Source organism: Pantoea sp. paga (genome assembly GCF_007558755.1).
Classification (GTDB): domain Bacteria; phylum Pseudomonadota; class Gammaproteobacteria; order Enterobacterales; family Enterobacteriaceae; genus Pantoea; species Pantoea agglomerans.
Map to the genome: position 1 here is coordinate 461374 of NZ_VLTF01000003.1, position 57671 is coordinate 519044.

Below are 57671 nucleotides of genomic sequence, written 5' to 3' on the forward strand. Positions count from 1 at the left end.
GGCATCCACTTTTGACACGTATTCGCTCGGGCAATGAACGCCTGACGCTGATTACCGAAGCGCAGGATGCACTCGACGATATTACGGCTGGCCTGGATAAACTCGAAAGCGGGCTAAAAAAACTACGTGGCAGGAAAGCGAGATCGGTGTTGGTTGTCACTGCATCGCAAGTATTGGTGATGAACTGGCTGATGCCGCGTCTTCATAAATTTTCAGAACATAATGAGTTAATAGACGTGCGCCTGGATGTGGCGGACCGGCTTATCGATCTCAGCCATGGCGAAGCCGACATTGGTATTCGCTGCGGAACTGGTCATTGGAAAGGCTTAGTGGCCGACTGGATGATGGATGAGGAAGTCGTGATGATTTGCAGCCCTTCCGCTTTGCCCGCCAATGAGCCTGCGAATGAGGAATGGTTATTTGAGCAAAAGCTGATTCAGGACGATACCCCACACCCCGGCGCTAACTTTCCGTCATGGGAAAGCGTGTTGCAAAAAGTGGGGCTCGAAAGCGTGCAGCAAACGCATCTTCATATCAACTCCACCGCCACGGTGATTCAGGCAGCGCTAAGTGGTCGGGGAGTTGCGCTAGTGCGCAAAGCCCTGGTGCAGCAGGATCTGGATATTGGCCGCCTGGTGCAGTTGTTCCCGGAAAACAGCTGGCCTATTAGCTGGTCATATTATGTGGTGAGTACGAGTGCGTCATTGAAGCGGCCGGAAGTGAAAGCGTTTCATGACTGGATGTTGAGTGATGTGCGAGTTAAATAGCTCTTCTTGCCCTCACACCATTCTGAACCTTCAACGAAATGGAGCCTAATCACATCAGTCGTATAAAAAACAGACTTAGCGTGGGATATTTTCCGTTTTCCAGGCGGGCTCCCTATAGGCCGATTCAGGCTGCAATTTATGTATATATAAATATCAAATCAGTATTAAAGCTTTTTAAGGAGGGTACGTGCGCATTCGACCATCATCTCGACTGATCATTCTTTCGCCTGAAAATCGCGTCCTGCTCTTTATGTTCTGTCATAAAGATGGTGCTCTGAGAGGAAAAACATACTGGGCAACGCCAGGTGGAGGGCTTGAAAAAAATGAATCTTTCGAGCAGGCCGCTATACGCGAATTATATGAAGAAACGGGTTTGAGAAGAACATTAACAGGACCACAGATAGCATCCCAGACCTTCACAATGATGCTACCAAGTGGGGAGAATGTACTTGCTGAAGAGCATTTCTTTATGATTGATGCAAATACAGTTGAGCTCGACCTCTCAGGGTGGAGTAGCAATGAAAAGGAAGTCATACGCGATTATCATTGGTGGACAATAGAGGAACTCATACACACCAGTGAGACAATTTTTCCACGCGATTTAATCATTAACATACTTGAAAGCAAGTAAGCCGGACCTTCAACGTTAACTCAACATGATACCCTGAACGTCCGCTCCTGGCACAAAGCGGACCTGCGTCCAGGCTTATGTCTGCTATGGGCGAAGAGCGATTACTCACAGATCCCGGGCTTGATAATAAAGTGCTCTTGATTTTAATAAGATTATTATTTACCCATCCATAAGCCCTCTCTCGTTAGTGGCGTCATACTTGAAGAGTTCACCCTTCATTTTTCCCTGCCATCGGTTGATAAACTCTACAGTGTCGGTTCTTATAAGATGGGCACTAAGTGCGTCCTGACCCAACCAACGTTCTGATATAAGCAATCTTCCGGTCTGATAGTCCTCCACGGCAGCGTTATATGAAAGGTTTCCATGACGTTGTCGAACGGCATTAGCCAATAACTTAAGTTCTTTTATAAATTGTTCCAGGACAGAAGGATCAATGTACATATAACCGGAAATGATAAGCATTTTATTCTTCCTTTAACTGACTGCTACTCGCCCTCAGAAAATGGCTAATCAGGTTTGGGGTAATCAGAAGTTAGTCAGCACAATTTTTCCCTGGATACTTCCTGACGAAGCGCGCTGGTGTGCGGCTGATGCCATGGCTAACGGATAGGTGCTGTCAATCACGACGTTGATAATGCCTTTTTCCAGTAAAAGCCCCGCTTCGGATAGCTGCAGACCACTTGAACGCACTTGCGTTGTTGACACAGTAATCCCTTTTTGAGCGGCCTCAGTCTGCCCGGTAAAACTTAAAGGATTCACCAGAAATAGTGCTCCGCCCTCTCTGATACAGCTTAAAAAGCGCTCTATATGCTTTCCGCCAACAGCATCAATAACCAGATCGACGTTTTTCACTACATTCTCAGCGGCTACTTTGGTGTAGTCGATAAAATCATCCGCACCCAGTTCGCGCATAAGCACTTCATGACGGGAAGAAGCGACGGCAATGACTCTCGCACCCTTCCACTTCGCGATCTGAACAGCAATGTGCCCTACGCCTCCTCCTGCACCGTTAACCATCACCGTCTGGCCTTCAAGCAGGACCGGTTTATGGTTGAAAGATTGAAACGGATTGGGCGCATCATGGCCAACGTCGACAAGAAATTGCCACGCGGTGAGCAGTGACATCGGGGCACCCGCTGCCTGGATATGGTCTATTCCCTGAGGTTTTAACGCCACCTCTGATGCAGGAACGCTTACATAGTCGGCATAAGCTCCACTACCGGCCATTACCCCATCAGGAAAACGCACCATTGAATAGACTTCATCTCCGGTGCTGAATGCGGAAACATTTTCGCCCACGGCTTCTATGACACCTGAAACATCCGTTCCCAGGATTAAGGGAAAGTGGGGTTCGGGCCGCCACTCAGGCGGAAGCGCCCGATAGCCATCACGCAGATACAAGTCTGGTGGGTTCAGACTTGCGGCATGCACGCGCACAAGGACTTCGTCAGTCCCGATAGTTGGGCGGGGTGCATCTTCATACCTGAGATTTTCCGGGCTGCCAAACGCATGTAGCTGTACTGCTTTCATCATTTCAGTCATGGAAATTTCACTCCAACACAGATTCAGATGCCAGAATATGACCAATTGTGATGATTGATAATGGGGCTGGATTTCGCTTTAATATTGCCATGAAGGAACAAATAATCTTTGAAAGACTCACAGGTCTGATTGCATTCGCTCGCGCGGGATCGCTCGGCAGCTTTACCGCTGCCGCTCGCTCGCTTGCAGTGTCCCCTTCCGCGATAAGTAAAAGTATCCAGAGACTGGAGCAGCGTCTTGGCGTCACATTGTTCACCCGAACCACCCGTTCGCTGGTGCTGACTGCTGAAGGTCGTGAACTGCACGAGCGCACGCTGCAGTTATTACGCGATGCTGACGAGCTTGAGCAGGTCGCCATGCGATCGCGAGAGGAGCCAGCGGGAACGTTACGCATTGCGGCATCGTTTCCGATTGGTGTTCATGTGATCGCGCCTCTCCTTCCGCAATTCTGTGCACTTCATCCTAAAGTGACAATCGACTTAAAGCTGAGTGATCGCGTAATTAGCATTGTTGACGAGAGTATTGATATAGCCATCCGGATCGGCGACCTCGCAGATTCAAATCTTCTGTCGCGTCGCCTGTCGCCCTATCAGATAGGTTGTTATGCTTCGCCAGATTATTTGACCCGATGCCCGGAACCCGAACACCCCAATGATCTTATCGGGCATAAAACGGTTAATTTGCGATATCAAAATACGGGGCAGATTTTTCGCTGGCCGTTCCGGCTTGGCGAGCGGGAGATTGAAATTGTGCCACCATCTGCTGTCATCGTCGATGCAAGCGAGGCCGTTATCGCGGCTGTGGCTGCCGGTGCCGGGATAGGCATGGTGTCGAGTTTTATGGCTGCTTCCTGGGTTAAGCGCGGGGAGTTAGTGCCCCTTCTCACTGATTTTTCAGTAGAGCGGCATAATATTTCTGCGGTATGGCATGCGAGCCGGCGTTCAAATCCTGCTGTACGCGCCTTCATTGATCTCATGCTTAACAGTTCTGAACGCTCTTAAACTGGGTATTGTCAGTAAATCCCCAAAGGTAAGTTTTTTCCGCATCTGATACATAACAGACATCAACAACCAGCAGACTGATTCAGGTGATGACAGGATGTGGAATGTTTATATGGCAGAGATAAAGCCGGAAGAACCTGCCTGCAGATGCGCTGATAAGCTTCTGCAGGCGGGATTACTTTATTTACTGACTGACGAAGCGCTATTTTCAACGTCGATGGTTAACTCTTTTTTGCGGCCCATGACCAGTACGGCAATGCCCCCGATGCCACAGAGGATAGCCAGTGGCACCATAGCCAGCGTATGGCTGCCGGTCGCCTGATTGATAATGCCATAAACGTTGACCATCACCCCACCGCCGATCAGATTCGCCATCGCACCGATAGCCGCCAGACCCGCTGCAGCCGTTGTGGATGACATCCATCCCGATGCCAGCGCCCAGAAAGGTCCTTTCATTGAGTAGGCCCCGATTAATACCAGCGACAGGATTACTACACTGCCGGTCAGACTATTGGTGATAAAGGCTGACAGCAGGCCACCTGCAATTAAGAACAGCGTTAACGCGGTGTGCCAGCGACGCTCGCCGCTGCGGTCAGAACTTCTCCCCCAGATAATCATCAGAATGGAGGCCAGGCCGTAGGGAATCGCATTGACTAAACCGGTGGTGAAGTTATCCAGTCCAAACGATTTAAGCAGTTGCGGAGACCACACGCTCAGCGTTGAGCCCGCCGCAGACGCGCCTGCATAAATCAGCGCCATCACCCAGATATGTTTGTGACGCAGCAACTGCCACAAAGAGATATGACCTATTGCCTTCTTCTTCGCATTTTCGGCTTCGAGAGTGCTGTTCAGCCACGCTTTTTGTTCCTGATTTAACCAGCTGGCATTAGTGGGGCGATTGCTCAGTAAAAAGAAGGCTGCAATTCCCAGAATGACCGCCGGAATACCCTCCAGGATAAATAACCAGTGCCAGCCACGCATACCGTACCAGCCATCCAGTGACAAAATCAGACCAGAAATGGGCGATCCAATAAAGTTCGCCGCAGGAATGGCCACCATAAAGGTAGCAATCACGCGTGCACGGTACTTTCCGGGGATCCAGTAAGTCAGATAAAGAATGACGCCAGGGAAAAATCCGGCCTCAGCGGCACCCAGTAAAAAGCGCAATATATAGAGTGTATTGGCACTTTCAACAAAGGCGGTACAGACAGAGATGATACCCCACGACACCATGATGCGAGAGATCCAAATCTTTGCGCCAATTTTCTGCATGGCCAGATTGCTGGGTACTTCAAACAGGAAGTAACCGACAAAAAACAGACTGCTCGCAAAACCAAATACCGCTTTCGACAATCCTAAATCTTCGTTCATCTGCAACGAAGCCATCCCAATGTTGCCGCGATCGATAATAGCAATCAGATAACAAACAATCAGGAAGGGCAAAATGCGCCAGACCACCTTCTTAACGGTCTGCTGCTCAATATCGGCAGAGAAAGTCGTGATGTGCTGTTTTTCAGACATGATGATCCTCACAATTTTGTCATCGCTTGACGTGCAATCCGCAAAGCGCTTTGTTTTACCCTGTAAAACAGTAATGTACTGAGTAAAACCATTATCACGATAAAAATTCTTTCCCGCCGGAAGATGTAATCAGGTTGTGTTATTTGTCACAAAAAAGTATTCGTCAACCTTAGTTTATGTGACGAGTATGTCGTTAACGCGTGGAGTTCAGCGATCTTTTTAATGAAGTGACGACAGGAGAACCGGAAGGATTGAGAGGGAACAGAGTAATTTGAGTGCAGCGGTCGGGTTGTGAGGCCTTAGCGCTTGTGTGAAGGTATCAGCCAGCGTCCGGGAAGTTTGCATCTGATGAAGCACTCGTCTGCCCCTGTCGAACGGCCACATCATGAAATTCCCTGACCGATAACGGCGAGTTTCTCCTCACAGTATTCGATAACGTCATTATTCGCGGTGTTACGATGAAAAGAGAGGGATGCTATGAAATATAAAATTTCTGGCCTGAACGCCGGGCAATTTGCTCATCTTTTTGGACAGAACGATGAATATCTGAAAAAATACCATGCAGTACGACAAACGGTAGAGTGCTATCCGGGTTATCCCGACAGAATCTCATTGTGCGATATCCCCGTTGGAGAAAGCGCCCTCCTGATTAATCACATCTATCAGCCTGCCGACACGCCCTATTTTGGTACTCATGCAATCTATATTTGGGAGGGATGCACCCGGCAAGGCATTTACATCAATGAATTACCTGAAGTCCTGCTAAGCAGGACGCTGTCATTAAGGGCCTATGACGGAAAGCATTTTTTAAAAGAAGCGGATATAGCTGAGGGGAAAGTTGCTGATGATCTCATCGGCCATTTTTTTGCCGACCCGCAGATTAGTTATATCCAGATACATAATGCGAAACGGGGATGCTATTCCTGCTGTGCAGAACGTTTTGAATGACGGTTTGTATTGAGAAGCTCTATCCGCAATAGGAAATTATTCGTTTTCAGGGTTGCCTTCGTATCATGGCCCTGTTCTGAAGAGGAAGCTAAGAATTATGTCAGTAACCCTGCCCTATCCGATATGGCAAAAGGAGTGCCTGTTTCTGGAGGGAACGTGATGCGATTAGCGCCCGATTTTCTGATGAGACGCCTTAAATAGGCTCGGCGACTGAAATCATTAAGTCGTGAGAAAGATTGTCAGGGCGCGGCATCGTGAAAACCCCGCCCTGGCATTAAAGCTTAAACCAGCGCACTATTAATTTTAAAGACGCTGACACTGGCAAGCAGCATTTCGGCCTGAGCCTGTAAGGCCTGCGCTGCGGCTGTGGATTGCTGAGAAAGCGCGGCATTTTGCTGAGTGGCCGCGTCCATATGGGTGACCGCCAGATTAACCTGATCGATACCAACACTCTGCTCATTACTGGCCGATGATACGTTTTCAATCAACTCGCTGACCTGATGAATACGTAAAATAATTTCCTCCATCGTTGTCCCCGCGTGTTGAACCAGTTCATTGCCCTGGCCAATTGAACTCACAGAACGTTCGATCAGGATACGCACATCCTTTGCCGCTTTTGCAGAGCGCTGTGCCAGAGCACGTACTTCGGCCGCAACCACCGCAAACCCTCGACCTTCGGTGCCCGCACGCGCCGCTTCGACCGCAGCATTCAGTGCCAGAATATTAGTCTGGAAAGCGATACCGTCAATCACCGTAATGATCTGGTTAATCTCGTTCGAGAACTGCTGGATCTCGCTCATGGTGTGTACCACTTTTTCCACCACATTGCCGCCCTGACCCGCAATGGAGCGGGCATCCTGCGCAATATTGCTGGCATGATATGCGTTCTGCGCGTTGTTTTTCACCACCGAAGTGAGTTCCTCCATGGAGGCAGCAGTTTCTTCAAGTGCGCCAGCCTGCGCCTCGTTACGTGAGGAAAGTTCCTGGCTGCCCTGCGCGATTTGAATTGACGCCGAGGCGATGTTTTCTGTACCGGTACGTACACCAGAGACGATTGAAGTCAGGCTGCTATTCATTTCACGCAACGCTGTCATTAACTCTGCGGTTTCGTCACGTCCGTTTGGACGAATAACGGTCTGCAGATCACCTGAAGCCACGGTGCGCGCAATATTGACTGCTTCGCGTAATGGATGGGTAATGCTGCGGATTAACCAGACAGTTATCACTATGCCGGAAAGTAAAATACCGGCCATGGCGATCCATAAGGTCATACGGGTTTCACGATACTGAGCAAGATTTTGCGCTGTCAGTTGCTGATTGAGTTTTTGAGCATGTGCCAGCGTATGATGAACGACATCATCAATCATTTTGGTCGGCTCACGATCGATGCCATTGACCTGGCTATCAACCAGCTGGGCGCTGGCGAGGTTATGCGTGTCGTAGTTTTGCAGCGCAGCGAGATATTTTTGTCTGAGCTGGGCGTGTAGCTCAATCGTCTGTTTCACCTGCGCCGTATCCATCCCAAGCTCGGGTTGCAGTATCAGCAGTTGATGGAGCAGTGCCTGAGTTTTGTCACTTTGCGTCAGAAAGGCCGTTTTGTATTTGTCAAAAACACTCTGGCCTTGTGTGCCGCGTAAGAGGGCATTTTTCCACTCCTGTACCTGAATTTTAAACTGAACCTGTGCATTACGTGCAGTATCAATGCTCTCTGCGACACGTGTTTCGCTTGCCATGATGTCAATATTTTTTTGCAGAGCCTGCGCGTTCAGGGTTATGCCCCTCAAACCGACAATCATTGTCGCCAGCAGCAGGATTGCTGCCATCACACTGAGTCTTTGCCCTATCGTAAAATGATTAAGTTTCATATTTTTTCCGTGGTGAAAACAATAATGCACCGGCAAATCCCGGTACAACGGTTATCGTCACGGTAAAGCATGGACTTTATGGCTGGGGGAGGATTGATGGCATAATTTCATGTAAATAAGCGTCTCTTTTAAGCTGACAGAGGCTGAAGAGAGGCTATGAATTAAAGCTTAAGCCGCTGGCTGCTCAGTTTTGAAAGGCACTGCTGGTCGTTGTCAACAATCAAGTCATCACAAATACTCGTGTTGTTAAAGCAGAGAAAATGTGGGGTGTCAGCAAGCTTGCTAACGCTATGCCGCTATTAACTTGTGAAGATCATGCCGGATAACAGTTTTGTGCGCTGAATAAAGCAGGTAGCGTGCCTGATCATTAAATCTGCTCTATGCGGAATTGATAATCAGTCACTGGGCATCACGGCAGCGATAAGCTACTCAGAGATTTTCTTAATAGGATAACTAACGAGTGGTTTGATCTCTTTAAGCACAAACATACTTTGCATTTCTTTAATTCCTGGCAATCTGCGTACCACTGACATTGCAAAATCAGCATAGGAGTCCAGATCTGAAGCCACAACCTGTAGCAGAAAGTCAGCATCTCCACCGATGCTATAACAGGCAACCACATCCTCAAGGGCGGTCACTTCCGCTTCAAATTTCCTGGCCTCCGCTTCGCTATGGCTGTCAATGACGACCCGAATGAAAACCATTACTCCCAGCCCAATTTTCTTGCGGTCAAGAACAGCACGATAGCCCTGAATCACTTTATCTTCCTCGAGCTTACGAACTTTGCGCCAGCAGGGAGATGCTGAAATATTTATCTTCTCCGCCAGCACCTGGTTAGTTACCCGGGCATCGTCCTGTAAAATTTCGAGAATTTTCATATCTGTCGAGCTAAGCGTCATAAGGGGAAATTCCTTTCTTTATGGAGGTGGCATAGGGTTACTTTTACCTAAAAAAAGGCATTAAGTAAATAATATAGGTAACAATTTTCCGCTTTCCTGCTGCATAATAATTTTACTTTTCCAGCCTGTTATTACAAACAATATAAGGGAAAAATGAACCCTGATTTAATGCATATGATTCAATTTAATTTAAAGAATGCAGGGAGCTGATCATCTCTGGAAGAGAGGATCGGATAGAACACTGCGCGCAAATGAAAATTAAACTTGTCATCTGCGTAGTTAAATCAATGCAGCAACATCCGCCCAGGAATAATCGAACCTCCACTTTAAACGTTAAACCAACTGATAAAAAGGATGCATATCTTTAACCCTTAATTAAGCTTTTTATATGACAACCATCGCTCAGAACCAGGCATTTTTGAACAACTAACTCTGTTCCCTTTTACCGAAATGCATTTCAACAGGAATAACCATGTCAGGAACTACTGAAATAATATCTTATATTGCTGCGCTCGGTTTAGCTGCAGCAATTCCGGGTCCGGGGATGACCGCATTAGTCGCTCGCAGCGTGAGTGGGGGCGCAGTGACGGGCTTTACGATGCTGGCCGGTCTCATTCTGGGAGATTTGATTTATTTATCTGTTGCGGTATTTGGTCTGGCGGTGATCGCTCATACCTATACCTCTCTCTTTACGCTAATTAACTGGGCTGCCTCGCTCTTTTTATGCCTGCTGGCATGGCAGTTCTGGTGCCACCAGCCTCAGGCAATAAATATCGATCAAAAAGTGACAAAACGAGAACTGGCATCAGCCTGGTTTTCAGGACTGACCATAACGCTGGGAAACCCTAAAACCATCGCTTTCTATCTGGCTATACTGCCTCTGGTTATCTCTCTGGATAATGTATCTTTTCAGATGTGGGGAGGACTGCTGGTTCCGCTTACCGTGTTAGTTCTTTTGAGTGTGGGAGCCGTTTTTATTTTTGCAGCCCTCAGGATACGCCTCCTCCTGACCAGCGCTAAAGCGCAACGACTCCTTTTCCGTTCAGCCGGTACCATCATGATGCTGACCGCGGCTGGAATGGTGGTAAAGACTCTTTAGCGTTCATTACCACCTCCTCTGCCTCAGGAAAATGGGGCCGGTCACGTGGCCATGATTGAAAATAATCAAGCTCTGGCCTGGTTATCAGGCAATAAGCAATAAATAGTAAAAGTGATTCCAGCCAGAAAAGCCTGAGGGTCAAAAGCAGCTATCTTCTGATAGCTGCTTTTTTGCCTTTCAGGTCTCCCATTTTTTAATGCTTACGTTCCTGCTTCAACGTTTCCTGACTATCCACCCAGGGCGCATTAGCGGCTAACCCTGTACTTCACATCTATAATTCAGTGACTCAGGCCCATGTACTCGATCCGGCTAGCCGATTAATCAATTTGGGGATGGCTGGACGTCGTAGTGTCAGCGATACATCGATATTCACTCCCCTGATGATGCCGACCGGATTTAAGACGCTCATCATTTACAGAAATAAGGATGCCTCATGATCTTTTCTCTCAAAAATCAGGTTGCGCTGGTTACCGGTGCCAGCTCGGGTCTCGGCTATGCCTGCGCAGAAGCACTCGCTAAAGAAGGTGCCTGTGTGGTGATTAACTACCATAGCCAGGCGGAACCGGCCGGGGAGCTGGCTGAGAAAATCCGCGCCGATGGAGGCCGTGCAATTGCTGTCAAAGGAGACGTGTCTAAAGAGGCGGATGTAGAGAATCTTTTTGACCAGACAATCAGGGAATTTGGCAGGCTGGATATCCTGGTGGCGAACTCAGGACTCCAGAAAGATGCCCCATCCATTGAGATGACGCTTGAGGACTGGAATACCGTTCTGGACGTGAACCTGACTGGCCAGTTCCTCTGCGCGCGTGCTGCGTTGCGTCAGTTCAAGCGTCAGGAGCATCGCAAGGACATCAGCAAAGCTGTCGGTAAGATTATTCATATGAGTTCGGTTCACCAGCTCATTCCCTGGGCCGGACACGTCAACTATGCCGCATCAAAAGGCGGCGTTGACTTGCTGATGAAAACGCTGGCTCAGGAAGTGGGTGAAGAACGTATTCGTGTCAATGCAGTGGCACCCGGCGCTATCGCTACCGCCATCAACGAGGAAAGCACCCAGGGTGAAGCGGGCAAAGCGCTGTTAAAGCTCATCCCTTACGGGCGCATCGGTGCGGCTGAAGATGTGGCGAATGCCGTCGTCTGGCTTGCCAGTGATCTCTCTGATTACGTTCATGGCACCACGCTTTTTATCGATGGTGGAATGAGCCTTTATCCCGGATTCCGCGACAACGGCTGAGTGATGCGTCACTGTCCCTGGTGGGTGGCCGACTGATTAATAGCCCGTTGATGGGAATGGTATCCGGAACGGGAAGTCCGGATTACGCATTCTCGCCGTTCATAATAAACGCCAGCGGGCTGGTGCGTTCAGTCCATGCCGCAATCGCTTCAGTAAGGTTGAACGGCAAGAGCATCGATTCAATCCTTACAGCTATCCGGGCTAAGCAGACGCGTACGGCAGACCTCCAGAATTTCATCAGCAAGCCCGGAACTATCCGGGCAGGCACGCGAAAGCATCAGGGCACCCACAAGATGCGCGAGCGTATTGATCAGATCCGGACGGGTGACCTGTTCCGTTTCTAAAACGGCAAGCTGTCGTTCAATTCCGGCCGCAAAGGTCTCGCGGATGGATTCAGACTGGCGCGCTGCATCGGTGCCCAGGGCCGACATGACACACCCCTTTGCCATATCATCGCGATGCTGCCGGGAGAGATAATATTCAATAAACGCTTCCCGACTCGCCCCTTCAGTTTTCTCAACAGACTTCGCGAAGCCGCAGTTCATCGCTTCGGCTAACAAATCGGCTTTCGACCCAAAGTGCTTGTAGAACCCGCCATGCGTTAACCCTGCGGCTGACATCAGTTCAGCGACGCCTACCCCATCGTAACCCCGCTCACGAAAAAGTTCTGACGCCGTTTCAACGATTCGGTTCCTGTTTTCGCGAACCTGCTCTTTTGACACTTTCATCTTTTCCTCCTGAAACTGAGCTTAAGTATACATTGATGATGATCATAATCAAACCAGTTGACTTTAATGATTACGATCATCATCATTAAATCAGTTTACTGACCCGCTAAGCCGCAAAGGAATAACCATGACGAATCAATCCTTATTTCAGCCCTATGAACTGGGATCTGTCACGCTTGCGAATCGCATCGTGATGGCCCCGCTTACGCGTAACCGGGCAGGCGCAGGTCTGGTGCCAGGTGAACTGGCAGCGACTTACTACGCTCAGCGTGCCACAGCAGGATTACTGATTACCGAAGCTACGCAGATTTCAGCAGAGGCGCAGGGCTATCAGGATACGCCGGGGATCTACACGCAGGCCCAGATTGAGGGCTGGCGTAAAGTCACTGACGCGGTTCATGACAGAGGCGGACGGATATTTGTGCAGTTATGGCACACAGGTCGAATTTCACATGTCGATTTACAGCCAGAGGGTGCCGCACCAGGCGCGCCGTCAGCTATCCGTGCTGAAACCAAAACCTTCGTGAACAACCATTTTGTTGATGTTTCAGAACCCAGAGCGCTTGAGCTGAAGGAAATAAAAGGCATTGTTGCCGATTTCAGAAAGGCATCAGCCAATGCCATTACCGCAGGTTTTGATGGTGTAGAGATACACGGTGCGAATGGCTATCTGCTTGAACAGTTCCTGAAAGATGGTGCCAATCAGCGTACCGATGAATATGGCGGTTCAGTTGAGAATCGTGCGCGTCTGCTACTAGAGGTCGTGGAGGCCGTGAAAGATGAGATCGGCGCCGCGCGGACGGGCGTTCGCATCTCACCGGTCTCACCTGCTAATGCAATTTCATGCAGCGATCCGCAGCCACAATATGACTACCTGGCAGAGCAACTTGATGCTTCAGGTATCGTTTATCTGCATGTCGTTGAAGGCGCGACGGGAGGTCCCCGTGATGCCTCACCGTTCGATTACGCTTCGCTGCGTCGCCGCTTTAAAAACACCTACATCGGTAACAATGGCTATGACCTGGCGCTGGCGTCTGACCATCTTGCACAGGACAAAGCCGATTTGTTCGCGTTCGGTCGCCCCTTCATTTCTAACCCCGATTTCGTCGAAAGACTTAAATCGGGAGCGCCTCTGGCCCCGCTTAATCCTGAAACACTGTATGGCGGTGGTGCGGAGGGCTACACCGACTATCCATCGCTTAGCGGTAACAGTTAATAACTCTTTAGATATCACGGTTAACCCTGCATCGCTAACGGCGATTTTTATTAAACAAATGAAGAAGATAAAATTATGACTCGTACATCAGTCCTCATTACAGGCGCTTCAACGGGTATTGGTGCTGTTTACGCTGAGCGCTTTGCGCGTCGTGGACATGACCTTGTTCTGGTTGCTCGCGACAAATTGAAATTAGAGGCGCTTGCTGAACGGCTGCGACAGGAAAATCATATTTCCGTCGATGTGCTGCCTGCCGACCTCACGCTGTCGAGTGATTTAGCTACTGTTGAAGCACGCCTCCGGGAAGACTCGCGGATAGGTACTCTTATCAATAACGCAGGTATCGCTCAGTCCGGCACGTTTACCGAGCAGACGCCTGATTCCATCGAACGCCTTATCGCGCTTAACGTCACTGCCCTGACGAGACTGGCCAGTGCTGCAGCGGGCCGGTTCGCAGAAGCCGGAGAAGGTTCGATCGTAAATATCGGTTCCGTAGTCGGTCTCGCCCCGGAATTTGCAATGACGGTTTACGGCGCAACAAAAGCCTTTGTTCTTTTCCTCTCTCAGGGAATGAACGTTGAGCTCTCTCCAAAAGGCATCTATATCCAGGCGGTGCTCCCTGCAGGTACATACACCGAAATCTGGGATCGTGCCGGTATCGACATCAGTAACGCTTCAAAAATGATGGAAGTGGGTGAACTGGTTGACGCCGCTCTGGCGGGTTTTGACCGCCGCGAGCGCGTGACGATTCCGCCATTACATAATGCTGAGCGCTGGGATGTTCTTGATGCCTCCCGTCAGGGTCTGCTCTCGGACATCAGGCAGGAAGAGGCCGCAGAGCGATACAAAACCCTTTAGCTAAGCCCAGCTCAGCAGATCCTTTTCAGGGTTCAGCTGAGCGGTAAATCGACCATGAATCTCTTAATGCGTCTCTCTTCTCTGAAGGGAAACTGAACCCAATCACACGAGCGTATCCATAATGAGTCAACAACGTGTAGCACTGGTAACCGGCGCCTCTTCAGGTATCGGCGAAGCCTCTGCCAATAAACTTTTAGCCGCGGGTTACAGGGTATATGGCACCAGCCGGCGTGGCCCACAACCAGGACAATACGCCTTTCCACTACTGGCGCTGGATGTCACGGATGACACTTCGGTGAAGAGTGCCATTGAGGAGTTGATTCGGCTGGAGGGGCGAATCGATCTCCTGGTGAACAACGCCGGTTTTGGGGTAGCGCCAGCGGCGGCGGAAGAGAGTTCAGTTGAACAGGCGAAGCAGATCTTCGATACAAATTTTCTGGGGATTGTCAGGCTGACGCGCGCCGTGCTGCCTCACATGCGTCGTCAGGGCAGCGGGCGCATCATCAATATCGGTTCAATTCTGGGGATCGTGCCGTTGCCGTATGTGGCCCTCTATGCGGCCAGCAAACATGCAGTTGAAGGGTATACAGGCGCACTTGACCATGAACTGCGCACGCTGGGCATCAGGGTTTCTGTCATCGAACCGGCATACATAAAAACGCAGTTCGAAGCTCACAATATTGAACCGGATGCAAAACTTGAAGAGTACGACCGTATCCGCGCTAAGTTAACGAAGGTGGTCAGTAAGGCAATGGCTGAGGCGGAAAGTCCGGAGGTAGTAGCGGAGGTGGTGGTCAAAGCGGCTCAGACTTTACGCCCAAAGGTACGCTACACGGCAGGAACGCTGGCCGCAAAATTGAATTTCATCCTCCGATTTGCCCCGGCAAAACTCCTGGATAAGGTCGTGCGGAACAGCCTTCAGCTGGATGCCAGAAATTAAAAAATCACATTTTCGCGACTGGCCGCCGGTATCCGCTATCTGTTATTTCAGTCGTGTCCGGTTTCGTTGAATGAAGGCATGAGCATATTAACCGGCAAATCCTTATTCCATTATTTATTACGTTGCTCCCGGGAGCTTTTTTTGCTCAGTAACAGAGGCACCTGAGAAGACTTCAGTGCTAAAAATCAGAGGATAAACACCAAATGAAAACCAGGACGATGCGAGCCTTTACGTTTAAACGCTACGGGAAATCACCTGAGCTGGGATTTGAAAATGTAGATTACCCTTCCCCCGGTGCCGATGAAATCCTGGTAAAAGTCTATGCCGTTGGTCTGAATCCCATTGATAACATTATCCCCAGCGGAATATTCAAACCGATTCTGCATTTTAAACTTCCGGCGACGCTGGGCAGTGATTTGTCAGGCGTGGTTATTGCAACAGGAAGTCGGGTGACACGTTTCAAGCCGGGCGATGAAGTCTTCGCCAGCATTTTCGACATTGGAACAGGTTCACTCGCCGATTTTGCACGCATTCCTGAACGTCTCGCGGCTTTTAAGCCCGAAAATCTGGATTTCATTGAGGCTGCTTCGCTGCCGATGGTTAGCCTCACCGCCTGGCAGGCGTTTACAGAGAGAGCACATCTGCGGCCAGGACAAAAAGTATTTATTCCGGCAGGTTCGGGAGGGATTGGCACTATTGCGATTCAGCTGGCGAAACATCTTGGCGCCAGGGTAGCGACGACGACCAGTTCAGCCAACGTAGAGTGGGTGAGTCGGCTGGGCGCAGATGAAGTAATTGACTATAAAAAGCAGGGATTTGAAAAGGTGCTAAGTGGCTACGATCTCGTACTCGGCACGCTGCGGGGGGATTCCATTGAAAAAGCCATGCAGATTCTTAAACCTGGCGGAAAGATACTTTCTCTGGTCGGTCCATTAGACGTTAAATTCGCGCGAGCCCGGCAGCTGAATATCTTGCTGCGGATGATATTTGCCCTGATGAGTCGCAAAATTATGCGACATTCAAAAAAGCGCGGTCTGGATTATTCATTTCTCTTTGTTCGTCCTGATGGCGATCAACTCACCCAAATCGGCAAACTTATAGAAGCAGAACACATCAAACCGGTGATCGACAGGGTGTTCCCATTTGCAGACACAAAAAATGCCCTGGCTTACCTTGAACAGGGACATGCAAAGGGTAAAGTCGTGGTTAAAATTCATCAGGAATAACAACCAGATCTGACGTGGAAAATAATCATTAACCCTGGCGGTAGCGCCTGAAGTCAGAATGCTGGCCTGCTAACTAAGCATCTGCTTCCCAGACCCCGCTGTCGTTATGCACTCTGTGTTAATGTTAACGTCATACGGTTTTGCTCTGAGGATTGCGACATGTCTCCCTTTTATCAACTTACTGCCACCAGCCTGAATGGCCAGCTTATCCCGATGGCCGACTACACTGACAAGGTGGTTCTGGTGGTAAATACCGCCAGCCATTGTGGATTCACGTCACAATACGCAGGTCTTGAATCGCTCTATAAAAAGTACGCCGCGCAGGGGCTGGTGGTGCTGGGTTTTCCCTGCAACCAGTTCGGAAAGCAGGAACCCGGCGGTGCCGAAGAAATCGCGCAGACATGCCACATCAACTATGGTGTGAGTTTTCCGATGTTCGGGAAAGTTGAGGTCAATGGCACATCAACGCACCCGATTTTTCGTTACCTGAAAGATGAATTACCCGGCGTGCTGGGTGGTCGTATTAAGTGGAACTTCACTAAGTTCCTGATCGGCCGCGACGGCAAACCGATCAAACGCTTTGCCCCGACCACCACCCCGGAGAAAATGGAATCCGCCATTCTTGCTGCTCTTTAAGTGAGGTGTTTTACCCTCTCACTGTCAATGACGGGATTACCAGTAAACTGTTTCTTTCCGCTCCACCTGGCAGCGCCTGTAACTCATCGACGTCTGTTCAGGGCCAGAAGCGGACGTTACTCACTGTGAGAAGCTGAACGCATAGCAGCGCTATGCCCGGTTTTGTCAGTCAGTCCGGATATAACCGCCAGAATCAGCGCTATAACCGAGAGTATCGCGCCTGCCCAGTCAGGCGACTGAAGACCAAAGCCGGCCGCTATAACTGCCCCTCCCAGCCATGCGCCCAGGGCATTACCGAGATTGAAGAAGCCTATGTTAACGGCTGCAGCCAGCGTCGGAGCCCCTGCCGCCCGCGCTTTGTCCATCACCAGTTTCTGGATGGGGGACACGGTCGCAAACCCAAACGCAGCCATCAGAAAAATACAGACCGCTGACATGACCTGGCTGTGGGCAGTAAAGTTAAATACCAGCAGGACTACGGCCTGAGCGGCCAGGGTGACGTAAAGCATCGGCATCAGCGCGCGATCGGCATATCTGCCGCCCAACTGATTACCGACAAATAGCCCCAGACCGAACAGCAGCATCAGCCATGCCAGGCTGCTTTCGCTGTATCCGGCCAGCCCGATCATCATGGGTGCGATATAGGTAATGGAGGTAAAAAATGCACCCGGCCCAAAGACCGTTATGCCCATCGCCAGCAGAACATTGACGTTGCGGAAGGCATTAAACTCGTGTGCGAAATTATGGTTCTCCGGACGGGGCTGATGCGGGATAAGCATACCGACGCTGATAACCGTAACAACTCCAATTGCGGCAATAACCATAAAAGCATCCCGCCAGGAAAGATGCTGCCCGATCCAGGTACCGACGGGAACACCAATAAGATTTGCTACGGTCAGTCCCATGAACATGAATGCAATCGCCCTTACCCGCTTAGACGGCGCAACCATATCGGCAGCAATGATCGAACCAATACCGAAGAAGGCGCCGTGAGTCAGAGACGTGATGATCCTGCCCAGAATGGCAATGCCCAGCGTGGGCGCAAAGGCCGTAACGAGTTTACCCGCCACAAACAGCAGCATCAGGAAAACCAGCATGGCTTTTCGGGGCACTTTTGAGCCCGGAATAATCAGGGCCTGCGCGCCAACAAAAACACCCAGCGCATAAGCCGTTGCCAGATTTCCGGCCACGGGAATAGTAACGTTGAAATCAGCGGCAATAACGGGAAGCAGGCCGGCAATGATGAAGCTGAAGCACGGCCCGGGACTGGAACTTTTTGAAATGAAGGGGCCAGAGCAAAGTCAGCCCGTGCGACCAGCGATTATGGCCTGCAGCATTTTGCCGTTTACGTTGATGACATCAACGAGGCTATCAGCCTGTTCGAGCAGGCTGGCGGGAAAATGTTTACTTCTCCTCAGCCCCTGATGTTTCCAACTGAGGCGGGAGAGAATAACTTTTTCTGCTATGGCCGCACGCCGTGGGGCAGCGTCATTGAACTGATTTCTTTACCTTCAAAGCTGCCGTATGAAGACCATACCTCTCTGCGCCGCTGGAAGCCCTGAGTGTAACCGGGTGCGCCAGCGCAGGCGTACCCGTAAATACTAAACGTCCGCTCCTCGCTCATAGCTGACTTGCCCACGAATAATCTCCGACTCATACCCTCGTACAAGACAGTTGCTTGCAGCTGGAGTAGCGGGTTTCCAGGCGGCCCCTATAACGCCGCCCCGGCACGTATCACATACATGTCCGGGAGGGCCCACTTCTGGTTTCACTATGAATGTTGACACCTGCAACATCCGCTCACAAGAGTGTGAAAATCATCCCTGAAACCGATTAAGGTTCACAAGTTGTCGCAGCATCTCGATATGAATCGGTTTATCATTAAGCGCCGGTATGTAAGTAAACGATGTACCACCCGCATGCATAAAAATCTCCCTGTTCTGCTCATCAAGCTCCTCAAGCGTTTCTAAACAGTCTGATGCAAACCCCGGGCTGATTACCTGCAGGCTTTTTATTCCTTCATTCGGTAGATTTTTAATTGTCTCATCAGTAAAAGGCGTTAACCATGGCTCTCTGCCGAATCTTGACTGGAACGTCATCAATATTTTCAGTGACGGCATATTGATTGCTTCAATGAGTAATTTTGTCGTTAACTCACATCTTTCCTGGTATCGGTCCCCCTCTTTGACAAACCTTACCGGTATACCATGATATGAAATTAACAATGCATCTGGAACGCCGTTAGCTTCGAAAGATGCCTGAACGGATGCTCTTAACGCTTCAATGTAGGCAGGGTGATCGGCATAGTCATTGATGAAATTTATGGAGGGCGTATACCGGTTCTTCATTATCTGCAGGTGACGGCTCACGCTATCCCAAACAGAAGAAACGGTAGAAGATGAAAACTGGGGATACAAAGGAATGACGATAATTTTATCGACGCCTTTTTCCAGTAGCCTGTCAATTGCACCACCTATACTCGGCTCGCCATAACTCATCCCCAGCTCGACGGGCATACCTGTCACTTCTTCAAGCGCACGGGCTTGCCTGACGCTGTAAACCATAAGAGGGGAACCTTCCTCCATCCAAATCGAAGAATATAATTTCGCCACTCGCCTTGCACGTAATGGGATAATCACGCCATGTAGAATGGGGCACCAAATGATTCTTGGTAAGTCGACCACTCTGTAGTCATGCAGAAATTTAGATAAAAATTTCTTTACCGCAACAGGCGTTGGTTCTTTTGGTGTTCCAAGGTTAACAATCAAAACACCCTGTTTATTCGTCATCAGGTGGGACCCTCAAAGCCATTGTCACTAACTCACTCATGCCAGTCACTCCGTAGCAGCTTGTCTTAAAGGCCTCAATTTGACCTCATTTTGTAGAAATAATTGAAATGCAGATTGACTGTTTCACGGCTTATGATGCTATGAGTCTGATTGCAGCCATCGTTTTTACTCAATGATCATGATTTTAGGACAAATCATCAGTGAAAACATTACTTTCTCTATCGTCAGATTTAACCGGTGCGGGGCTACGCGACGTCATTATTGAAGTCGGCGTGTGGAGGAGTTAGCTGGAGGAGGTGAGAAAACCGCATCTGGATGCCCGCGCAGATGCATGCCTTAGGCTTTATCTTTTTATGCGTAAAAGTGATGAAGGCAACTGACCTGCTCCCTGTTAATCCTTACAGCACGCTTTTAGCAATGTCCGTTACTCGCTTAAAGCGGACTGACATGCCTCAACAGCTTACCACTGCTTTTACCAGGCTGGACGACGTTGCCTGAACTCATTTCGGGTAATGTCGTCAGCAGGCGAGCCGCGCAGCGGTGCGACAGCTGAGTTTAATAGTGACAATATACTAATGCGATTTAATAACCGGCGGAGGATTAGGCCGGCGAACCGGCCTGAGGCATTATCAGATGGCGCAATAAACGCGTGCTTCACGTGGCGTGTAAATACCAAACGTCACCACGCTCAGTAAACCATTAACAAACGTCTGCTGCACTTCAACCCGGTTAACTTTTTCCTGGCCGCCGCACACCTGCGCCGCATCAATGCTTTTACGCTGACCGATACCTGAAACAAAGAACGACTGGCTGGTGGTTTTCGTCGCCGCGCCAACTTGATTCTGTTTCATTACGAAAGTCTGCTGCGCACAGCCGGTTAAACTCAGAGCCAACAATGCCGCAACACAAAGCTTGTTCATAAATATCCTTATCGCCTGAAATAAAAAAATAAATGCTGAGTGAAATCATCACTCAGCCAGCAATCAGGTTATCGACAACGAAAGCGGAAACATGAGAAAGATTTTCAAGTAAGCCTAACGGATACGTTTTGCTGAACAGCACAGCAATAAAAAAAGCCCCCGCACTGCAGGGGCTTTTTATGTTTACCGCAGCATTTCCGCTTAGCGAGTCAAATCGTAGAAGAACTTTTTGACGTCATCGAGAAAGCTTTTTGAATGCGGACTGTTCTTCTCGCCCGCCGCACCACCAAAGCTCTATTCCGGCTCACGCAGCAGCGACTTATGCTTCTCGCTCATAGCGGACCCTGGCCTGCCGTCAGTCCGCTTTGTGCCAGGAACGGAAGTCAGGGCCGACAAATACAATCATCACAATACCTTTGCGAAACAGACAGCCTCTTCTCTACCTATATATGGACCATAATTCTCAATACGGACATATCCATTTTTCTCGTAAAAATTGACGGCCCGACGGTTGATATGCCGGGTTTCCAGTTTCAACTCGCGATATCCCATTTGTTTTGCGGAGGTTTCCAGAAAAATAAGTAAAGCACTACCCACGCCTGGCAAGCTTTGGTCTGAAAACATTCTTTTAATCTCGGCTGTATTTTGAGTTAATGGCCGGATTGCGCCGCATCCTATCGCATCCCCATGAGCATTCTTTGCCAATACCCATAATGCTTTGCCATCATTCATTGCTTCAACGATGAAGTTGGTTTTGCCATTATCGCCAGTAATAGCGGCAAGCTCAGCGGACAGCATTTCGATTAAGCGATGGGATTCTGAAGAAAATGGATCTGATTTCTCTACGGTTATCATGGTCATATCCTATAAAGGGAGTTTAACCAGCATAAAGTACCCTCGCTGAAAAATCATCATCCCAAAACGGGTGATGGGACAACACTTATTCAAACCATCCTATGGATGTCAAGTCCGCTCCTCGCTCAAAGCAGCCAGTCGATGCGCTAACATCACGTTTTCAATCAGTCACCGTTTGCTGCGCTGGCGAACGTGTGCGGAACCCCCGCGATGTCTGTTCCTCTGGGCTCCTTTCTTCCCATAATCTGCCGATTGGCATGCAGTTCTGCGCAGGATTTAATCAGGAGAACTTATTGCTGGCACTGGCGGGTCAGCTTGAAAGCGCCTATCAGTGGCAGACAAGAAAACCAGCGGTGTGGGCTGGTCGCTAAAGACCCTTTCAGAAGCATCGCCTGATGCTTTTTTCCAGAACGTGTAAGCGATGACCTCCTCTCTGCTATTTTTTGTCTCGAAAATAGCGGGGAGAGGCGACCGGCTTATAAAGTCACCTGGAAAACTTTAGCTCACTGCTCACGGTTGACATGACTCTCCGTAACAGGCATACCACTTTGTCAGTTTTGCCGTTAGCGAACAGGTGAACAACCGGGAACTTCCGCTATCGACCAATCTGATGCTGTGAGTATTTGCGCTCGTCGTCAGAAGCGGAATAATATCGATTTCGGTGGTTTAAACTTTTGAAGTAATAACCCAGGGCTGAAACAGCTGGAGATTAATATGCAATCAGTTCGCCTCATGGGTGACGGATACGAACCTCATGTGACACAGGAGGAAGGTAAACTGATTTACTCATTGCCTGTCGATTCTGGTTTTATCAGCTATGAATTTGCCTTTGAGATCAGCCGGCACGATCTGGATATTCTGCTTTCCGATGATTACAGACGTGCCGTGCTCGAAATTACTGCGCATACCTTGCTCCAGCGTTCGACGCTAAAAGACTATGACCGCTTTACCCAGAAAGACTTCGATAAACTGGTCACGAACACCCTTCACTCCACACCCGATTTCCTGCAAACATTCATTTCTCAGATAAGCCATGAACATCACATTGTTATTGAGCATTACGTTAAAGAAATCATGGACTGACGTTCTGCCCTAAAATGAATAAACCTGGACCCGAACAAAACTAAGGCAGGCAAATATCAGTCTTAGATTTGTTCTTAGCTGGAATAGCAGAGAGAGAGCTTCTCAAAGAGTCAAAACCCTCCCCGCCATGCCATTGAGCTATCCCGCAACGTCCGCCGCTAATCCCCTATGCTGTCATGCCGCCATCAATCACCAGTTCAGTGCCACTGACGTAACTGCTTTCATCGGAGGCCAGAAACAGGGCCGCAGCCGCCACTTCATCAGGATTACCCAGCCGCTTTGCCGGGATCCGTTCGCTGAGTGTCTGCCTGACTTCATCGCTGGCCTGGCTAAACATCGGTGTATCGGTGGGGCCAGGACTGAGTGCATTAACTCTGATACCACGCGGTGCCAGCTCGCTGTTCCAGGTGCGGGCATAGGATCGCACCGCAGCCTTGCTGGCGGAATAGGCAGCATAGCCAGGATTAGCAATGCTTCCCGCGATCGACCCCACCAGTACGATGCTGCTGCCCTCCCTCATGAGCCGTACCGCGTGCTGCACCGTCAACACCATGGCACGCACATTCAGATCAAAGATGCGATTAAGGTGCTCCTCCGTGGTCGCTTCCAGGCTCGCAGGTTCTGACACGCCAGACGAGTTGACGAGGATATCAAGTCTGCCAGCCCTGGCATTGAGGGTTTCAAACAGACGCTCAAGGTCGCTTGTGTGGGTGATGTCACCCGCAATCGCCTCGACCTCACCGCCAATCAGCGCTACAGCCTCTGCCAGCTGTGCTTCACGTCGGCCCGTTATAAAAACCCGTGCGCCTTCCTGAACAAAACGGCGAGCAACAGCGAGGCCAATACCGCTACTACCACCGGTGACCAGGGCGATCTTTCCACTTAGTTTCATTATTACGACTCCGGATAGGGGTTAGACACCTGATGGTATATTTATTATATTTAGTGTCAATTACGCACCTGATGTACACCAGATATCCTCAAGGAAACCAAATGACCACTGATATCACCGTAGTGCTGGCCGAGATCAACAGCACGCGCCCTATCCTGGAACAGGTGGCAAACAAGTGGTCAGTACTGATCCTGACCGTGTTGTGCTCCCAGCCCTCACGTTTTAACGCCATCAAGCGCAGGCTCGACCCCATCACACATAAGTCTCTGACGGAGGCATTACGACGGCTGGAACGCAACGGATTAGTGAGCCGCCACGTGATTGCCTCCTCCCCTGTGGCGGTGGAATATGCGATTACGCCGCTGGGCCGAACGTTGCAGGATCCTTTTATCGCGCTGGTGAGCTGGGCAAAGCAACATGGGGGAGCGATGGAACAGGCGCAGACGGTTTATGATAATGGACGGGATATCGATGAGTCTGTATGAACTCCGCCAGGGTGGCGTTCCTGCCTGTCAATAGCGTCAGGTTAATGAGAAGATGAGTTCAGCAGGAACAATGAATTGCCGTACGCGGAGTTCCGCGAAGTCACTCAGACCAGTTCATCACAGACGTTTGAGGGAATTCAGTAGCCTGTCTCGCACCTGGATGTTGGTCATCAGCAACAGACTTCTTTTTGTGCCTGAAACAGAAAACCTTTCTGCCGTGGCACGCGGTTTCAGAATATAAGGCGGGTTAATCAGGCGTTCAGGAAATGTGTCCTTGCGGTAACAGTCGGCAAAGCGTTAAACGTAAGATCCATTACCGTTAAACCGGAAGGTCATACCAGCAATCATTTGCATCGACTAAGGCTCTTCTGACTCAAAAAACTGATACGACCCATCACGTCGGGCTTTGGCCTGGTACATCGCTTTATCCGCGTTTTCGAATAATATTTTGGCCGATGCCGTCCCGAAACGGGCAAGGCTGATACCGATAGCCGCGCCAATGCGCACGTCCATATTATCAATGGCGAATGGCGCGTGCAGACTTTCAATAATACGCAGGGCAATGGCAGCGGCTGTATCGCGATTTCTGCACTTTGCCGCCACAACAAATTCATCTCCACCCAGTCGCGCCAGTGAGTCGCCCGGACGCATACAGCGTTGCAGCCGTTCACTGACCTGCTGCAGCAAGGCATCCCCTGTCGCGTGGCCCATCAAATCGTTTACCGCCTTAAAGCCATTCAGATCGATAAACATCACCGTCGTAAAGGCCTCATCATCCACCTTCGCCAGCATGCGCCCGACCTGGTCGTTGATCCAGGTACGATTATGCAGCCCGGTCAGCGTGTCCAGCGTAGCCAGCTTCTCCAGATTGCTCATCCTCTCTTTGTCTCGCGTAATGTCGCGCGACACCAGAACTGCACCGATATTTTTGCCGGTAGAGGGATTGATGACGCCACAGGCTTTGGTGCCCAGAATGATGTAGTGGCCGTCACGATGCAGCTTGCGCACCTCAACGACGTCCGGCAGTACTCCTCCGTTAAAGATGCAGGCGAGTGCTTCAGAAGCGGGGCCGCGGTCATCGGGATGCAGGAAATCCACCACCAGCTGACCGACAACTTCTTCGGCTGTCCAGCCAATCATTTCGCTATAAGAGGGCGAGATTGAAACGTACCGGCCATCCGCGTCGCAATGGGCAATCAGATCGGTGCTGTTTTCAATTAACAGACGATATTCTGCCGCCGTGCGCAGCGCATCTTCCAGCGCTTTACGCTGTCCGGTCACATCCAGAATGAAGCCGTTATACTGCAGACGGGACGTGCCAGGCTGGCGATCCGGCAGGCCAGATACAATGACCCGACGCGTCTTGCCATCCAGACAGTTGATCGGCACTTCAATATGAAAAGGCGTCAGGAAATCAAGCGCTGCGGTCAGTTGCAGCGCGATCTTTGCATCGTCGTCGGCCTGTGCCAGTCTCAGCCATGAACTCAGCGTCACACCCTTCAGTTCAGGCATCAGACCAGCAGGGCTTTCCTGACTGGCGACGCAGATACCCTGGGCGTCTGTAGACCAGACAGCGGTAAAAGAGGGTTTGATCATTGTGTTCATGGCGGCCGGCTCCGACGTGGCTGACGATATTAAACAGGCTCAGTACTCGTCGCTACAAACCTGATTATAACCGTTAATGTCCGCCTGTAGCTGAAGGAGGATCCGGAGACAGGTTCATCATTGCGAGAATACCCGCCATTGACGACGGCTGACGCTGCGCTTGTCCGTCTGCAGCTGCTGAGGTGCCGCCCTGCCCGCACAAGAGTGAGCGAACCCGGGATTCAGTGTCAGAAGTATGAGCCAGTGTTTATCGGCCGATCGGGCCAGAATCTTTAATGATGCCACCTCTGCCAAAAGCGCTGGGGTATGATTATGTTGATTAATAGCAACCGGATAATCAGGCGTAAAATCACTTTACTGTTTTAGTCTTCTTAATACCTTTTTGCAGCCCGCAGCAAACGCAGGCTGCAACGGTCAGCTGACCAGACCTGGATCAGTCTGCCGTATGTGTGTGATAGATCTTGCTGACCACGGTCCAGCGATCGTTCACTTTCAGCAGGTTAAAAAAATCAGTGAAACGGAAACCAGAAATGTCGTCAGTGTCGATGCGGGCACTGGCGGCAGACCCAACAATATCTACGCGCACAATAGCCGCTTTTGCTTCGGGTGAAGGACGGAATGCGGTGTCGATGGTGTCAAACAATCCCTGAATTGGACCGCCGCTGAGGTTGCCGTCACTGTCGAGACCAAAAATGGTCGCCCTGTCGCTGAAAGCGGGCTTCATGAGCTCGCTTTTCGCCTGCTTACCTCCTTCGTTATACTGATTGAGCACTGCCACGATGGCGTTATAGTCCTGCACATAGGTCGTATTATTCATCTGTTTTCTCTCCGTTCTGATTAATAAGGTATCCCTTCAGACACCCCCGCTTTTGGGTGATATTTTCTGACACAGACATGTACCGACTCAGCGCGACAGCAGCCTGCCGGGGGAGCGAAGGCGTGAACAGGGCGAGCCACTGTGGCGATTTAATTATGTAGTGATCACTACGTAATATTATTATTGTATAGTGATCACTATGTAATATGTCAAGAGAAAGATTGAGGCCGTCTATGAAAATGCCTGACCAGCCTGCCGTGACTGAAAAGCCGAAAGGCCGGCCACGAAGCTTTGACCGTGATAAAGCGTTGCTGAAGGCGCTGGATCTGTTCTGGCGCAAAGGTTTTGAGCCAGCATCGGTTGCCGAACTTTGCGCCGCCATGGAAATCAACCCACCCAGCCTCTATTCCGCCTTTGGCAACAAGGCAAAACTTTTTCTGGAGGCCGTGAACTACTACGAAACGAAGTACTGGAAAGCGACCTGGCTGCGGCTTGAGGAGAGGCAGGATATTGGTGAAGCGATTGACGGTTTCTTTAGCGAAGCAGCCGATATTCTGCTCTCCCCTTCAGCGCCCTGCGGCTGCATGGTGGTGCTGGCAGCCATCAATGTTTCAGCAGAATCGACGGACGTTGTCAGGGCGGTTAGCGTTCTCAGACAGGAAGGGAAAGATCTGTTTGAAAAACGGCTGGTCAGAGCGGTTCAGGAGAAACAACTGCCCGCAGATACCAACACCGTCGCGCTGGCTACCGTTCTGAATACGCTGCTGGAAGGCATGTCGATAGAGGCGAAAGATGGTGCGACGCTTCAGAGCCTGAAATTGATCGGCCAGCACGCCACCCGACTGCTTCACCCGCTCACAATCAGAAACTGATAGCATGCAACAGGTTAAAAGTTACTAGACGACCGGTCAGTTTTTCACTAGAGTGTGCACATTATGAAAAGAAACGTGACAGATATGCGGCAACACATCATTGATGTGGCCAGGGCGATCATTACTCACAAGGGCTACAGCGCCGTCGGGATTTCCGAGATTGTAAAAGCGGCAGATATCCCAAAAGGCTCGTTCTATTACTACTTTCCCTCGAAAGAAGCGTTTGCAGAGGCGCTGCTGGAGCACTACTTCAGCCACTATTTGCTGGAAGTAGAGCATCAGTTAGGCGGAACAGGAACGGCGAGAGAGCGACTGCTGCGCTATTTTACCTTCTGGAAAACGACCCAGGGTGCAGACCTGCCTGAAAGCAAATGTCTCGTGGTCAAGCTGGGGGCGGAAGTCTGCGACCAGTATAAGAACATGCGGCATGTGCTGGCCACGGGCACCCATGAAATTGTGCTCAAAATTGCTGCCTGTCTCCGGCTCGGTCAGGAAGATGGCTCCCTGCCCGCCGTAACGGATGCCACTGAACTGGCAGAAGAACTCTATCAGCTCTGGCTGGGGGCTTCCCTGATGGCGAAAATCCACGATCCTGACAAAGCGTTCAGTCAGGCAATGAACGCAACAACACGGCTACTCGGGTAGCCGGTTTTTTTTATCCAATTACTAGACGACCGGTCAACTATTAAGAGGCTTATATGACTGACAACAGTACCCGTACCGATTTATTTTCACCTGTTTCGATGGGCAGCCTTCAGCTGTCAAACCGCATTGTCATGGCGCCGGTCACGCGTAGCCGTTACGGTGAAGAGGGTGTGCCTGATGAACTCCATGCGACCTACTATGCACAGCGTGCCGGGGCTGGCCTGATTATTTCTGAAGCCACCAACATCTCTCCACAGGGACGCGGCTACGCCGCGACACCGGGGATATGGAGTGAAGAGCAGGTAGCTGGATGGAAAAAGGTCACCGAGGCAGTCCACGCCAAAGGCGGCAAAATCGTCTGCCAGTTATGGCACGTGGGCCGTTTTTCAAGCGTGGAACTGCAGCCTGACGGCCAGCGTCCGGTTGCGCCATCTGCCATTAAAGCTGAAGGACAGACTTATACCGTAAACGGCTTTGTGCCGGTATCGACGCCACGTGCGCTGGAAACAGAAGAAATCCCCGGCATCATTGAGCAATACAAACGTGCAGCTGAAAATGCCCTGCGTGCCGGTTTCGACGGCGTTGAGGTCCACTCTGCCAACAGCTACCTGCTCGATCAGTTCCTGCGTGATTCCACCAATCACCGTACCGACGCCTACGGTGGCTCTATTGAAAACCGCGCCCGCCTGACGCTGGAAGTGACAGAAGCCATCATCAACATCTGGGGCAATGACAAAGTCGGTATCCGCCTCTCTCCGGTCACGCCTGATGCCGGTAACACGCCGCCAGACAGCAATGTTATGGCGATGTACGGCTACCTCATTCAGCAACTTAACCGGTTCAGCCTGGCTTATCTGCACTTCGTTGAAGGCGCGACGGCCACCTCTCGTGATGTGCCTGCCGATGTGGACATGGACGCGCTGAGCGCACAGTTCAACGGTCCGTTTATTGGCAATAACAACTATGACCTTGAGATGGCCATCAGCCGCCGCAACGCCGGAATTATTGATGCGGTTGCCTTTGGACGCCTGTTCATCTCCAACCCGGATCTGGTTAAGCGTCTGCGTTACGGTGCCGCGCTGACCATCGCGCCGAAAGAAGCCTATTACGGCGGTGGTGCAAAGGGTTACACCGACTGGCCGGAAGCCAGCTATTGATAACGGTTTATGGCGGGTGACTACCCGCCCCTTTCACCAGAAGGAGAATCAAAATGAATTACCTGCAACAGAAAACAGCCATTATTACAGGTGCATCCTCCGGGATCGGCGCGGCTACCGCGCTTGAACTTGCGCGTCATGGCGTGAATATTGTGGCGGCAGCACTGGACCAGAATGGTCTTGATACGCTGGTACGCCAGATAGAAGCTGAAGGGGGACGCGCTGTCGGCCAGGTAACCGATGTTACGCGTCTGGAAGAAACCCAGGCGCTGGTGAAGTTCGCCAGTGATACTTTCGGCTCGGCAGACATACTGATTAACAATGCGGGCCTGATGCTTTTTTCAAGCTGGAGTGACGTTGCCTGGGAAGAGTGGAACAAAATGGTCGACGTCAACATCAAAGGCTATCTGAATGCCATTGCCTCTGTGTTACCCGTTATGCTGAAGAAAAATGAGGGACAGATCCTGAATATGGCATCGGTTGCAGGTCATCAGGTGGATGCGGGTGCTGGGGTTTACAGTGCAACAAAATTCTTCGTCCATGCCATGACAGAATCGATGCGCAAAGACTTAGGGGTTAATAACGGGATACGCGTCAACACTATCAGCCCTGGCGTAATCAATACCGGCTGGGCCGATAAAGTCGGCGATCCTCAGGGCCGTAAAGTGGCTCAGGAACTGAATAAATTAGCTATCAGCCCACAGGATGTGGCTAATGCGGTGGTGTATGCACTAAATCAGCCGCAGAACGTTACCGTCAACGACCTGATCGTCTCTCCCACCAGACAAAACTGGTGATATCCGGATAACAGCGTCGGGGTTGCCACGCCATCCACCCTGTCCTGATGCTGATTATCAGGGCAATACTGCCCCGGTATGGCTCGCACGCCCTGACGCTACTTTTTCTGCAATTCTTACCTGATTAAGCCGCCGGGCTATCACTATTTGCATCGCCTGAAAATTAAGAAGAAAACAGAGTAACTCAGAATTAATTCTTATAGGTTAACAGGAAAAACAGCCCAAACACCGCACTCCGACTGAGCAAATATTACATTAAATCATAGGGTAAATGCCGGTTTGGTGATTGACAAGCTGTGATCAAAATTCCTGTCATAGTTTTCTTTAGCTTAACATTTTCTTAAGATTAATCTTATAACATCGTCTCTGTATTAGCCCATGTTGGGCTGTTCCGGAGTATCACCCTATGCAAAATAACAACACAGCGTCTCACTCTCTCAGTAAAGTTCCGGCCGTTACCGCGGCTTTCTGGTTAACCAAAATCGCTGCGACTACCCTGGGTGAAACCGGCGGCGATGCGGTGACCATGTCGATGAATCTCGGTTACCTGACCGGGACATTGATCTTCGCCATCATCTTTCTGATCGCGGTGATGGTGCAGATAAATCGCCACAGTTTTAACAAATGGATTTACTGGTTCACCGTGGTGGCCACAACCACGGTCGGCACGACGATGGCAGATTTTGCCGATCGCTCACTGGGCATAGGGTATTTAGGCGGCACCGTGCTGCTGAGCACCCTGCTTATCCTCTCGCTTTTCCTGTGGAAAATCACCTGCGGTACGGTTGCGGTCAGTTCAGTGAGCAACGGCGTCACAGAGAGTTTTTACTGGATCACTATTATGTTTTCACAAACCCTGGGCACGGCCTTAGGTGACTGGACGGCAGACACTGAAGGGCTGGGCTACGATGGCGGGATCCTGCTGTTTGTTGGCGCGCTGGCAATCATCTGGGCGGCCAGTCGCTTTACTTCACTTTCGCGTACGGGGCTCTTCTGGGCGGCCTTTATCCTGACCCGACCACTGGGTGCCGTGGTCGGCGACTTTCTGGACAAACCCCTTGCCTCAGGCGGACTCGCGCTAAGCCGCTACGGTGCCTCGCTGACACTGGCACTAATCATCATCGCTCTTCTGGTGATGCTGCCCCAGCGCCCGGCGATGAAGACCGCCACGGCGAGTTAAAAACATTACAGGCAGATTTACAGATAACGCATCGACTTAAACGTAGTCAGGGCCGCCAGCGATGGCGGCTTTTTTATTTTCTTATGCGTAACAGGCTACATCAGACAGAGCGCTCAAAGGAGACGATTTGACCATCGGGTGCAGCAGAGAGTACCGGCAGGCTCTCTGGTGGCTCAAACATCTTCACCCGAAACGCAGTGTTGCTGGCATCAAGGAAAACGGTTCTGAGATGACGGTTACAGATGAACCATATTTCATCGCGGTCATTTGAAAGAATGTAGTAAGCATCTGATGTTTCAGAGGGGTTAAAACAGCCCAGCGCGCGATAAGCCGTCTGTGGGGTAAAACCGCTGGAAAGCGGCAGCGGCCTGGGGCCATGCGCTAACTCTTCGATCCTGAGATAAAGTCCCTGTTCAAGCCACAACATAATGTCACTCCCTGAAAGTAGAGAAACCGGGCTGAACGTGTCGGCTGCATTACCGCGAAGCAGAATGCCCATTCACTGACCGATTTAGTGATCGGATAATTTTTCCGGCATGCAGAAGCGTTATCCTGATCTGAGCATAGCAGCGGTGCGTTCTTATGCTTTTTTTATCTTCTTCCGGTTCTCTGCTACTCAAGACGACTGGCGAGCAGCCGCAGCTGCTCAGCAATCTGCTTCAAATCCCGCTGCTGCTGACCGGCGATACCCGTCGAGCTGCGCACCACCAGTTTTGCCGGAAGGATAGAAGAGGAACGCTGCTCATCCTGCTCACTGGCTAACAACAGACGCGCGACCGCCTCTTTGCCCTGTAAATCAAGATCGAGCGACACCGTGGTCAGCGCCGGATGGAAGAAGGCACTTTCATAGGTGTCATCGTAGCCAATCACCGAAATCTGCCCCGGCACCGCTACCCCGCGCTGATGCAGCGCGCTCAGCACACCCAGCGCCATCTGATCGTTTCCCACCAGCAGCGCGCTGAACTCCGGCGCTTCACGCAGCAGTTGCAGCACGCCGTTGTAACCACTTTGCGCATCCCAGTTACCGTGGCTGACGCTGACCGGCTTCAGACGATAGCTCTCCAGCGTATCCAGCCAGCTCTTTAACCGCAGATTGGCAGAAACGGACTCCTCTGGCCCGGCCAGCAGAGCAAATTCCCGATGCCCCTGCTCATAGAGATATTTGACACTGGCACGGGTGCCGTCAGCGGGGTTAAACGAAACGTTAAACACCGCACTGTAGGGATCAACATCAAGAAAAAGGCACAGGATATCGTCGTTCTCCTGCACGATCTGCTCCGCATCACTGCTCTCCAGCGGGACGTTGATAATCACCTTATCCACGCGCTGCGACTTTAGCTCATTGATACAATTCTGCAGACTTTGATTGACGTTCTCATCAATCATGGCGATCAGCACCTGATAGTCAGTGGCATTGGCATATCGTTTTACCGCAGCGGCCACCTGCGAGGGAGCATGCAACGCCAGTGATGTGGTCACCAGACCCAGCGTTGTGCTCTGCTTACCCACCAGCTGTTGCGCCAGTCTGTTTGGCACGTAGCGCAGGGTCTCAATAGAGTGCTCCACCTTGCGCCGCGTTGATTCTGAGACGTTTGCCGACTTATTCAAAACCCGCGAAACCGTCTGATAAGAGACGCCAGCATGGCGGGCGACATCCTCTAAGGTGGCATTTTTTGATTTCATAATTCGCATCCCTGATTACCGATGGCGGAATGGTATCACAGCAGCCGAATAAGCCAGGTTACCGCAGTCACATTGCGAAAATAAAAAGTAAAAGTCATACCTTCACATCACGAGATTTGGTGATCTGATTCACTAATCGTTACAAATACCGCCACTTTATTTGCACTGCATCACACATTATCGCGATTTTGTTTGTCACCTATCTGACAAAAAGCGTTAACTGCCGCTGTCATGTGAACGTATTACATATAAAATTGAAGATAACATGGAAACAAGGTTACGTACTGCTGCTGTGGCGCTCGCTGCGGCCCTGACCTCCCCGACGCTCTATGCTGCTATCGACAACATTGATTTCCATGGCTATCTGCGTGGTGGCGTTGGCGTATCGCAGGATGGCGGTATTGAAGAGTATCAAAAGAACAAGATTGGCCGTCTCGGCAACGAAGCTGACACCTACGGCGAGGTTGAGCTGGGCAGCGAAGTCTACAAAAAGGATGACGTCAGTTTTTACGTCGACACCATGGTCAGCATGTTCTCCGACGGTTCTAACGATAACGAAACCACCCTCGGCGACGATGCGCAGTTTGGCTTGCGTCAGCTCAATCTGCAGATCAAAGGACTGGTGCCGGGTGACAAGAATGCGGTGATCTGGGGCGGTAAACGTTACTACCAGCGTCACGATTTGCACATCATTGATACTAAATACTGGAATATCTCCGGCTCCGGCGCGGGTATCGAAAATTACACTCTGGGCCCGGGCGCGATCTCCTTTGCCTGGATCCGTGGCGATGCCAATGACGTCGATTACCGGGTCGATGGCGATAACGACGTCAACATTAACTACCTGGATCTTCGGTATGCTGGCTGGAAACCGTGGAGCGGTGCCTGGACCGAGTTTGGTATTGATTACGCCATGCCGAACACGACCAAAAAGCAGGAAGAGTATGGTGGCCTGTATGATGCGGAAAACGGCGTAATGCTCACCAGTGAAATCAGTCAGGATATGTGGGGCGGCTATCAGAAACTGGTATTCCAGTACGCCAATAAAGGCCTGGCACAAAACATGATTTCACAGGGCGGCGGCTGGTATGACATGTGGAACGATACACGCGATGCCACCGGCTACCGCGTAATCAATACCGGCCTGCTGCCGATCACCGACAAGTTCTCCCTGAATCAGGTCTTTACCTGGGGTTCAGCGGATGATGTCACCGCGCAGACCAGCAAAAGCACCCTGCTGTCGCTGGTGGGTCGTGGCCAGTATCAGTTCACGCAGTATGTCCGCGGCATCGGCGAAGTGGGTAGTTTCTGGCAGAAAGATGAGAACAAAGTGGGCAGCGACTACAAACAGGCGGGTCAGAAATATACGCTGGCGCTGGGTCTCGCAGCCGGTCCCGAATTTATGTCACGCCCGGAACTGCGTCTGTTTGCCTCTTATCTGAATGACTCAGAAGACGGACACAGTTTCTAGGACAACACCAGTAACAACACCTGGAACTTCGGCGTACAGGTCGAAGCCTGGTGGTAACCGAGCAGTCTCCTCATTGTGATCATTGTTAAGCTCTTATGCAGGGGCTTATTTGGATAACCGGCGACGGTTATCCATTTTTTTTACTCCGGCTGAAGCGGCTTAAAGAATCGGGCTTCCAGCAACTGACGCAGCTGGTCGGACTGCGTACCAAAGATGGCATGAACTTCCTGCCCCAGAATCACCACGCCAATCGCCCCCGCTTTCTGTAATCCTGCCGTATCCACCGCCCTCAGCGATGTCACTTTCACCCGCAGCCGGGTTAAACAGGCATCCACCTGCTGAATGTTTTCACGCCCGCCAAAGCACTCTACAAGACGCTCCAGCAGCGCACTGTCTATCTCAACCTCTTCCGCCGTCAGCGGCTGCCGACTGAAATATTGCTTAAACGATTTCAGACTCACCATGTTGTTCTCCTCCAGATAATAAAAAGGCGGGCTGCTGCCCGCCACTCACGACTGATAAACGAAAACGAGGGGGACTGTCTTCAGGGCACTCACAGAAAATACACTCTTCCTGCCCTTAAACCCTATTCCCCCGCCACAAAGTCCGCAATTAAAGCCACGGCAGAACTTTCCACACACAACTCCCCTGAGCCTCTGCTCAGACTTAACCAAACCAGCTCCATGCCATCAGTTCCAGGCACTGCCCCAACCAACAGGCCACTCCCAAACTTAAAGCGATGGGGGCCAGTACCTGTAGCAAAGCATCACGGGCCACGGACAAAAACGCCGGGAGCGTTTTTGAACAACGCAACGCGTTGGCCCGGGAACGGGCGCACCTCAGGGATGAGGTGCGTAATTGCCCGTGTTGAGCTGGCAGGGATGCCATCTTTTGCGTCTTTGCGGAAGGTACTGGCCCCCTGAGCCTCTTCTCAGACTGTCAGCAAACCTAACCAAACCTGCTCAATATCAACAGTTCCCGCCCCTGCCACAGACAACGCCCAGACTCAAAGCGATGGGGGCATATGCCCCCTGAGCCAGTGATCAGACTACCAGCAACGTCCACCTGACCTGCTCCATGCCAGCAAACGGCATTCAACTAACTTTAAAGGCTTGCGCCTTCAGTTAGCGGCACACTCAGAACGCGACATCCCCACGGCGCCAGCACCAGCGATTCCCCCACAACCGAGCCATCGATCAAATCGCTGAGCCCGACAGGCAACGACAACTGCTGCACCTGGCCGGTAAAATTCTGCACAAAAAGAAACGCCTGTTCGCCATCAGTGCGCCGCTGAACGACCACACCCGGTGGCAGATCAATCGCCAGCGCGCGTGGCAACGCCAGCAGCTTAATCAACGCACCATAAAAATCCCGCTGGAAAGACAGATCATTACGCGACGCAATATACCAGGCTTTGCCCTGACCCACGCGATTCATCGTCACCGCCGGGGTACCGGCATAAAAATCGCTCTCATAGCTGGCCAGCGCCGTTGCCCCTTCCAGATGAATATGCTCGCAAAGCTCTCGCGCCTGATAAGGCCCGCTCAGACCCAGCTCATTGCCGCGCACCCCGCGCACGCCATTGAACTCCTCATCAGTCAGACTATCGATCTCTTCTGACCAGATGCCGAGCAACGGCCGCAACGGCCCCGGGAAGCCACCGGGATAACACAGATCGCTCTCATTCACGATGCCGCTCCAGTAGCTGGCAACGAAATGCCCGCCCTGCTCAAGATGCTGCTCCACCCGCGCCGCAAAACCCTCCCGCACCATATACAGCATCGGCGCAATCACCAGATCGTAACCGCTGAGATCGCAGTCGCCGTTAATTACATCCACCGCAATGCCCTGCTCCCAGAAAGCACGGTAGTGCTCGTTCACTGTGCGCTCATAATGCAGTCCGAGATTGCGCGGCCCCTGCGCGTTATCCATCGCCCAGCGACTCTCCCAGTCAAAAATAATCGCCACCCGCGCCTCAACCCGGCTGCCCATCACCGGCGTCATCGCGGCCAGCATCCGGCCCAGCTCACTCACCTCACGACCGGTGCGCGTATCAAGATGACCCACATGATCGACCACCGCGCCATGAAACTTCTCGACCGAGCCGCGGCTCTTACGCCACTGGAAATATTGCACCGCGTCCGCACCATGGGCCACCGCCTGCAGTGACGACAGAATATGCATCCCAGGCTTCTTCAGCTTGCTGGTCGGCTGCCAGTTGGTGGCGCTCGGCGTCGACTCCATCAACACGAAAGGCTTGCCCTGCTTCAGAGTGCGCATCAAATCGTGGTACATCGCGGTATAACAGGCGAGCGTGGTTTCATCCTTCTCGTTATGCCACATCGGGTAGCTATCCCAGGAGATAAAATCGAGCACCGGTGCCAGCTTCCAGTAATCGTAGTCGTAGAAATATTCCATAAAATTGGTGGTCGCAGGCAGATCGGGATTGGCCTGCTTCAGCGGTTTAATCTCCTCACGACAGAAATCAGTAACCTGATCGGTCATAAACCGCCGCCAGTCCAGATTCAGACCGTGAATCGACATCTCACCCTGTGGCGCTGGCGACACAATCTGTGACCAGTCGCTATAGGTATGGCTCCAGAAATCACTCCACCAGGCGAGATTAAGGTTCTCCAGCGTCTCATAACGGCGCTGCAACCAGCCGCGAAACGCCTGCTGACAGCGATCGCAATGACATTCTCCGCCATACTCATTGGAAATATGCCAGCCGAGCACCGCCGGATGATGCGCATAGCGCGCCGCCAGCCGGCTGTTCATCGCCTGCACTTTCTGGCGATACACCGGCGAGGTCATGCAGTGGTTATGACGGCCACCATGCAGAGCCGGCACGCGATCGCGCCCCACACGCAGCACCTCCGGGTAAGCCTGCGACATCCAGGCTGGCCTGGCCCCGCTCGGGGTAGCAAGAAATACAGAAATCCCCTGCAGCCAGAGCGTATCAATCACCTCATCCAGCCAGCCAAATTCATAGCGCCCCTCTTCCGGCTCCAGCTTCGCCCAGCTGAAAATACCCACCGACATAACGTTGCAGTTCGCCTGCTTCATCATCATTACATCGTCATCAATAATGCCCGGCTGGTGCGTCCACTGTTCCGGATTGTAGTCAGCACCATGCAGCAGCCGGTTAACCCGGGCGCTGAGCGGGGGAAATTTATTCATACCTGTTCCTCAGAGGTAGACATCAGCGTTTGCGCTAATGGTTAATGAAAAACCTGCAGCGAAGGCAGCGCCTTGCCGTGACAGTCAAACAGCGCCTGGTTTTCGCGGGCGTTACCCTGTTTCCATTCGTCGTGGATATATTTCATGCCAGCGGGCGTCGCCCAGGTATTGCCGGGCGCAGGGATCCACGCCGGTTCCCAGTAGACGACACCCTTGCCGCGATGGTCCGGCACCGCCAGCACCGCTTTAATCAGGTCATGCAGATAGGCCGCCTGGCCTGCTACGCTGCCGGGATAGCCACCCGCCTGCTCCTCTTTGGCCTGGAAACTGTTCTCCGCGCTATCGCAGTTTTCCAGCGTGTAGCCGTAGGCCGCTTCCACCACCATCACGTCTTTGTCATAGCGCCGGGAGATATCATCCATGTTGGCTTTCAGGGCGCTGATGGGGCCGTTCCAGTAGGTGTACATCGACAGGCCAATCACATCGAATGGCACATCACGCTTAACGATCTCGTCGAACCACCAGCGGAACATGTCGTTCTTTGTGCCCTCAGCCAGGTGCAGCATGATCTTCACCTGATGCGGGTCGCTGAGGTTCTCACGCACCCCGCTGATCCCGGCTTTCAGCAGACCGGCCAGCCGATCAAACTCACCGCCGTTCTGGCCCCAGCTTTTGCCTTCCGGCCAGAGCATGCCACCGTTAAGTTCATTGCCAATCTGCACGATATCCGGCATCACACCTTCCGCTTTAAAACGGGCGATGGTGTCGCGGGTGTAGTCATGAACCCGGGTTTGCAGCTGCGGAAAAGGCAGCGACTGCCAGGCTTTGGGCTTGAACTGCTTGCCTGGGTCAGTCCAGAAATCGCTGTAGTGGATATCCAGCAGCAGCTTCAGGCCCGCCGCTTTAACGCGCTTCGCCAGCGCCAGCGTGGTCGCCAGATCGTTGCCACCACCACCGTAGGTCTGACCGCTGTCGTCGCGGGGATCCACCCACAGCCGCAGCCGGATGGTGTTGATGCCGCTGGCTTTCAGGATAGCGATAGCATCCTGCTGCTGGTTATCTGCGTTATAGAATTTCGCACCCTGCTTCTCCAGTTCAGCCAGCGATGAGATATCCGCACCTTTGATAAAATCGGCTGGCCACGGCCCGGCAGAGCCGATGACAGGCTGATCGGCGGCGAGCAGCGGTGTCGCCCAGGCCAGCGCCAGGGCGAGAATCAATGTTTTTGGCGTCATGATTTATCCTTTAGTACTGCCTGAGGCCAGGCCAGAAACGAAGTATTTCTGCAGGGCCAGATAGAACACCGCCACCGGCACGGCGATCAGCACGGCACCGGCGGCATAGGTGGTGTAGCTGGCGCCCATTTTTTGCGACACCAGGTTATAGAGGCCAATCGGCAGCGTGAACTGCTCTGGCGTTCGCAGAATGGTGCTGGAGAGGATGAAATCACCCAGCGGCCCGGTGAATGAGAACAGCGCCACTACCGCCAGAATCGGCTTCGACAGCGGCATGATAATCTCAACAAAGATGCGGAAGTTGCCCGCACCGTCCATGCGCGCCGACTCATCCAGATCTTTGGGAATCGAGTCGAGATAACCCTTCATCAGATAGGTGTTCATCGGGATCATCCCACCAACGTAGATCAGCACCAGCGCCAGATGGCTGTTGATCAACCCCAGTAGCTGCGACAGCACGAAAATCGCGATTAGCGCCGAAAACTGCGGGATCATCTGTAACAACAGAAACAGCATCAGTCCGTTCTGCCGCCCCTTGAACCGAAAACGGGAAAAAGCGTAGGCGGTACAGCTGACGCTGATCAACGTCAGCACCATGGTCAGGAAACTGATCTTCATCGAGTTCCAGTACCACGTCAGGTAAGGCACCGTGCCATTGAACAGGTCGCGGTAGTGCTGCAGCGACGCATTCTCCGGAATGATCGAACTGCTGAGCAGGCTGTTACCTGCATTCAGTGATGCTCCTACTGTCCAGACCAGCGGATAGATAATGATGGCCGAGACGGCCAGCACCACCAGCCAGGTCAGCGACAGGCGTATCCACCTTTCGCGTTTAATACTGCCGGACTTCGCCATAACTGCTCCCTTACGCCATCTCATCTTGTTTAAACGACCGGGTCGCGCGGAACTGCCACAGCGCCAGACCTACCACGAAAATCGACAGCAAAATGGTGATAGTGGCGGCGATAGCATATTGCGACGACGACATGGTGAGCTTGTAGATCCACGATACCAGGATATCGGTTCCTCCGGCATTCGACCCCGCCACCGCCGGACCGCCGTTGTTAAACAGATAGATGATGTTGAAATTATTAAAGTTGAAGGTGTATTGCGTGATGATGATCGGCGCAATGGCGTAGAGCACCAGCGGTAGCGTGATGGTTTTCAGCCGCGTCCAGGCGCTGGCACCGTCCATGATCGCCGCCTCATAGAGATCGTCAGGGATCGCCTGCAGGACGCCGGTAGTCATCGCAAACACAAACGGGAAACCGAGCCAGGTCTGCATCATAATCAGCGCAGTTTTGGTCCAGAACGGATCGGTCATCCACGCTTTGGGTGCAATGCCAAAGAAGTCGAGAATGGCGTTGTTGATCACCCCAAAGCTGTCGTTGAACATTCCGGCGAAGACCAGAATGGTGACGAAGCCCGGCACCGCCCACGGCAGGATAAAGATGGTGCGGATCAGCGGCTTGAAGCGCAGGTCCTTCTGATTGACCAGAATCGCCAGCATGACGCCCACGGTGCACTGCAGCGTGGTAGCGAGCAGTGTCCAGACCACCGTCCACTGCAGCACGTCAAAGAAGGTGGAGCGCCAGATTGACAGGGTAAAAATGTTGATGAAGTTTTTGAACCCCACCCAGTCCACCAGCTTCGCCGGTGGCGTGTGATAGAGGTTGTAGTTGGTAAAGGCAATGGCGAAACCGAACAGAATCGGAAACACCACCACAAACACCAGCAGAATAAAGCCGGGTGAAATCATCAGATAGGGGAAGCCATCGCGCAGCAGTAACTGATACTGCTGGCGCACGCTGTTCAGCTGCTGACCCTTGTCGCGCTTAACGCCATTGACCCAGGCGTCGCGCATTGACACTCCCCAGACTGCCACGCCAAAGGCGGCAATCAGCACGCTGATAATGCCCTCGGCCAGCAGGAAAATGGAGTTATCACGCGGCACCGATTCGCCCAGCGTATAGAGCCCCCAGAATCCCTCACGCAGAAAATCGTGGAAAACGCCGGTAAAACTGCTGAGCAAAATCAGAAAACAGAGCCCTTTAGCCCACTGGCGGTGGTAAAACTGGCCGAAGCCAGGCAGCAGTGCCAACACAGCACCGGTGGTCGCATGACGACGCGGACGCTTAGCCGTCACCAGATTTTCATCGGAAGATATAGCCACACCCTGATCCTTATCCTGTACGGTTATCCCGTGAACCTGCATTACTGGTTGCTGGCCTGCATCGCTTCTATCTGCATGGTGATCTGCTTCACTGCATTATCCAGTGCCGCTTTTGGCTCCTGCTTGCCGGATACACTCAGCTCAAGGGCAGCATTAGCTGGCCCCCACACTTCCTGCATTTCCGGCACGCCTGGCATCGCTGACGCACGCGCCGCCTGCACCGCGACCGCGTTGGCCTTCTCATCATCTTTGATAATCGGATCGTTCATCAGCGCGGTGACCGGTGGGATCTCCTGGGTTTTCTGATAACGCTCTTTCACGTACTGCGGCTGGTTGATGAAGGTGAGGAACTTCTGCGCCAGCGCCTGATCTTTGCTCCAGGTAGAGACCACGTAGCCTTTGACGCCCAGGAAGGAACTCATCGGCTTACCGTTAGGCAACAGCGGCAGCGGTGCCACGCCATAGTTGATTCCGGCAGCCTGATAAGGCTGGAATGCCCACGGCCCATTGATCACCGCCGCCGCTTTTTTCTCGGTAAACAGCGAGTCGATGGCGTTGAGACCGTTGTCGCCCATGATGCCGCCTGGCAGCAATCCTTCACTGAAGAAGCGCTTGAGATAAGTCACCGCTTCCACGCTGCCTGGGGTGTTCAGACCGATATCCTGAGTGTTAATGGCGCCTTTGGCGTCTTTGCCAAAGATGTAAGAGCCCATCGGGGCCATCACGCCCCAGCTGTAATAAATCTGGTCAAACTTAGCGAGCAGGCCATACTGCTTCGTCTCGCGCTGCTTCTGTGAGAAGGCACGGTATTCCTCCAGCGTTTTCAGTGGTGACGGCAGCAGATCTTTGTTGTAAATCAGCACCAGCGTTTCCACCGCTTTGGGTACGCCGTAGACCACATTGTTCTGTGTGAAAGCCGCCATTGCTGAGGGGGTGTAAGCGCTCTGCTCTGCCGCATCAATTTTCAGCGGTGCCAGTAATCCCTGTACGACCGCGCTACCGAGCTGGTCATTAGGGATCACCAGGACATCCGGGCCAATACCCGCCGGGCCATCCAGACGCAGCTTCTCAATCTGCTGTGCAAACGGCATCTCCTGAACTTTCACTTCAACGCCGAACTGTTTCTGAAAATCGGCGATCGCCGTTTTGATGCCGTCTGATTTTTTAATGTCTTCCCAGACGGTAAGTTGCTGAGCGGCCCAGGCGGATTGATTAAGCATCAATGCGGAAAGAAGTAGCGTAACGCTGATTTTGATTTTCATTACTGGCCTCGTGTGAATGTATGACATTTTAAGCTGTCATTTGCTGATGTTCTTTTTTCAGGCACATGCTGAACAAGGAATTATTGAGCATATGAAGTGTGAATAACGTATCGCATTTGAGCCATACGCTACGCGGAATGCGCACCGCGCTCCAGCCCGTTCGCATCAATGTGTGATCGCTATTACAGAAATCAAAATCAGCGGTAGGGCGCACCCTGGCGGAACGATATAGTCAGCGCAGGCACCATCAGGGCTGAGGTGTAAAAAGACAAACTGTTATACGTCGTACATTTTAGCCGCCAAATCCCTTGCCATGAGGATCAGCATGTCCAGCATCAGATTGAGAAACGTCACCAAACGCTTTGGTAAAACAGAAACGCTGAAAAATATCGCGCTTGATATTGAGGCCGGTGAGTTTGCGGTCTTCGTCGGTCCGTCAGGCTGCGGTAAATCCACACTCCTGCGGCTGATCGCCGGGCTGGAAGAGATCAGTGACGGTGAGATTTTGATTGGTGATGAGGTCATGAATGATGTCGCACCCTCGCACCGCGGAGTGGCAATGGTGTTTCAGTCTTATGCGCTTTACCCGCATATGACGGTGGCGGAAAATATCGGTTACGGCCTGAAGGTGAACGGCCTGCCGAAAGCGCAGATTCAGCATCAGGTGGAGATGGTGGCGAAGACGCTACAGCTTGCGCATCTGCTGGATCGTAAACCAAAGCAGCTTTCCGGCGGTCAGCGTCAGCGTGTCGCCATTGGTCGCGCAATCGTGCGTAATCCCCGGGTGTTTATGTTTGATGAGCCCTTATCGAACCTGGATGCGGAACTGCGTGTCGATATGCGGCTGCACATCGCGAAGCTGCACCAGGAGCTGAAAACCACTATGGTCTATGTCACGCACGATCAGACGGAAGCAATGACGCTGGCCGATAAGATTGTGGTCATGAACTACGGCAAGGTTGAACAGGTGGGTTCACCGATGGAGCTCTATTACAACCCGATTAACCGCTTTGTCGCCGGTTTTATCGGCTCACCTAAGATGAACTTCCTGCCTGCACGCGTGGAGCAGTGCGGCCCTGCAGGGCTGGTCGCCCTGATCAATGACGGCGAACATCGGCTGCAACTCCCCTCGCCCATCCGCCAGTTGCAACCAGGTGATGAGATCACGCTGGGTATAAGGCCGGAACAGTTGCAGATCAACGGCGATGCACCACTGAACATCAACTTCCATTGCGAAGTGGTTGAGCGACTTGGCAACAACACCTATCTGTTTGGTCAGAGCCACGGCCACGACGGCTTCAAGATGCTGCTGCCCGGCGATGTGCATTTCCGTCCTTATCAGACGCTGCGCCCCACCTTCCATCCGCACCACTGCATGGTGTTTGATGCTGAAGGTGCGCGAATCAGCGCGGATATAGCGATGCCGCAGGTTCGCGCAGCCTGAAGCAGAGGTTTGCAGGGCGTTAACGAGAGGCCGGAGACGGCCTTTTCTGTTTTCAGGCCTGGCATAACGCCTGAAGAAAGAGCTCTGGAAAGGGGTTTGCGGGCAAGCCTTGATGACGCGCAGAAGCATCAGCCCGAGCTTAAGCCTGAACATTGTTCAGACAAGGCATTGCAGGTGTGTTCTGAGTAAACTCATGAACCCCACCGGCAACCCCTTCTCCGGGTCGATCAGCTAACCGGGCTTATCGACTGAGGCCTTACTTACCGAGGATATTGTTTACTGCTTTCAGGTGGCCAGCCTTGTCTTTGTGGTTTGAAACCACCTGAATAACGGTGAATTTCTTGTTGGCGGCTGCCAGCAGAGTGGCCTGCTGCACATCGTTGCCACCCATTTTGTCGGTGGCTTCAATATGATAGACCGGCAAACCGTTGGCATTTTCAGTTTTCTCACTGATCACCGTATAAGACGGTGAAGCCTGCTTCTGCTTGTCTTTGATAGACTTCCCGCCTTCAAGAAAATCAGCGTCACTGCCACCGCGCGCAATCACCGGGATCTCTTCTTCGCCAATGATCAATACGCGTTTTTCCTGCTTGTTCACATACATGGTACCCGGTCCGCCGCCCGGCACAGGCTGCTTTTCATAGCCCTGCAGTTTGAACGTCTGTTTGCCATCCAGCAAAGAGATCGTCTGAGTCTGCGTATTTGCAGCCTGCGCTGTTTTCGCTTCGGCTGCTGATGCGATCATCGGGGTGCTGCCAAGAGCAGCGGTCAGGCAGAGGGCACCCATAATGTTTAATGATTGACGTAATTTCACCGTGAACTCCTTCGTGTAGTGGATATTTCCATTTCACTGACACCACATCCGGCGTCAGCGAGGCAGAGGTGTTATCGGGTCAGGTCGTAAATACAGATCCCTGAGCCGAGCAGAAACAGAATAATCGGCCAGTAGAGAACGGGAATAAAAAAGAAGTTATGGGTTTTTTCGGGGGCCATCATTGGCTGGCTTTTCGTTGCCTGGGCAAGGGAGTCCAGCCATTTTTCCTGCCGGAGCACCCAGACAAAGGCCGCGCAAAAAAGGGCAGAAACGATCAGCGTAGCCCCTGTCGCCCATAGATGTGCGACAAAGAAACCGTCGTAGTAATAAATATCTAACAGCCATTTACACAGGAGGTAGGCGGCACAAATTAATACTGCGACGAAAAAACCCACTCCGCTCCATGCGATCATCTTTATATCCTTCTAAGGTGTGAGGAACGAGGAATATTTTTTTTGAAAATTAACATATTTTTATCATTGTGGCGATATTTTCTTTGGTGCTAATATCAATTACATCCAGCACAGAAAATGTCCGGCCTGTGCAATTTTCACATTGCTGATTCTGATGGATTTATTTTCAAATACTGCTGTTTAACCTGAGCCGGCACCCGTGCAGCTAATTGCGCACCCAGGGTACTGCATGGCTATTTGTACCGTACCGATATTATTTTTGTGCGAATTAACGCGGCTTCTCTGTTTTTAAAATACGTATGCGCTGTTCTGGCGGTCGATGAGCACCATTCATGCGGCTGTCATCCGTCTGAAACAGTGTCGGTCTCTGTAGTTTGCTGCGCAGGATTTTGAGGCAACCATGAATCAACCTATTGAAAATAATAATAAAGTTAACGAAACTAAAGAGTACAGTGCGAAATGGCAGACCCGATTTGATTTTTTCGACCTTCATGGTGCTCCCAGTACACCAGGCTTCAGACAGGCATTGAAACAACTGCCTTTCAGGCAAAAATTAAAAGTGAACATGAATTTAATTGCCTTCCTTTTCGGCCCGATTTATCTGTTCGTACTCGGCCTGTGGAAGAAGAATGTCATGCTGATTTTAATTATGGTGGCTGTTTATACTATTTTGATCATCGCCTTAGCGATAGCGGGCATGGAATTTCCACGGTATCTTCAGGTTGGCCTGGGCTATGGCTTTAATGCCCTGTACGGCATGAGCACCAATTACAGTTATTACCTGAAAGAGAAAAAAGGCGATAACGGCTGGAATCCCTTTAAAGGGATGCGGTGGTAATTTTTTCGCACCGCTCTGATGGTAAAATATAGAAATAGGGTGTATCGGGTGCAGACAGGTGGCGGGGGTTAGCCCTCAATCAGGAGACCAGACAAAATAAGTGATGCACACTAACTCAAATTAGTGCTGTTGCGGCAGAACCACCGGAAGCCGCGAGGAAAATAACCTGCCGGAAAAGAGAAAAATCGCCGAAAATATCCGGCTATATCTTTTCAAAACGGGTTCAGACTGGCTTATAATCGCTCTGCAATAATTATAATATCGTGAAGCTCGCATAAATGTTTCAGCACCGTTTAACCGGGGCCAGGATATCCTTTTCGGAATTTCCTGATAGCGGCAGCTTCTCCCTTTCATAGACATGCAGGAAGTTATTATTTTGAATACATTAACGGAATTGAAAAAGGGTTATCTAAAGGTATTTTTCTGGCTGCTATTCACACTGTTTCTCGTCCCCGTCATTACCCTGTTTTTTGCTGAATATGGCAACAAACAACTTGATCAGCAATACACGCAGTTCTTCATGGACGATGCGCGGGAACAACATCAGGATACGGACAAACTACAGGCGTTTCTGCAGCAGAACCCGCCTTCCAGTGTCTGCGGCCCGGTAGATGAAAATCTGCAGGATTACAAAAACGCCGTCTGCGAACCGCAATCCGAACTGTGGCAGTTCTACATGATGGATAAAGTGGCATTCTGGACACTGATCGGCAGCGGCGCTGTCCTGCTGATGGTGTTGCTGTTCAGTGCGCTGGCCTTTAAAAGCCGCCAGGGACAGGTTATCAGTCTGGCGCTGGCTCGCAAGTTCCTGATGCTGGCCTGTTCGCTGGAAGTCATGGTACAGGGCGGCATGCTGGTATTGCTCTCATTCTGGGGCACCGCCTTCTTCAAGCAAACCTACTATCCAAAACTGGTGATGGCAGTAGGACTGCTGGTGCTGGCCGGTATGTATTACATGATTAAAGGCATCTTCAAAAAACTCCCACCGGAAGAGAGTATTGAAGGCGAAGTGGTTACCCGCGAAGCGGCCCCGGCACTCTGGTCACAGATTGATATGCTGGCCGCCAGAGTGGGCACCACGCCACCCGATCATATTGTTGCGGGTATCGACACCAACTTCTACGTGACCGAAGCTCCGCTGAACGTGAATGGGAATCCGCTCACTGGCCGTAAGCTCTATGTCAGTATTCCGCTCCTGCGTCAGCTCACCGTTGCGCAGGCTGATGGCGTGATGGTCCATGAACTGACCCACCTGCATGAAGGCGACACCGCCTCCGGCGCATTACTGGGACCGAAACTGCACCGGTTTGATCTCTATATGCAGCTGATGGGTCAGAATGTGGCCACGCTGATCGTCTTCTATCCGCTCTATCTTTATCGCATGCTGTTTGAACTGGCGTGGCAGCGTAACAGCCGTGAACGTGAATTTGTCGCGGATCGCAATGCATCAACGCTGGTCTCCCCTGCCGCGATTATCGAATCACTGATCAAAGTGTCTGCGTATGCCAGCTACCGGAATGAAGTTGAGCGAAACTTCTTTAATAACCAGACGCTGCACGAAAATGAACTGGGGATCAGTAAAGCTATTGCTGCCGGTTTGCCAGAACATGTCGCCTCTCCGGACTTCATCAGCGTCATCCGTGAGCAGAATGTGCCGCACCCGTTTGATTCACACCCGCCGCTGGCGGAAAGGATGCGCAACGTAGGGTATGAGATTAACGAAGCTGACTATGCAGCGATCGCCGCCGATTTCCCGGCCCAGAGCTGGGTCGATCTGATGCCGGTTGCCGACGAGATTGAACAGCAGTTGTGGCAGAAATATGAGCGCGACTTCTCTTCTGTGCATGAGGAGAGCCTGGCCTGGCGCTATCAGCCTGACGGTGAAATGGAAACCGCGCTGGTGCTGAAGCATTTCCCCAATGTTCCTTATACCCTGAAAGATGGCTCGCAGATCGTCATCACCTGGCAGGGCATCGTGTCGCCGAAAACCGGCGAAGTGCTGGAGTGGGATAACGTTAAAAACATCAACGTCATTCGTAACTTCGGCCGGGATAAGCTCTACGTGCAACATGTGCAGCCAAACTCGCAGGGGAAAAAACGCAGTGAGATCCCTCTGCCGGGCCTGAAAAAGGAGATTGAAGCCTTTAAAAACACCCTCGGCTATTACTGGCATCGTCATCAGACAGTCAGGGCGTTGCTGAAAGAAGAAACGGCGACAGCGACGCAAAGCGCATAACCCGTTTGTCATCGGCTCCCTCATCGCAGCTGAAAAGGGAGCCAATGCGAATATCCATTTTCAATCTCTATTTCTGACCACATAAATAAAGGAACGATTGTGTTTAAACGAGCAAGCAGGGCCATGATACCCGGGATGCTGGTGACTGCCCTTGTGCTGCCGCTGGCAGCATGTGACAACAGTGACAAAGCGGATGCAAAACCCGCCCCGCAGAGTCAACCCCAGACTGTTGCGGAGGATAGCGCTGCGCAACTCACCACAAAATTAAACGCCTATGTGGGTTGCTTTAACACTACGGATGGATCGGTTCGCGATAGTGCCCTGCGCTATGTGAACTGGATGGCGAATGCTGAAAAGGGGCCAACCGGCAAAGAGCGCAGCGTCAACGTACTGGGCGAGGTTACGCCTTATGAACTGGAGAGCTGCACTAAAGCCATCAACGAGGCATCGAAGGCTAAACCGGCTTTGCCGGCGCTGGATGCTGCAGCAACACAGTATCTGACGGATTTAACGACATTGCAGCCGCTGGTTTCGCAGGCTCATCTTTACTACAGTCATGAAGATTACAAGGATGATGGCTTCGCGAAAGCCAGGCAAATGCATCCGCCACTCATGAAGGCGTTTAACAGCTTTATGAAATCCAGCGACCAGTTCGGTGCCGAAGTTGAAAAAGAGAACAATGAGGTCGTGGCTGCCCAACTCGTTGAGATTGAAAAGTCTGAGGGCCGTCATAGTCGCTACTACCGCCTGGCATTAGTCACACAGGCCAAACCGCTGGCGACCCTGTTTACCTCCTCCGCTCCCGACGTGGCAGAGATGACAAAAGCGATTGATGCTTACAGTACGCTGCTGAATGAGGCAGAAAAGGCAACGGCCAGCGAAGCGGGCAAGCCATTAACCTGGTCCATCTTCCAGGATAATGCCGGAACCTTCCTGAAAGACTGCAAAGATCGCATGCGTCGGATTCGCGATAAAACACCTTACAGCACGGGTGAGCAGAGTCTGCTTAAAGGAAGCGGTAATTCAGGCTGGATGGTATCGGGTTCACCGATGCGCGTTTTAAAATCCTATAACGAACTGGTTGAGGCCGGTAACCGCCTGTAAGCTGAATACCTGCCCCGCTTGCCTCCGGGCAGGCAGCGTCAGTCGGGCTGCTGCGTGCAACCCTGCTGACGCTGCCACATGCCGCGAAAAACATAAAAATGTTCACGCGCCAGCATTTCGTTAAAACGTCATGCCAGGCTAGTGGGCTGGAGGGATCTGAGATCCGCGGCAAAGCGTACCCCTGAGCAGGATGCCCGCTGCATCAGATTTTCTGACTGTAAAATTTTTGACTGAGAGGAGCGAGAGTGCAAGCAAAGGTCGGCGATATCTACAGCGTGTATTCCCCGCAGTTGCAGCAGTACGTCGCCTGTCAGGTGACACACCTCCAGCAGCCTGCTAATGCCAGAGGCAAAGTCCTTGCAGCCATACTCCAGCTCGACTGGGCAGGTGATCATTTGCCTGACAGGGCGGAGGCCAGCCGTATGCAGCCTTTGCGCTGCAGCTACTATTTTGTCAAAGACAGCTTCGATCACGGTTATGTCTCCGCCAATGTTCCACCGGGACATGTGCTGATTGCCAACCTGCCGCCGCTGGCAGATCAGGAAGTAAACGCCTACAAGTTCGGCTGGGACGTGGGAGACAGTCTGGTTCGTCAGCGAAACTGGGAGAAGATCGACCCGGCCAGCCGTACGCGGTTTAAGGCGGCTTCAGGCGCGCACAACGTGGTTGTCGGCGGCCAGACACTTCGCCAGGACACCACCCGTATCAATGACCACCTCCTGCAAACCCTGACCGATCTCTCTGAACTGGATCGCCTGCCCTGCCTGATGACCATCGAAACCAGTCATGGCACTCCGGAACTGATGGCCTACATACAGCAGCATGACTTCATTAATGAGCTGCACTGGCAATCCGCTGTCGTCAGCGAAATCGATGTCGGGGCGACCCGTCTGTCGCGTTTTATTCTGCACCCGGAAGGCGTCAGCCGCGTGCGTCTGAATCCTGATCTCTCCCTGCTGTCACTCACCGCAACGCCTTCGTCAGGCTTTCAGGTAGAGGCTGATCAGGAAGGGCGCAACCTGTGCCTGCAATGTTCGCAGGCTTTGCCTGTGCTGCAGGGTATTGACCGGCTCAGGGCATTGTCACTGACAGGCGTTAAAGAGATTGACCTGGCGCCAGTCGTTGAGCGCTTTCCCTGTTTAACTGAACTGCGCATCTGGGGAAATCCCGGCGTAGCCAGCAATATGCATCGTATTGCCGCACTGCCACAGTTGCAGATGCTGACCTTCTTCGACCTGTTTGGCTTCAGCGCGGCTGACTTTCCCTCACCAGAAGCGTTGCCCAATCTCTCATGCCTGTGGATGACCAGCGTCCCGCTTGACGTGGTCAGCTCTGTCAGAGCCGCTTATAAAAAGGCGGCAACTCAGGGGTTGGATCTCTCGCTGAGTAAAGCACGCAAGCCGGAATGGCTGGCTGAGAATCTGCACAATCCGTTCCGGGACTGGGATGGACGCGAACATATTTCGGCCACTTATGCCAAAAAAGCAGCGCTGGCTTACAAAAACCTGCGGGCTGCCACGAACAACATCGATAGCAGCATGGATGTGGCGAGCCTGTTAACCGCCGCCGTAACCGCCTACACCGAAGTCTTTAATCTCATCGACCGGCGTTCAAAGGCGATTGAGACGGTCGAGCGTGAGGAGATCTACAGTGTGCTGTGCGATGTTCTGAACCCGCTGGAGCAGAAACTGGGCGAGCAAGGCGCCACGCTTGTGGATCAGCCGCGGTTGTATCAGCTGTTCGACCAGTTACGCGAATTCTGAGCCATCCCGATGATTCAGGCGTGTTCCGCCACGCCATAAAACCGTTATTCGCCCCGATCACCCTATGCGGCAAAGCGTTAAGACGCGAGTTGAGAAAGGATCGCGGTCGGGAGAGTCTGCAGACCTCTCTTTCCCGGCCAGCCATTCTGCTGTTTATGATCGGGTAATGGCGGTTAAAGTCAGCTGTGCAGTGGGTTTATCCGGAGATATTACCCTGCCCTTTACGCAATCCGTTCAGGAGTGCCTGCGTCGCGCCAGAAGCTTTTCCGGAAGGCGAACAGACCAGCCCGAATTCCCGGTGCAGAGGCGGGATGACCGGCATCACTGACAGGCCGCGCCGCTCCGCTGGCAGGGCTGATTCCGGCACCAGCGCGACCCCCATGCCTTCACGCACCAGCATGCAGGCGCTGATCCAGTCGCGGACTTTTACCCGCACGTCAGAGAGGTGGCATCCTGACTGTTCCATCAGGCTTTTGCCATTAACGACGCATCCGCCTGTTGCAAGCACAAAGGGCTGGTCTGCCAGTTCCTGCAGGGTTATACCGTTCGCGCCTGACTGACAGATGTGCGGAGCGCTGGCTGGCATGACGGCGACCCATGCGTCCTGCCCCAGTATCACCTCAGCACGTCCGGGTACGGGGTTCATTATCACCCCCAGCTCAACGGTGTCCGCTGCAAGCCACTCCTCAACTTCTTCATCCGTCCCTTCCAGCACCACCACCTCCATGCCCGGATGCAGACGCCTGAAGTTCCGCAACAGCCCAGGCAGGAGTGTGGACGTCACAGAGGGAAAGCTGGCAAGCCGAATGCGTCCACCCTTTAAACCCCGGCTCTCATCAGCCAGCACGCGGATGGCGTTGAGCTGCGACAGCATAATTCTGGCATGTTCAATGACCTGCTCTCCCAGCGCAGTAACACCGATGTGCCGACGCTCACGCACGAATACCGGGAACCCGAGTGACGACTCTAACTGGGCGATAGCCTGGCTGGCACCGGACTGTGTCATGCCTGTCGTTTCAGCAGCACGCGAAATATTGCTGGCATCGGCCACCGCCACCAGCAAGCGCCAGTGCAGAAGATTCATCATGGTTATCAGTAGCCCAGCTAATAGTTATCTTTTGAAGCATTAATTTTACAGAATTCTCTGCGTTAAGCACAGTCTGTTCCGTAACGACAAAGAGAATCTCACACCGCTTTCAATGTTAACGGAGAAGACATGAAACTTTACTACGCCCCGGATACCTGTTCGCTGTCACCCCATATCGTGCTGCGTGAACTCGCACTGGAGTTTGAGCTGGTTAAAGTGGACAACAGGAGCAAACTCACCACTGACGGACGCGACTTTCGCCTTATCAACCCCAAAGGCTATGTTGCTGCACTGGAACTGGACGACGGGCAGATACTGACTGAAGGGCCGGCGATTGTGCAGTACCTCGCCGACCTGAGGCCGGAAAGTGGGCTGGCTCCGCCAGCAGGCAGCTGGGCACGTGTTCGACTGCAGGAGTGGCTGAACTTCATTACCAGTGAAATCCACGCGGGTTCCGCTCTGTTGTTCAACAAATCGCTGCCCGAGGCTGTCCTGTCACTGTTTCGTGAAAAACTCTTCCGGCGGTTCGACTTTTTGCAGGATACGCTCGCCGAAAAAGCGTTTCTGATGGGGCCGTCATTCAGCATTGCTGACGCCTACCTTTTCACCGTACTGGGCTGGTGTAAGTTCTTCAGCATTGAACTGGATCGCTGGCCTGCGCTAGTGGCGTACAGAGCAAGTATCAGTGCGCGCCCTGCTGTGCAGGCGGCATTACGGGCAGAGGCGGCGCAGTAAGCGCGGAAAGGTTGGTGGCCTGACGCCAGAGTAAGGATAAACGGTCCGCTTTGATCTGCTGCTTGCGCCTGGCGTACCGGTAGTCTGAAGCCAGAAGCAGACGGAAATTTATCGTTTCACCTGGAACAGGTTAGTATCTCCAGACTGACCTTTTAGCGGGGAGTCGGCTTTATGATTAACAACACCAGGGCGGAAACCTCTGTCATCAGGCATGCCGACAGGAATTTTGACGTCACGTTATTGAAGGTGAATGAAGCCAGCCAGTGCATCCTTTTTGCGGCAGGTGCTGGCGGAAGTCCATTGCGTCATCTTGAGCTTCTGCAGACCTTTAGCCGCAATGGTATTTCAGTAGTAGCGCCCCATTTCGAACGGTTAACCTCTTCCACGCCCTCAAAGGCTGACTTACTGGAACGCAGCCAAAGGCTTGTCCTCGCCCGCGATGCGTTTTGTCAACATTATGCCTCGATTTCCGGCGTCGGACACTCACTCGGCACCGTGATTCTGTTGATGCACGCCGGGGCGACGGCCTGGACTCGCACCGGAGAGAAGGTGACATATGCAGGCAGACAGGATTTGAATCAACTGGTGCTGTTAGCGCCACCTGCGGATTTTTTCAGAGCACCCTCGGCCCTCGCCTCCGTGAAAGTGCCTGTCAGGATCTGGACTGGCGAGCAGGACACCCTGACACCGCCATCGCAAGCGCTGTTCATCAAAGAAGAATTAGATATTCGAACTAAGACGAATCTTTGGGTGGTGAAAGATGCCGGGCATTTTACCTTCATGAACATCCTGCCGCCGCATATCATTGACACCCACCCATCACGCGACGCCTTTATTCTCAATCTGGGAGAAGAGATCTCCCATTTTGTCACTGGCTGGATGGCTCAGCCAGATAATGAATCACCTTAATTAAACCGATCCCTCTTTTTCAATTACCAGCACGCGGGCGACGCCCTGTGGACGGGCAATATGCTCTGTCCCTTCACTGGCATAAAAAATATCACCGGCGTTGAGTACCCGGCTTTTAACTTCGCCCTGATCTTTATAATGCATTTCAACACATCCATCCATGACAGCAAAAACCTCCTGACCATCGTTGATGTGCCACTTATAAGGCTGATCGGTCCAGTGAAGTTTCACGCTGACATTATCGAAGCTGGCAATATGCTGTGAGTCCCAGGCCTTCGAGCCGGTAAATTCCTTACTGCAATAAAAATTCATTTTAACTCTCTCAACAGAAGTGATTTACGCCATCGACATCATCAATATCAGAGAGAGTTGATGGATTCTATACGTCAGGCATCTCTTGTCCTGATCTGTCCTGTGATTGTCCGTTTAATGCTGGAGCGGGGGTTGTGACGATCAGTGTGACCTGCCGTCTTTTACTGAATCGGCCAGACAGGCGCGACATTCTGATAAAGCGTAACGCGGCCAACGCGCTGGCGATCTCAATTACATGAGTTTCGCTTTGGGTCGGTTTTCGGTGTCATGCGAATGGCCTCTGTATAAGTGTGAGAGCCACGATCATTTGAAATAAATCCTGATAGTTCATCCTTTAACGTGTTATCCGAAGCAACATATCTTCAACTGTAACGACGGTTTACACCTGTAAATAATGGGGTATTATCGGCGATATTATGTACAGGGAGAAGATAAATGGATGTAGCATTGCTTGATATGATGCGCTCAGGCAGAAGTAAAAACTGTGCTGAAACAATGATTAACCTTGAGGCCAGAAAGCTGATTAATACAGCTAATCATGTGTCCTCAGTCCATCTTTCGAATGGCATGACTCAGGTGAAGTTTGTTCAGGAGATCAGAAATCTGGTTGAGCAGCAGTTTGCGTCTGCCCGACGTGCAAAATCAGACGAAGAGTGCATAGCCTGTATTAAAAATCTGAGGGTAGAAACGGAAAACCTTCAGGAGCAGGACAGAATGCTGCGCATGAAAACGGCGAAACTTTATGCCAAAGTGGAGTTCGTCAGGGAAAATAATAAAATTGTCGGGTATGTCATTTCGGCTGTAAATGTGGTTTTGTCGGGGGCTGAAATAGCTGCTGGCCTGACCCTTATAGGAACTATGACACCATTGGGCATTCTGGCCGGTGCAGTTTTAGTTACTGATGGTGCGAACGGCATAAGCAAAGAAATTGCGCACTATGTAATGGATAACAAACAATCTGAAGGATTGGTTGCTGATGCCGCTATGTCCACTGCTGCATTCATGGGGTTCAGCCCTGATAGCGGGCTGGGAATCTATAAATCAATCTCGCTTGTTGCAAATGCCTATAGCGTCTTCGGTCTGTTCAGACGCCCTGGAACCTGGCGTCTGTTCAGATATCTGCCCGCGGATTATTACAGGAAAGTCAGCACTATGAGCCGTCCAAAACTCACAATGAAAATAGTCAGTTATGGTGTTAAAGCTAAGGTCATATTTGACCTTATGTCTGTCACTGATGCTGCTCTGAATGAGTCGTGATTCTGCGATAGCGCCATGACTTGTATGCAAGTTTTGCTGGGGCTAAATACCATATAAAAGGCAATACAATCGCAAGTGTGGCCGCCAGCGTGATGCTGGTATCTACGGATGCCAGCATCAGCGTAAGAGCAAGTATGATAAAGGCAATAATAGTAATCCACTTCGAGGCGTTAAAGCGGTTAGCAAGATCATGGATCATGGAATCCAGAGAGCCACCATAATTAGCCATATTGTTTTTCAGTTTTAGTAGATCTGCATGACTAAAGCCGGATTCCAGTAGTGCTTTTTCACTCACTTTCATAGTTTTTCATCCTTAAAAATTACCTGAATAGCTTAAGCAAGTTTACCTGAAAACGGCACTAAAAAACCCGTGAAGTGCAGGCTTTCTGTCGCGTGATACTTGTAACCGTCCATTATCCACAGAGCGGGTGGTTAGCTGGGATCAGCATGATGTACCAGTGCGCTTTTCGTGATCTATCAGATAGTGCCCGTTGTGGATGTACTCCTGATCGCGAAACAGCGGCGGCTAATCGGGATTTCCAGATACTGTTGGCATTTACTGAGGGATTGCCAACTCATCAGCCAGCCCTGACTCGCCATCTTTTCCGTAGATAATTAGTTAATACAAACAGTTAAATCTGGCCACTATCTGGTCGTCAGTGACCACTGTTCGGGTAAACTGCGTTCGTCATCTCCTGTGACATGGACGAATCGACGCAACGCTATCCTTAAAGATGGGCAAACCGTTGAATACATGGTGATATGTTTGCGATCAGCAAAGGGGATATGCCTGATAAGTTATGGGCAGCAATAACAACTCACTTCTCAAATCCTTATTATCCCTTAAAAATTAATCGAATAGCCTAAAATACCAGACAGAAATACTATTAATGACGAATCGCCTCTGTTCATACCAATGCCAAAGGTCTGTAATGAAATCGATAAATCTGGAAAGTCTGTATCGTTCTGCCAACGAGAATACCTTCTCCATCTGGTCGGAAAATGCAGGAGTTGGGGCAATTAAACAGGGAAATTACTACGATCCTGTAAAGCTGGCTCTTGCAGCGGGCATTCAGCCGCCGGTGTCCTTTGATGTCTCACGTCTTATTTGTGAATTACAGCAGCTCACAAAGGATGATCCCCTTGTCGATATTCTGCCCACACAGGGTTTCCATTTTACCTTCCTGCCCCTTACCCTGCCGCTCTATAACGAAAACGAGCCATTGCACGAAAAAATCGATGAATTGACGAATATCTGGAGCGAATTTGATGCGATAAAAATTGTTATCAGAGATCTGCGGTTAGTTGCATTGCCCAGTCAGTTATTGCTTGCGGGGATCCCTGATAGTTCGGCAATAGCCATGCGCCACTCATTCTGCGAAAAAGTTCTGGATTCGCACTGGAAAAATGAGTTGCTGATGCGTCATAACGCCAGCCCATTACCGGCACCCTTCTGGCACAGCACGATTCTGCGCTATGGCGCTGATTTTTTACCCGCATCCGTACGTGAGTTTATTTTTGAACGTCAGACCATTAATTTTGGGGATGTAGATGGAGATTTAAAACTGGCGAGGGTCAACTACAACTGGACAAAATGTTATCCGTTGGCGGATTAATTAAGACGAAGTAATTACATGATAAATAAGATGTCTTAGTTTCCTCTGCCTGCCCTCGCGTAAACGTTTCAGAAGTGGGTAATACGCCCCTGTTTTCGCTCATAACAGTCATTAACCCGCACACATTCCGCTCTATACCTGACTACCCTCTCCGGCTGAAAAAACAGAGCCTGCGCGCAACACTTTCTGTCTTTCACAACCCTGATATCGTTAGCCCTATGGCGCCTCATTCACATCATGTCACTTTTTACACGAGTAAAAACCTCAGGAAATTTAAAAAACCGCCGCGAGCTGCCGATAACCTCAGGTATCGAAACTCTGTACGCAGGAAACAACATCCATGTCACCATCCGACACCCATAGTAAGCATCAGGAAATTGGCGAAATTACGGCGCGTGCTGGCTTCATCCTGCGGCAGCTTCGCGACAGTCTGCAACAACTGGGGCTTGATAAAACCATCGCCGATGTGGCGGGAAGCATCCCAAACGCCCGTGAAAGGCTGGGTTATGTCGTCACAATGACCCGCGAAGCAGCAGAGGGCGTAATCAACAGCGTGGAAATCACGCAGCCTCTGCAAACCGATCTGGGAGAAAAAGCGGAGAAACTCACGCAACGCTGGGATGCCACTTCCGGTACGCTGTCAGACAAAGAACAGACCCAGGCATTAGCGGCAGATACCGTTGCCTTGCTGAATGATGTCCCCCGTGTCACAGGTCTGACGCAACAGCAGTTGCACGCGATTATGATGTCACAGGGCTTCCAGGACCTCACAGGACAGATTGTGCAGGCTATGATGGCCGTGCTGAATCAGGCTGAGCAGCAACTGATACAGGTCATCCGCGATAATACTGGCTCACACAGCACCACCGAGCGCACTGCGCCGTCTAAACCTTCCTCCGTACCAGAGACTCCTGCCAGTCAGGATGATGTG

The 57671-nt window shown here is 51.6% G+C and carries 55 protein-coding genes and 2 pseudogenes (2 of these 57 only partly in view); 30 read left to right on the plus strand and 27 right to left on the minus strand.

Annotated elements, in window-relative coordinates; genetic code table 11:
• Window positions 1-767, plus strand: the 3' portion of a protein-coding gene (locus FOV68_RS12015; RefSeq protein ID WP_143990942.1) for a LysR substrate-binding domain-containing protein. 142 nt of this gene lie to the left of the window's left edge; the window shows 767 of its 909 coding nt (coding positions 143-909); the start codon falls outside the window, past its left edge; its stop codon occupies window positions 765-767.
• 187 nt (window positions 768-954) lie between these two features.
• On the plus strand, window positions 955-1398 hold the full coding sequence (locus FOV68_RS12020; RefSeq protein WP_143990943.1) for an NUDIX hydrolase: 444 nt from the start codon (window positions 955-957) through the stop codon (window positions 1396-1398).
• Between the two features lie 159 nt (window positions 1399-1557).
• Here the strand turns inward: FOV68_RS12020 and FOV68_RS12025 are convergent, their stop codons facing one another.
• The gene (locus FOV68_RS12025) at window positions 1558-1860 is read right to left on the minus strand and encodes a putative quinol monooxygenase (protein ID WP_143990944.1); all 303 of its coding nucleotides are present in this window, start codon (window positions 1858-1860) and stop codon (window positions 1558-1560) included.
• A 63-nt stretch (window positions 1861-1923) separates the two neighbouring features.
• The gene (locus FOV68_RS12030; protein ID WP_064703004.1) at window positions 1924-2940 is read right to left on the minus strand and encodes an NADP-dependent oxidoreductase; all 1017 of its coding nucleotides are present in this window, start codon (window positions 2938-2940) and stop codon (window positions 1924-1926) included.
• 89 nt (window positions 2941-3029) lie between these two features.
• Between FOV68_RS12030 and FOV68_RS12035 the strand changes: the two genes are divergently transcribed.
• Window positions 3030-3941: a LysR family transcriptional regulator gene (locus tag FOV68_RS12035; RefSeq protein WP_143991012.1), complete on the plus strand. Its 912-nt coding sequence runs from the start codon at window positions 3030-3032 to the stop codon at window positions 3939-3941.
• Between the two features lie 180 nt (window positions 3942-4121).
• On the opposite strand, the gene FOV68_RS12040 is transcribed toward FOV68_RS12035, so the two are convergent.
• Window positions 4122-5462 (minus strand): MFS transporter, encoded by a 1341-nt coding sequence (locus tag FOV68_RS12040; protein ID WP_033768614.1) that lies wholly within the window; start codon window positions 5460-5462, stop codon window positions 4122-4124.
• Between the two features lie 477 nt (window positions 5463-5939).
• On the opposite strand from FOV68_RS12040, the gene FOV68_RS12045 reads away from it, so the two are divergent.
• The gene (locus tag FOV68_RS12045; RefSeq protein WP_143990945.1) at window positions 5940-6410 is read left to right on the plus strand and encodes a DUF1203 domain-containing protein; all 471 of its coding nucleotides are present in this window, start codon (window positions 5940-5942) and stop codon (window positions 6408-6410) included.
• A 281-nt stretch (window positions 6411-6691) separates the two neighbouring features.
• Here FOV68_RS12045 and FOV68_RS12050 read toward each other — a convergent pair whose 3' ends face one another.
• Both FOV68_RS12050 and FOV68_RS12055 read right to left on the minus strand, forming a co-directional pair.
• Window positions 6692-8275 carry a methyl-accepting chemotaxis protein gene (locus FOV68_RS12050; RefSeq protein WP_039387804.1) on the minus strand — a complete coding sequence of 528 codons (1584 nt, stop codon included), beginning with the start codon at window positions 8273-8275 and terminating at the stop codon, window positions 6692-6694.
• Between the two features lie 425 nt (window positions 8276-8700).
• Window positions 8701-9174 carry an Lrp/AsnC family transcriptional regulator gene (locus FOV68_RS12055; RefSeq protein WP_064703007.1) on the minus strand — a complete coding sequence of 158 codons (474 nt, stop codon included), beginning with the start codon at window positions 9172-9174 and terminating at the stop codon, window positions 8701-8703.
• A gap of 472 nt (window positions 9175-9646) precedes the next feature.
• On the opposite strand from FOV68_RS12055, the gene FOV68_RS12060 reads away from it, so the two are divergent.
• Both FOV68_RS12060 and FOV68_RS12065 read left to right on the plus strand, forming a co-directional pair.
• Complete coding sequence (locus tag FOV68_RS12060; RefSeq protein ID WP_143990946.1) at window positions 9647-10273, plus strand: LysE family translocator; 627 nt, start codon at window positions 9647-9649, stop codon at window positions 10271-10273.
• A gap of 433 nt (window positions 10274-10706) precedes the next feature.
• On the plus strand, window positions 10707-11507 hold the full coding sequence (locus FOV68_RS12065; protein WP_039387810.1) for an SDR family oxidoreductase: 801 nt from the start codon (window positions 10707-10709) through the stop codon (window positions 11505-11507).
• 179 nt (window positions 11508-11686) lie between these two features.
• Here the strand turns inward: FOV68_RS12065 and FOV68_RS12070 are convergent, their stop codons facing one another.
• Complete coding sequence (locus FOV68_RS12070; RefSeq protein WP_109651238.1) at window positions 11687-12235, minus strand: TetR/AcrR family transcriptional regulator; 549 nt, start codon at window positions 12233-12235, stop codon at window positions 11687-11689.
• Between the two features lie 127 nt (window positions 12236-12362).
• On the opposite strand from FOV68_RS12070, the gene FOV68_RS12075 reads away from it, so the two are divergent.
• The 5 genes from FOV68_RS12075 (at window position 12363) to FOV68_RS12095 (ending at window position 17111) form a co-directional block, all read left to right on the plus strand.
• Window positions 12363-13451: an alkene reductase gene (locus tag FOV68_RS12075; protein ID WP_031594324.1), complete on the plus strand. Its 1089-nt coding sequence runs from the start codon at window positions 12363-12365 to the stop codon at window positions 13449-13451.
• Between the two features lie 75 nt (window positions 13452-13526).
• Window positions 13527-14309, plus strand: a complete 783-nt coding sequence (locus tag FOV68_RS12080; RefSeq protein ID WP_031594325.1) for an SDR family oxidoreductase — start codon at window positions 13527-13529, stop codon at window positions 14307-14309.
• Between the two features lie 121 nt (window positions 14310-14430).
• Window positions 14431-15249, plus strand: a complete 819-nt coding sequence (locus FOV68_RS12085; protein ID WP_039387816.1) for an oxidoreductase — start codon at window positions 14431-14433, stop codon at window positions 15247-15249.
• Between the two features lie 203 nt (window positions 15250-15452).
• Entirely contained in the window at window positions 15453-16475 is a 1023-nt protein-coding gene (locus FOV68_RS12090; protein WP_143990947.1) for an NADP-dependent oxidoreductase, read from the plus strand.
• 159 nt (window positions 16476-16634) lie between these two features.
• Window positions 16635-17111, plus strand: a complete 477-nt coding sequence (locus tag FOV68_RS12095; protein WP_143990948.1) for a glutathione peroxidase — start codon at window positions 16635-16637, stop codon at window positions 17109-17111.
• A 116-nt stretch (window positions 17112-17227) separates the two neighbouring features.
• Here the strand turns inward: FOV68_RS12095 and FOV68_RS12100 are convergent, their stop codons facing one another.
• Window positions 17228-18394, minus strand: coding sequence for an MFS transporter (locus FOV68_RS12100; protein WP_143990949.1), 1167 nt, complete (start codon window positions 18392-18394; stop codon window positions 17228-17230).
• On the opposite strand from FOV68_RS12100, the pseudogene FOV68_RS12105 reads away from it, so the two are divergent.
• Window positions 18351-18673 (plus strand): annotated as a pseudogene (locus FOV68_RS12105) (VOC family protein); the annotation flags it as partial. The gene FOV68_RS12100 and the pseudogene FOV68_RS12105 overlap by 44 nt on opposite strands.
• Before the next feature lie 255 nt (window positions 18674-18928).
• On the opposite strand, the gene hemH reads toward FOV68_RS12105, so the two are convergent.
• The 4 genes and pseudogenes from hemH to FOV68_RS12125 form a co-directional block, all read right to left on the minus strand.
• Entirely contained in the window at window positions 18929-19900 is a 972-nt protein-coding gene (gene hemH / locus FOV68_RS12110) for a ferrochelatase (protein ID WP_033760042.1), read from the minus strand.
• A gap of 629 nt (window positions 19901-20529) precedes the next feature.
• A complete protein-coding gene (locus FOV68_RS12115; RefSeq protein WP_143990950.1) occupies window positions 20530-20820 on the minus strand; it encodes a Bor family protein in 291 nt (96 codons plus the stop codon).
• 201 nt (window positions 20821-21021) lie between these two features.
• A pseudogene (locus FOV68_RS12120) lies at window positions 21022-21156 on the minus strand (molecular chaperone DnaJ); the annotation flags it as partial.
• Between the two features lie 69 nt (window positions 21157-21225).
• Window positions 21226-21675: a GNAT family N-acetyltransferase gene (locus tag FOV68_RS12125; protein WP_143990951.1), complete on the minus strand. Its 450-nt coding sequence runs from the start codon at window positions 21673-21675 to the stop codon at window positions 21226-21228.
• A 714-nt stretch (window positions 21676-22389) separates the two neighbouring features.
• Between FOV68_RS12125 and FOV68_RS12130 the strand changes: the two genes are divergently transcribed.
• On the plus strand, window positions 22390-22758 hold the full coding sequence (locus FOV68_RS12130; protein WP_143990952.1) for a hypothetical protein: 369 nt from the start codon (window positions 22390-22392) through the stop codon (window positions 22756-22758).
• 166 nt (window positions 22759-22924) lie between these two features.
• Here FOV68_RS12130 and FOV68_RS12135 read toward each other — a convergent pair whose 3' ends face one another.
• Window positions 22925-23653, minus strand: a complete 729-nt coding sequence (locus FOV68_RS12135; RefSeq protein ID WP_143990953.1) for an SDR family NAD(P)-dependent oxidoreductase — start codon at window positions 23651-23653, stop codon at window positions 22925-22927.
• A gap of 98 nt (window positions 23654-23751) precedes the next feature.
• Between FOV68_RS12135 and FOV68_RS12140 the strand changes: the two genes are divergently transcribed.
• Entirely contained in the window at window positions 23752-24135 is a 384-nt protein-coding gene (locus FOV68_RS12140) for a helix-turn-helix domain-containing protein (RefSeq protein ID WP_010259130.1), read from the plus strand.
• 357 nt (window positions 24136-24492) lie between these two features.
• On the opposite strand, the gene FOV68_RS12145 is transcribed toward FOV68_RS12140, so the two are convergent.
• Window positions 24493-25740, minus strand: coding sequence for a sensor domain-containing diguanylate cyclase (locus tag FOV68_RS12145; protein ID WP_115758226.1), 1248 nt, complete (start codon window positions 25738-25740; stop codon window positions 24493-24495).
• Window positions 25741-26173: 433 nt separating this feature from the next.
• A complete protein-coding gene (locus FOV68_RS12150; RefSeq protein WP_010670660.1) occupies window positions 26174-26557 on the minus strand; it encodes a nuclear transport factor 2 family protein in 384 nt (127 codons plus the stop codon).
• Between the two features lie 233 nt (window positions 26558-26790).
• Between FOV68_RS12150 and FOV68_RS12155 the strand changes: the two genes are divergently transcribed.
• The 5 genes from FOV68_RS12155 to FOV68_RS12175 all read left to right on the plus strand — a co-directional run bounded on the left by FOV68_RS12155 (window position 26791) and on the right by FOV68_RS12175 (window position 31208).
• Window positions 26791-27429: a TetR/AcrR family transcriptional regulator gene (locus FOV68_RS12155; protein WP_143789658.1), complete on the plus strand. Its 639-nt coding sequence runs from the start codon at window positions 26791-26793 to the stop codon at window positions 27427-27429.
• 63 nt (window positions 27430-27492) lie between these two features.
• Window positions 27493-28074: a TetR/AcrR family transcriptional regulator gene (locus tag FOV68_RS12160; protein WP_186289745.1), complete on the plus strand. Its 582-nt coding sequence runs from the start codon at window positions 27493-27495 to the stop codon at window positions 28072-28074.
• A gap of 53 nt (window positions 28075-28127) precedes the next feature.
• The gene (locus tag FOV68_RS12165) at window positions 28128-29231 is read left to right on the plus strand and encodes an alkene reductase (RefSeq protein WP_069026624.1); all 1104 of its coding nucleotides are present in this window, start codon (window positions 28128-28130) and stop codon (window positions 29229-29231) included.
• 53 nt (window positions 29232-29284) lie between these two features.
• Window positions 29285-30028: an SDR family oxidoreductase gene (locus FOV68_RS12170; protein WP_069026623.1), complete on the plus strand. Its 744-nt coding sequence runs from the start codon at window positions 29285-29287 to the stop codon at window positions 30026-30028.
• Window positions 30029-30434: 406 nt separating this feature from the next.
• Entirely contained in the window at window positions 30435-31208 is a 774-nt protein-coding gene (locus FOV68_RS12175; RefSeq protein ID WP_143789659.1) for a hypothetical protein, read from the plus strand.
• Between the two features lie 100 nt (window positions 31209-31308).
• On the opposite strand, the gene FOV68_RS12180 is transcribed toward FOV68_RS12175, so the two are convergent.
• Both FOV68_RS12180 and FOV68_RS12185 read right to left on the minus strand, forming a co-directional pair.
• Window positions 31309-31635 (minus strand): hypothetical protein, encoded by a 327-nt coding sequence (locus FOV68_RS12180; protein ID WP_064703818.1) that lies wholly within the window; start codon window positions 31633-31635, stop codon window positions 31309-31311.
• A 185-nt stretch (window positions 31636-31820) separates the two neighbouring features.
• Window positions 31821-32891 (minus strand): LacI family DNA-binding transcriptional regulator, encoded by a 1071-nt coding sequence (locus tag FOV68_RS12185; RefSeq protein ID WP_143990954.1) that lies wholly within the window; start codon window positions 32889-32891, stop codon window positions 31821-31823.
• A 265-nt stretch (window positions 32892-33156) separates the two neighbouring features.
• On the opposite strand from FOV68_RS12185, the gene FOV68_RS12190 reads away from it, so the two are divergent.
• Complete coding sequence (locus tag FOV68_RS12190; protein ID WP_143990955.1) at window positions 33157-34362, plus strand: maltoporin; 1206 nt, start codon at window positions 33157-33159, stop codon at window positions 34360-34362.
• Between the two features lie 140 nt (window positions 34363-34502).
• On the opposite strand, the gene FOV68_RS12195 is transcribed toward FOV68_RS12190, so the two are convergent.
• The 6 genes from FOV68_RS12195 to FOV68_RS12220 all read right to left on the minus strand — a co-directional run bounded on the left by FOV68_RS12195 (window position 34503) and on the right by FOV68_RS12220 (window position 42212).
• Window positions 34503-34826, minus strand: coding sequence for a glucose PTS transporter subunit EIIB (locus FOV68_RS12195; protein WP_010259145.1), 324 nt, complete (start codon window positions 34824-34826; stop codon window positions 34503-34505).
• Window positions 34827-35466: 640 nt separating this feature from the next.
• The gene (locus FOV68_RS12200; protein WP_143990956.1) at window positions 35467-37542 is read right to left on the minus strand and encodes a beta-galactosidase; all 2076 of its coding nucleotides are present in this window, start codon (window positions 37540-37542) and stop codon (window positions 35467-35469) included.
• A gap of 41 nt (window positions 37543-37583) precedes the next feature.
• Window positions 37584-38777: an arabinogalactan endo-beta-1,4-galactanase gene (locus FOV68_RS12205; RefSeq protein WP_143789661.1), complete on the minus strand. Its 1194-nt coding sequence runs from the start codon at window positions 38775-38777 to the stop codon at window positions 37584-37586.
• 3 nt (window positions 38778-38780) lie between these two features.
• Complete coding sequence (locus FOV68_RS12210; protein WP_033786803.1) at window positions 38781-39632, minus strand: sugar ABC transporter permease; 852 nt, start codon at window positions 39630-39632, stop codon at window positions 38781-38783.
• A 10-nt stretch (window positions 39633-39642) separates the two neighbouring features.
• Complete coding sequence (locus FOV68_RS12215) at window positions 39643-40950, minus strand: carbohydrate ABC transporter permease (RefSeq protein ID WP_069026929.1); 1308 nt, start codon at window positions 40948-40950, stop codon at window positions 39643-39645.
• A gap of 41 nt (window positions 40951-40991) precedes the next feature.
• Window positions 40992-42212 (minus strand): extracellular solute-binding protein, encoded by a 1221-nt coding sequence (locus tag FOV68_RS12220; protein ID WP_069026618.1) that lies wholly within the window; start codon window positions 42210-42212, stop codon window positions 40992-40994.
• Window positions 42213-42537: 325 nt separating this feature from the next.
• Between FOV68_RS12220 and FOV68_RS12225 the strand changes: the two genes are divergently transcribed.
• A complete protein-coding gene (locus tag FOV68_RS12225) occupies window positions 42538-43656 on the plus strand; it encodes an ABC transporter ATP-binding protein (protein WP_064703812.1) in 1119 nt (372 codons plus the stop codon).
• 256 nt (window positions 43657-43912) lie between these two features.
• On the opposite strand, the gene FOV68_RS12230 is transcribed toward FOV68_RS12225, so the two are convergent.
• Window positions 43913-44470: a hypothetical protein gene (locus tag FOV68_RS12230; RefSeq protein ID WP_064703811.1), complete on the minus strand. Its 558-nt coding sequence runs from the start codon at window positions 44468-44470 to the stop codon at window positions 43913-43915.
• A gap of 71 nt (window positions 44471-44541) precedes the next feature.
• Window positions 44542-44883, minus strand: a complete 342-nt coding sequence (locus FOV68_RS12235; RefSeq protein ID WP_064703810.1) for a hypothetical protein — start codon at window positions 44881-44883, stop codon at window positions 44542-44544.
• Window positions 44884-45283: 400 nt separating this feature from the next.
• Between FOV68_RS12235 and FOV68_RS12240 the strand changes: the two genes are divergently transcribed.
• From FOV68_RS12240 to FOV68_RS12255, 4 genes are all read left to right on the plus strand, one after another.
• A complete protein-coding gene (locus FOV68_RS12240; protein ID WP_143789664.1) occupies window positions 45284-45721 on the plus strand; it encodes a DUF2628 domain-containing protein in 438 nt (145 codons plus the stop codon).
• Between the two features lie 358 nt (window positions 45722-46079).
• The gene (locus FOV68_RS12245) at window positions 46080-47957 is read left to right on the plus strand and encodes a M48 family metallopeptidase (RefSeq protein ID WP_143990957.1); all 1878 of its coding nucleotides are present in this window, start codon (window positions 46080-46082) and stop codon (window positions 47955-47957) included.
• A 135-nt stretch (window positions 47958-48092) separates the two neighbouring features.
• Window positions 48093-49061, plus strand: coding sequence for a YiiG family protein (locus FOV68_RS12250; protein ID WP_143990958.1), 969 nt, complete (start codon window positions 48093-48095; stop codon window positions 49059-49061).
• A gap of 245 nt (window positions 49062-49306) precedes the next feature.
• Window positions 49307-50824, plus strand: coding sequence for a hypothetical protein (locus tag FOV68_RS12255; RefSeq protein WP_143990959.1), 1518 nt, complete (start codon window positions 49307-49309; stop codon window positions 50822-50824).
• A gap of 196 nt (window positions 50825-51020) precedes the next feature.
• Here FOV68_RS12255 and FOV68_RS12260 read toward each other — a convergent pair whose 3' ends face one another.
• Complete coding sequence (locus FOV68_RS12260; RefSeq protein WP_186289746.1) at window positions 51021-51911, minus strand: LysR family transcriptional regulator; 891 nt, start codon at window positions 51909-51911, stop codon at window positions 51021-51023.
• 129 nt (window positions 51912-52040) lie between these two features.
• Here FOV68_RS12260 and gstA point away from each other — a divergent pair, with 129 nt between their 5' ends.
• Together gstA and FOV68_RS12270 are read left to right on the plus strand one after the other, a co-directional pair.
• Entirely contained in the window at window positions 52041-52646 is a 606-nt protein-coding gene (gene gstA, locus FOV68_RS12265) for a glutathione transferase GstA (RefSeq protein WP_143990960.1), read from the plus strand.
• 171 nt (window positions 52647-52817) lie between these two features.
• A complete protein-coding gene (locus tag FOV68_RS12270; RefSeq protein ID WP_143990961.1) occupies window positions 52818-53555 on the plus strand; it encodes an alpha/beta fold hydrolase in 738 nt (245 codons plus the stop codon).
• On the opposite strand, the gene FOV68_RS12275 is transcribed toward FOV68_RS12270, so the two are convergent.
• Window positions 53556-53867: a cupin gene (locus FOV68_RS12275; protein WP_115764326.1), complete on the minus strand. Its 312-nt coding sequence runs from the start codon at window positions 53865-53867 to the stop codon at window positions 53556-53558.
• Between the two features lie 435 nt (window positions 53868-54302).
• On the opposite strand from FOV68_RS12275, the gene FOV68_RS12280 reads away from it, so the two are divergent.
• Window positions 54303-55124, plus strand: a complete 822-nt coding sequence (locus FOV68_RS12280; protein ID WP_143990962.1) for a DUF4225 domain-containing protein — start codon at window positions 54303-54305, stop codon at window positions 55122-55124.
• Here the strand turns inward: FOV68_RS12280 and FOV68_RS12285 are convergent.
• Entirely contained in the window at window positions 55096-55425 is a 330-nt protein-coding gene (locus FOV68_RS12285; RefSeq protein ID WP_064703802.1) for a hypothetical protein, read from the minus strand. The genes FOV68_RS12280 and FOV68_RS12285 overlap by 29 nt on opposite strands.
• Window positions 55426-56056: 631 nt before the next feature.
• Between FOV68_RS12285 and FOV68_RS12290 the strand changes: the two genes are divergently transcribed.
• Together FOV68_RS12290 and FOV68_RS12295 are read left to right on the plus strand one after the other, a co-directional pair.
• Complete coding sequence (locus FOV68_RS12290; protein ID WP_143990963.1) at window positions 56057-56740, plus strand: hypothetical protein; 684 nt, start codon at window positions 56057-56059, stop codon at window positions 56738-56740.
• A gap of 340 nt (window positions 56741-57080) precedes the next feature.
• Window positions 57081-57671 carry the 5' portion of a protein phosphatase CheZ gene (locus FOV68_RS12295; protein WP_064703800.1) on the plus strand. The gene runs 30 nt beyond the window's last position, so 591 of the gene's 621 nt are visible here — the first part of the coding sequence; the start codon lies at window positions 57081-57083; the stop codon falls past the right edge of the window.

Coding starts and splice junctions, on each gene's coding strand:
- FOV68_RS12025 (WP_143990944.1), bottom strand. CDS start 1,860: ATGCTTATCATTTCCGGTTATATGTACATTGATCCTTCTGTCCTGGAA.
- FOV68_RS12030 (WP_064703004.1), bottom strand. CDS start 2,940: ATGACTGAAATGATGAAAGCAGTACAGCTACATGCGTTTGGCAGCCCG.
- FOV68_RS12035 (WP_143991012.1), top strand. CDS start 3,030: ATGAAGGAACAAATAATCTTTGAAAGACTCACAGGTCTGATTGCATTC.
- FOV68_RS12040 (WP_033768614.1), bottom strand. CDS start 5,462: ATGTCTGAAAAACAGCACATCACGACTTTCTCTGCCGATATTGAGCAG.
- FOV68_RS12045 (WP_143990945.1), top strand. CDS start 5,940: ATGAAATATAAAATTTCTGGCCTGAACGCCGGGCAATTTGCTCATCTT.
- FOV68_RS12050 (WP_039387804.1), bottom strand. CDS start 8,275: ATGAAACTTAATCATTTTACGATAGGGCAAAGACTCAGTGTGATGGCA.
- FOV68_RS12055 (WP_064703007.1), bottom strand. CDS start 9,174: ATGACGCTTAGCTCGACAGATATGAAAATTCTCGAAATTTTACAGGAC.
- FOV68_RS12060 (WP_143990946.1), top strand. CDS start 9,647: ATGTCAGGAACTACTGAAATAATATCTTATATTGCTGCGCTCGGTTTA.
- FOV68_RS12065 (WP_039387810.1), top strand. CDS start 10,707: ATGATCTTTTCTCTCAAAAATCAGGTTGCGCTGGTTACCGGTGCCAGC.
- FOV68_RS12070 (WP_109651238.1), bottom strand. CDS start 12,235: ATGAAAGTGTCAAAAGAGCAGGTTCGCGAAAACAGGAACCGAATCGTT.
- FOV68_RS12075 (WP_031594324.1), top strand. CDS start 12,363: ATGACGAATCAATCCTTATTTCAGCCCTATGAACTGGGATCTGTCACG.
- FOV68_RS12080 (WP_031594325.1), top strand. CDS start 13,527: ATGACTCGTACATCAGTCCTCATTACAGGCGCTTCAACGGGTATTGGT.
- FOV68_RS12085 (WP_039387816.1), top strand. CDS start 14,431: ATGAGTCAACAACGTGTAGCACTGGTAACCGGCGCCTCTTCAGGTATC.
- FOV68_RS12090 (WP_143990947.1), top strand. CDS start 15,453: ATGAAAACCAGGACGATGCGAGCCTTTACGTTTAAACGCTACGGGAAA.
- FOV68_RS12095 (WP_143990948.1), top strand. CDS start 16,635: ATGTCTCCCTTTTATCAACTTACTGCCACCAGCCTGAATGGCCAGCTT.
- hemH (WP_033760042.1), bottom strand. CDS start 19,900: ATGACGAATAAACAGGGTGTTTTGATTGTTAACCTTGGAACACCAAAA.
- FOV68_RS12115 (WP_143990950.1), bottom strand. CDS start 20,820: ATGAACAAGCTTTGTGTTGCGGCATTGTTGGCTCTGAGTTTAACCGGC.
- FOV68_RS12125 (WP_143990951.1), bottom strand. CDS start 21,675: ATGATAACCGTAGAGAAATCAGATCCATTTTCTTCAGAATCCCATCGC.
- FOV68_RS12130 (WP_143990952.1), top strand. CDS start 22,390: ATGCAATCAGTTCGCCTCATGGGTGACGGATACGAACCTCATGTGACA.
- FOV68_RS12140 (WP_010259130.1), top strand. CDS start 23,752: ATGACCACTGATATCACCGTAGTGCTGGCCGAGATCAACAGCACGCGC.
- FOV68_RS12145 (WP_115758226.1), bottom strand. CDS start 25,740: ATGAACACAATGATCAAACCCTCTTTTACCGCTGTCTGGTCTACAGAC.
- FOV68_RS12150 (WP_010670660.1), bottom strand. CDS start 26,557: ATGAATAATACGACCTATGTGCAGGACTATAACGCCATCGTGGCAGTG.
- FOV68_RS12155 (WP_143789658.1), top strand. CDS start 26,791: ATGAAAATGCCTGACCAGCCTGCCGTGACTGAAAAGCCGAAAGGCCGG.
- FOV68_RS12160 (WP_186289745.1), top strand. CDS start 27,493: ATGAAAAGAAACGTGACAGATATGCGGCAACACATCATTGATGTGGCC.
- FOV68_RS12165 (WP_069026624.1), top strand. CDS start 28,128: ATGACTGACAACAGTACCCGTACCGATTTATTTTCACCTGTTTCGATG.
- FOV68_RS12170 (WP_069026623.1), top strand. CDS start 29,285: ATGAATTACCTGCAACAGAAAACAGCCATTATTACAGGTGCATCCTCC.
- FOV68_RS12175 (WP_143789659.1), top strand. CDS start 30,435: ATGCAAAATAACAACACAGCGTCTCACTCTCTCAGTAAAGTTCCGGCC.
- FOV68_RS12180 (WP_064703818.1), bottom strand. CDS start 31,635: ATGTTGTGGCTTGAACAGGGACTTTATCTCAGGATCGAAGAGTTAGCG.
- FOV68_RS12185 (WP_143990954.1), bottom strand. CDS start 32,891: ATGAAATCAAAAAATGCCACCTTAGAGGATGTCGCCCGCCATGCTGGC.
- FOV68_RS12190 (WP_143990955.1), top strand. CDS start 33,157: ATGGAAACAAGGTTACGTACTGCTGCTGTGGCGCTCGCTGCGGCCCTG.
- FOV68_RS12195 (WP_010259145.1), bottom strand. CDS start 34,826: ATGGTGAGTCTGAAATCGTTTAAGCAATATTTCAGTCGGCAGCCGCTG.
- FOV68_RS12200 (WP_143990956.1), bottom strand. CDS start 37,542: ATGAATAAATTTCCCCCGCTCAGCGCCCGGGTTAACCGGCTGCTGCAT.
- FOV68_RS12205 (WP_143789661.1), bottom strand. CDS start 38,777: ATGACGCCAAAAACATTGATTCTCGCCCTGGCGCTGGCCTGGGCGACA.
- FOV68_RS12210 (WP_033786803.1), bottom strand. CDS start 39,632: ATGGCGAAGTCCGGCAGTATTAAACGCGAAAGGTGGATACGCCTGTCG.
- FOV68_RS12220 (WP_069026618.1), bottom strand. CDS start 42,212: ATGAAAATCAAAATCAGCGTTACGCTACTTCTTTCCGCATTGATGCTT.
- FOV68_RS12225 (WP_064703812.1), top strand. CDS start 42,538: ATGTCCAGCATCAGATTGAGAAACGTCACCAAACGCTTTGGTAAAACA.
- FOV68_RS12235 (WP_064703810.1), bottom strand. CDS start 44,883: ATGATCGCATGGAGCGGAGTGGGTTTTTTCGTCGCAGTATTAATTTGT.
- FOV68_RS12240 (WP_143789664.1), top strand. CDS start 45,284: ATGAATCAACCTATTGAAAATAATAATAAAGTTAACGAAACTAAAGAG.
- FOV68_RS12245 (WP_143990957.1), top strand. CDS start 46,080: ATGCAGGAAGTTATTATTTTGAATACATTAACGGAATTGAAAAAGGGT.
- FOV68_RS12250 (WP_143990958.1), top strand. CDS start 48,093: ATGCTGGTGACTGCCCTTGTGCTGCCGCTGGCAGCATGTGACAACAGT.
- FOV68_RS12260 (WP_186289746.1), bottom strand. CDS start 51,911: ATGATGAATCTTCTGCACTGGCGCTTGCTGGTGGCGGTGGCCGATGCC.
- gstA (WP_143990960.1), top strand. CDS start 52,041: ATGAAACTTTACTACGCCCCGGATACCTGTTCGCTGTCACCCCATATC.
- FOV68_RS12270 (WP_143990961.1), top strand. CDS start 52,818: ATGATTAACAACACCAGGGCGGAAACCTCTGTCATCAGGCATGCCGAC.
- FOV68_RS12275 (WP_115764326.1), bottom strand. CDS start 53,867: ATGAATTTTTATTGCAGTAAGGAATTTACCGGCTCGAAGGCCTGGGAC.
- FOV68_RS12280 (WP_143990962.1), top strand. CDS start 54,303: ATGGATGTAGCATTGCTTGATATGATGCGCTCAGGCAGAAGTAAAAAC.
- FOV68_RS12285 (WP_064703802.1), bottom strand. CDS start 55,425: ATGAAAGTGAGTGAAAAAGCACTACTGGAATCCGGCTTTAGTCATGCA.
- FOV68_RS12290 (WP_143990963.1), top strand. CDS start 56,057: ATGAAATCGATAAATCTGGAAAGTCTGTATCGTTCTGCCAACGAGAAT.